This is a genomic window from Maribacter sp. HS, from assembly GCF_048059195.1.
In the GTDB taxonomy this organism is placed as follows: Bacteria; Bacteroidota; Bacteroidia; order Flavobacteriales; family Flavobacteriaceae; genus Maribacter; species Maribacter dokdonensis.
Genome location: NZ_JAYLVV010000004.1, coordinates 691,694 through 749,364, shown reverse-complemented (window position 1 = coordinate 749,364; position 57,671 = coordinate 691,694). Strand labels below are relative to the sequence as shown.

At 34.6% G+C, this 57,671-nt stretch carries 49 protein-coding genes (2 of these 49 running past the window's edge); 42 read left to right on the top strand and 7 right to left on the bottom strand.

What is annotated here, in order from left to right:
• From VBZ51_RS12920 to VBZ51_RS12860, 13 genes are all read left to right on the top strand, one after another.
• On the top strand, positions 1-729 hold the 3' portion of the coding sequence (locus tag VBZ51_RS12920) for a FecR family protein (protein WP_416577181.1). Its footprint begins 336 nt before the window's first position; only the last 729 of its 1,065 coding nucleotides appear in the window; the start codon falls outside the window, past its left edge; it ends in the stop codon at positions 727-729.
• 179 nt (positions 730-908) lie between these two features.
• Positions 909-4,208, top strand: a complete 3,300-nt coding sequence (locus tag VBZ51_RS12915) for a TonB-dependent receptor (RefSeq protein WP_416577180.1) — start codon at positions 909-911, stop codon at positions 4,206-4,208.
• Between the two features lie 12 nt (positions 4,209-4,220).
• Entirely contained in the window at positions 4,221-5,624 is a 1,404-nt protein-coding gene (locus VBZ51_RS12910) for a RagB/SusD family nutrient uptake outer membrane protein (RefSeq protein WP_416577179.1), read from the top strand.
• A gap of 117 nt (positions 5,625-5,741) precedes the next feature.
• The gene (locus VBZ51_RS12905) at positions 5,742-6,896 is read left to right on the top strand and encodes a dipeptidase (protein ID WP_416577178.1); all 1,155 of its coding nucleotides are present in this window, start codon (positions 5,742-5,744) and stop codon (positions 6,894-6,896) included.
• A gap of 47 nt (positions 6,897-6,943) precedes the next feature.
• Complete coding sequence (locus tag VBZ51_RS12900; protein ID WP_416577177.1) at positions 6,944-8,941, top strand: amidohydrolase family protein; 1,998 nt, start codon at positions 6,944-6,946, stop codon at positions 8,939-8,941.
• Between the two features lie 6 nt (positions 8,942-8,947).
• Complete coding sequence (locus VBZ51_RS12895) at positions 8,948-10,069, top strand: FG-GAP repeat domain-containing protein (RefSeq protein WP_416577176.1); 1,122 nt, start codon at positions 8,948-8,950, stop codon at positions 10,067-10,069.
• A gap of 46 nt (positions 10,070-10,115) precedes the next feature.
• Entirely contained in the window at positions 10,116-12,149 is a 2,034-nt protein-coding gene (locus tag VBZ51_RS12890; RefSeq protein ID WP_416577175.1) for an amidohydrolase family protein, read from the top strand.
• 22 nt (positions 12,150-12,171) lie between these two features.
• Positions 12,172-13,113, top strand: a complete 942-nt coding sequence (locus VBZ51_RS12885) for an MBL fold metallo-hydrolase (protein WP_416577174.1) — start codon at positions 12,172-12,174, stop codon at positions 13,111-13,113.
• A 49-nt stretch (positions 13,114-13,162) separates the two neighbouring features.
• Positions 13,163-14,029 (top strand): creatininase family protein, encoded by an 867-nt coding sequence (locus VBZ51_RS12880; RefSeq protein WP_416577173.1) that lies wholly within the window; start codon positions 13,163-13,165, stop codon positions 14,027-14,029.
• Positions 14,030-14,044: 15 nt separating this feature from the next.
• A complete protein-coding gene (locus tag VBZ51_RS12875; protein WP_416577172.1) occupies positions 14,045-14,935 on the top strand; it encodes a BPSS1187 family protein in 891 nt (296 codons plus the stop codon).
• A gap of 36 nt (positions 14,936-14,971) precedes the next feature.
• The gene (locus tag VBZ51_RS12870; protein ID WP_416577171.1) at positions 14,972-15,784 is read left to right on the top strand and encodes an aspartate/glutamate racemase family protein; all 813 of its coding nucleotides are present in this window, start codon (positions 14,972-14,974) and stop codon (positions 15,782-15,784) included.
• 1 nt (position 15,785) lies between these two features.
• Positions 15,786-17,231 (top strand): SLC13 family permease, encoded by a 1,446-nt coding sequence (locus VBZ51_RS12865; RefSeq protein ID WP_416577170.1) that lies wholly within the window; start codon positions 15,786-15,788, stop codon positions 17,229-17,231.
• Between the two features lie 69 nt (positions 17,232-17,300).
• Positions 17,301-18,092, top strand: a complete 792-nt coding sequence (locus tag VBZ51_RS12860) for an aspartate dehydrogenase domain-containing protein (RefSeq protein WP_416577169.1) — start codon at positions 17,301-17,303, stop codon at positions 18,090-18,092.
• Between the two features lie 187 nt (positions 18,093-18,279).
• Here VBZ51_RS12860 and VBZ51_RS12855 read toward each other — a convergent pair whose 3' ends face one another.
• From VBZ51_RS12855 to VBZ51_RS12845, 3 genes are all read right to left on the bottom strand, one after another.
• Positions 18,280-19,110 (bottom strand): sulfite exporter TauE/SafE family protein, encoded by an 831-nt coding sequence (locus VBZ51_RS12855; protein WP_416577168.1) that lies wholly within the window; start codon positions 19,108-19,110, stop codon positions 18,280-18,282.
• Between the two features lie 90 nt (positions 19,111-19,200).
• On the bottom strand, positions 19,201-20,229 hold the full coding sequence (locus VBZ51_RS12850; RefSeq protein ID WP_416577167.1) for a methionine synthase: 1,029 nt from the start codon (positions 20,227-20,229) through the stop codon (positions 19,201-19,203).
• Between the two features lie 10 nt (positions 20,230-20,239).
• Complete coding sequence (locus VBZ51_RS12845; protein ID WP_416577166.1) at positions 20,240-21,286, bottom strand: DUF1852 domain-containing protein; 1,047 nt, start codon at positions 21,284-21,286, stop codon at positions 20,240-20,242.
• 136 nt (positions 21,287-21,422) lie between these two features.
• Between VBZ51_RS12845 and VBZ51_RS12840 the strand changes: the two genes are divergently transcribed.
• The gene (locus VBZ51_RS12840) at positions 21,423-21,908 is read left to right on the top strand and encodes an Lrp/AsnC family transcriptional regulator (protein ID WP_416577165.1); all 486 of its coding nucleotides are present in this window, start codon (positions 21,423-21,425) and stop codon (positions 21,906-21,908) included.
• Between the two features lie 40 nt (positions 21,909-21,948).
• Here VBZ51_RS12840 and VBZ51_RS12835 read toward each other — a convergent pair whose 3' ends face one another.
• Together VBZ51_RS12835 and VBZ51_RS12830 are read right to left on the bottom strand one after the other, a co-directional pair.
• Entirely contained in the window at positions 21,949-22,440 is a 492-nt protein-coding gene (locus tag VBZ51_RS12835) for a DUF1572 domain-containing protein (protein ID WP_416577164.1), read from the bottom strand.
• A 1,158-nt stretch (positions 22,441-23,598) separates the two neighbouring features.
• Positions 23,599-25,650: a helix-turn-helix domain-containing protein gene (locus VBZ51_RS12830; protein WP_054557957.1), complete on the bottom strand. Its 2,052-nt coding sequence runs from the start codon at positions 25,648-25,650 to the stop codon at positions 23,599-23,601.
• Positions 25,651-26,086: 436 nt separating this feature from the next.
• Here VBZ51_RS12830 and VBZ51_RS12825 point away from each other — a divergent pair, with 436 nt between their 5' ends.
• The 7 genes from VBZ51_RS12825 (at position 26,087) to VBZ51_RS12795 (ending at position 31,463) form a co-directional block, all read left to right on the top strand.
• Positions 26,087-26,212, top strand: coding sequence for a hypothetical protein (locus tag VBZ51_RS12825; RefSeq protein WP_257786209.1), 126 nt, complete (start codon positions 26,087-26,089; stop codon positions 26,210-26,212).
• A gap of 86 nt (positions 26,213-26,298) precedes the next feature.
• Positions 26,299-26,955, top strand: coding sequence for a hypothetical protein (locus tag VBZ51_RS12820; protein ID WP_241240866.1), 657 nt, complete (start codon positions 26,299-26,301; stop codon positions 26,953-26,955).
• Positions 26,956-27,094: 139 nt separating this feature from the next.
• A complete protein-coding gene (locus VBZ51_RS12815) occupies positions 27,095-27,745 on the top strand; it encodes an ankyrin repeat domain-containing protein (RefSeq protein ID WP_241240865.1) in 651 nt (216 codons plus the stop codon).
• A gap of 21 nt (positions 27,746-27,766) precedes the next feature.
• On the top strand, positions 27,767-28,876 hold the full coding sequence (locus VBZ51_RS12810; RefSeq protein WP_054557955.1) for an acyltransferase family protein: 1,110 nt from the start codon (positions 27,767-27,769) through the stop codon (positions 28,874-28,876).
• 126 nt (positions 28,877-29,002) lie between these two features.
• Entirely contained in the window at positions 29,003-29,857 is an 855-nt protein-coding gene (locus tag VBZ51_RS12805) for a CPBP family intramembrane glutamic endopeptidase (RefSeq protein WP_054557954.1), read from the top strand.
• 39 nt (positions 29,858-29,896) lie between these two features.
• Positions 29,897-30,940 carry a serine hydrolase domain-containing protein gene (locus VBZ51_RS12800; protein WP_054557953.1) on the top strand — a complete coding sequence of 348 codons (1,044 nt, stop codon included), beginning with the start codon at positions 29,897-29,899 and terminating at the stop codon, positions 30,938-30,940.
• A 79-nt stretch (positions 30,941-31,019) separates the two neighbouring features.
• The gene (locus VBZ51_RS12795; RefSeq protein WP_054557952.1) at positions 31,020-31,463 is read left to right on the top strand and encodes a thioredoxin family protein; all 444 of its coding nucleotides are present in this window, start codon (positions 31,020-31,022) and stop codon (positions 31,461-31,463) included.
• 205 nt (positions 31,464-31,668) lie between these two features.
• On the opposite strand, the gene VBZ51_RS12790 is transcribed toward VBZ51_RS12795, so the two are convergent.
• Positions 31,669-32,370: a LytR/AlgR family response regulator transcription factor gene (locus tag VBZ51_RS12790; RefSeq protein ID WP_316934155.1), complete on the bottom strand. Its 702-nt coding sequence runs from the start codon at positions 32,368-32,370 to the stop codon at positions 31,669-31,671.
• Positions 32,370-33,161 carry a sensor histidine kinase gene (locus tag VBZ51_RS12785; RefSeq protein WP_054557950.1) on the bottom strand — a complete coding sequence of 264 codons (792 nt, stop codon included), beginning with the start codon at positions 33,159-33,161 and terminating at the stop codon, positions 32,370-32,372. Before VBZ51_RS12785 ends, VBZ51_RS12790 begins: the two co-directional genes overlap by 1 nt.
• Before the next feature lie 208 nt (positions 33,162-33,369).
• Between VBZ51_RS12785 and VBZ51_RS12780 the strand changes: the two genes are divergently transcribed.
• The 21 genes from VBZ51_RS12780 to VBZ51_RS12680 form a co-directional block, all read left to right on the top strand.
• On the top strand, positions 33,370-34,257 hold the full coding sequence (locus tag VBZ51_RS12780) for an ABC transporter ATP-binding protein (protein ID WP_054558035.1): 888 nt from the start codon (positions 33,370-33,372) through the stop codon (positions 34,255-34,257).
• 2 nt (positions 34,258-34,259) lie between these two features.
• Positions 34,260-37,550 (top strand): ABC transporter permease/M1 family aminopeptidase, encoded by a 3,291-nt coding sequence (locus VBZ51_RS12775; RefSeq protein WP_054557949.1) that lies wholly within the window; start codon positions 34,260-34,262, stop codon positions 37,548-37,550.
• A gap of 325 nt (positions 37,551-37,875) precedes the next feature.
• On the top strand, positions 37,876-38,967 hold the full coding sequence (locus VBZ51_RS12770) for a sensor histidine kinase (protein WP_054557948.1): 1,092 nt from the start codon (positions 37,876-37,878) through the stop codon (positions 38,965-38,967).
• Positions 38,954-39,676, top strand: coding sequence for a LytR/AlgR family response regulator transcription factor (locus tag VBZ51_RS12765; protein WP_054557947.1), 723 nt, complete (start codon positions 38,954-38,956; stop codon positions 39,674-39,676). The genes VBZ51_RS12770 and VBZ51_RS12765 overlap by 14 nt, the downstream gene beginning before the upstream one ends.
• 129 nt (positions 39,677-39,805) lie before the next feature.
• Positions 39,806-40,414: a hypothetical protein gene (locus VBZ51_RS12760; RefSeq protein WP_054557946.1), complete on the top strand. Its 609-nt coding sequence runs from the start codon at positions 39,806-39,808 to the stop codon at positions 40,412-40,414.
• Positions 40,415-40,459: 45 nt separating this feature from the next.
• Positions 40,460-42,679, top strand: coding sequence for a CocE/NonD family hydrolase (locus VBZ51_RS12755; protein WP_206507180.1), 2,220 nt, complete (start codon positions 40,460-40,462; stop codon positions 42,677-42,679).
• 432 nt (positions 42,680-43,111) lie between these two features.
• On the top strand, positions 43,112-44,908 hold the full coding sequence (locus VBZ51_RS12750) for a helix-turn-helix domain-containing protein (protein WP_054557945.1): 1,797 nt from the start codon (positions 43,112-43,114) through the stop codon (positions 44,906-44,908).
• A 174-nt stretch (positions 44,909-45,082) separates the two neighbouring features.
• Positions 45,083-45,568, top strand: coding sequence for an RNA polymerase sigma factor (locus tag VBZ51_RS12745; RefSeq protein ID WP_054557944.1), 486 nt, complete (start codon positions 45,083-45,085; stop codon positions 45,566-45,568).
• Between the two features lie 7 nt (positions 45,569-45,575).
• Positions 45,576-46,172 carry a hypothetical protein gene (locus tag VBZ51_RS12740; protein WP_054557943.1) on the top strand — a complete coding sequence of 199 codons (597 nt, stop codon included), beginning with the start codon at positions 45,576-45,578 and terminating at the stop codon, positions 46,170-46,172.
• Positions 46,173-46,281: 109 nt separating this feature from the next.
• Positions 46,282-47,682: an alpha/beta hydrolase family protein gene (locus VBZ51_RS12735; protein WP_054557942.1), complete on the top strand. Its 1,401-nt coding sequence runs from the start codon at positions 46,282-46,284 to the stop codon at positions 47,680-47,682.
• Between the two features lie 75 nt (positions 47,683-47,757).
• Complete coding sequence (locus VBZ51_RS12730) at positions 47,758-48,663, top strand: type 1 glutamine amidotransferase domain-containing protein (protein WP_054557941.1); 906 nt, start codon at positions 47,758-47,760, stop codon at positions 48,661-48,663.
• Between the two features lie 73 nt (positions 48,664-48,736).
• On the top strand, positions 48,737-50,296 hold the full coding sequence (locus VBZ51_RS12725; protein WP_083467470.1) for an amidohydrolase family protein: 1,560 nt from the start codon (positions 48,737-48,739) through the stop codon (positions 50,294-50,296).
• Between the two features lie 62 nt (positions 50,297-50,358).
• Positions 50,359-50,883: a GNAT family N-acetyltransferase gene (locus VBZ51_RS12720; RefSeq protein WP_054557939.1), complete on the top strand. Its 525-nt coding sequence runs from the start codon at positions 50,359-50,361 to the stop codon at positions 50,881-50,883.
• Positions 50,884-51,266: 383 nt separating this feature from the next.
• Positions 51,267-51,428 carry a hypothetical protein gene (locus VBZ51_RS12715; protein WP_164674148.1) on the top strand — a complete coding sequence of 54 codons (162 nt, stop codon included), beginning with the start codon at positions 51,267-51,269 and terminating at the stop codon, positions 51,426-51,428.
• Between the two features lie 111 nt (positions 51,429-51,539).
• Complete coding sequence (locus VBZ51_RS12710) at positions 51,540-52,145, top strand: hypothetical protein (RefSeq protein ID WP_054557937.1); 606 nt, start codon at positions 51,540-51,542, stop codon at positions 52,143-52,145.
• A gap of 65 nt (positions 52,146-52,210) precedes the next feature.
• Positions 52,211-52,888 (top strand): hypothetical protein, encoded by a 678-nt coding sequence (locus tag VBZ51_RS12705; RefSeq protein ID WP_054557936.1) that lies wholly within the window; start codon positions 52,211-52,213, stop codon positions 52,886-52,888.
• A 62-nt stretch (positions 52,889-52,950) separates the two neighbouring features.
• Complete coding sequence (gene trpS / locus VBZ51_RS12700; protein ID WP_054557935.1) at positions 52,951-54,012, top strand: tryptophan--tRNA ligase; 1,062 nt, start codon at positions 52,951-52,953, stop codon at positions 54,010-54,012.
• 226 nt (positions 54,013-54,238) lie between these two features.
• Positions 54,239-54,808, top strand: coding sequence for a hypothetical protein (locus tag VBZ51_RS12695; protein WP_054557934.1), 570 nt, complete (start codon positions 54,239-54,241; stop codon positions 54,806-54,808).
• Between the two features lie 28 nt (positions 54,809-54,836).
• Complete coding sequence (locus VBZ51_RS12690) at positions 54,837-55,742, top strand: PD40 domain-containing protein (RefSeq protein WP_054557933.1); 906 nt, start codon at positions 54,837-54,839, stop codon at positions 55,740-55,742.
• A gap of 85 nt (positions 55,743-55,827) precedes the next feature.
• The gene (locus VBZ51_RS12685; RefSeq protein ID WP_054557932.1) at positions 55,828-56,760 is read left to right on the top strand and encodes an NAD(P)-dependent alcohol dehydrogenase; all 933 of its coding nucleotides are present in this window, start codon (positions 55,828-55,830) and stop codon (positions 56,758-56,760) included.
• Positions 56,761-56,930: 170 nt separating this feature from the next.
• Positions 56,931-57,671, top strand: the 5' portion of a protein-coding gene (locus VBZ51_RS12680) for an amidohydrolase family protein (RefSeq protein ID WP_054558033.1). It continues 693 nt past the right edge of the window; the window shows 741 of its 1,434 coding nt (coding positions 1-741); its start codon is at positions 56,931-56,933; its stop codon lies beyond the right edge, outside the window.

Below are 57,671 nucleotides of genomic sequence, written 5' to 3'. Positions count from 1 at the left end.
TCTGGAGAGAATGTAACTATTGGTGCAAATGAGGTAGTGAATCAAAAAGCGACCAAAAACAAAAAATCTGTATTCAATACCCTTTGGGTGCCTTACGGTAAGCGTTCTAATCTAACACTTTCCGATGGAACTAAAGTATGGCTTAATTCAGGTTCTAAATTGGTGTATCCAATAGCTTTTAATGGTGATAAAAGAGAAGTTTACATTGAGGGTGAAGCAATCTTTGAGGTAACCCATAATAAAAGCAAACCTTTTCATGTAATTTCTGACCACCAAGTAGTAGAGGTCTTAGGAACTGTATTTGGTGTCACCAATTATCCAGATGAAACCGAAACCAATACTATTCTTAAAAGTGGTAGTGTTCAAATAAGCTTTAAGAATATAAAGAATGATTCTTCACATTCAGATAAAATGAAGATTACTCCTGGTACAAAGGCAAGTTTTGATAAAGAGAATAAAAGTATTGTTTCTGAGAAGGTAAATGTTGATAATTATTTTTCTTGGAAGGAAGGTGTACTAATATTCAAGAATAATGACCTTCAATATATTATGAAACGTATTTCTCGATATTACAACATTGATATTGTCATAGAAAACGAAAACCTGGCCAAAGAGACTTTTTCTGGTTACCTAGATTTAAATGAAGACATCAATTCCGTAATACATAGTATTAAGGAAAGTACCAATATGGAATACGTTAAAACAGAAAATAAAATATTAATCAAGTAACACCTAACGCCAATGAACTGAAAACATATTATTTTTTTTTGAAGTAGCAATTATTAAAAAAGCCAGAAGATGTTCCCGCATCTTCCGGCAATTAATTTCAATATTGCTGTTTTGCAGCAACATTAAATAACCAACACAAAAATATGAAAAATATCATACCAGTCGGAATTCTAACGATTATGAGAATATTTCTACTATTTATCGGAATAGGACTTTCATCAGTTTACGCTAACTCAGTATTTGCACAAAACAAAATACAGGTAGACGTTAACAATATCTCTGTGGAAGCATTTTTCGAAAAAATACAGAATACTAGTGATTATGTCTTTTTTTATAAGGATAATGTAATCAAAACTGATAAGAAAATATCGGTAAAATTGAAAGATGCCCCCATGAAAATCGTTTTGGATAAAGCTTTTTCCAATACCGATTTAACTTATAAGATTATTGGCAATCAAGTTATTGTCAAAAAAATGCCCCCTAGCTCCCCAAAAAAATCTTTAGAATTTGATGCTGTCGTTCAATCTACAATAACAGGAAATGTTACGGATGCTACGGGCCAACCATTACCAGGTGTAAATGTTTTAATTAAAGGTACCACGGTTGGAACTCAATCTGATTTTGATGGTAACTATGCCATTGATGTTACAGATGGTACTGCACTGGTTTTCTCCTATATAGGTATGCTGACCAAAGAAGTAGCTATCGATAACAGATCGGTAGTGAATGTGGTACTCCAAGAAGATGTGGCTTCTTTAGATGAAGTAGTGGTTGTAGCATATGGTACGTCTACTAAAGAATCTATTACGGGTTCTGTAGGTGTTGTTAGAAGCGAAGAGTTAGAGCAAGTACCTGTTTCAACTTTTGAACAAACATTAAGAGGTAGTACAGCAGGTTTGCAAGCTAGTGCGGTAGATGGTGCTCCAGGAGGAAATACCCAAGTGCGTATTAGAGGTATAGGTTCTATATCTGCTTCAAGTGAACCGTTATATGTTATTGACGGAATCCCAGTGCAAAATGGTAGTATTGGTACCATTGATAACGGTGGTAGTAGTACCAACGTTATGGCTTCGATCAATCCAAATGATATTGCATCCATTTCGGTATTAAAAGATGCTGCTTCCACAGCAATATATGGTTCTAGAGGAGCCAATGGTGTTATTTTGATTACCACAAAATCCGGTAGTTCCGGTAAAGCAAAAATCACCTTAAAAACATTAACAGGTTTTAACTCACAGGCTTACAATAATATATTAAAGCCTTTGAACGCTGCTGAGTACACGGAACTTTTTCTAGAAGGCTATGTTAATTTAGGTGACACACCTGAAGAAGCGCAAGCAAGATTTGATGCTACTTTTCAACAATTAATAGATCCTTCAACCGGTGAGCCTACAGATACCAATTGGTTAGATGCTATAACTAGAACAGGAATTACCCAAAGTTATGATCTTAGTGCTAGCGGGGGAACAGAAAATTTAAAATACTTTTTCTCTGGAGCTTACTATGATCAAGAAAACTATATTATTGGATCTGGCTTTAATAGATTAAGTGCCCGTAGTAATATAGAATTTAAGGCAACCGATTACTTAACGGTTTCAAATAATATTTCTGTATCTAACAGTACTACGAATACTTTTTTTGATGGTGGTTCTTTTAATAACCCTTTTAAAAACTCGTTAGAGTTATCACCATTAATTCCAATCTATGATGAGGAAGGTAGATTTAATGGAGAGCATGCGGATTATTTTCCTTTAGGAGGTGCCAACCCGGTTGGTGCTCTAAGTGGAGATGATTTATGGGAAAATAAGCAGTTTAGGGTAATAGATAATTTTGCGGTTTCTATTAAACCGGTTAAGAATTTGACGTTGCGTTCACAGTTAAATTTCGATTTACTGACATTGACCGAATCTCAATACCAAAACCCTAGATATGGCGGCGGTAGAAACTCCGGTGGTATTGGTTATGAAGCAAATACTTCTCTTAGAACCTTTGTGGGTACACAAACTGCAGATTATAATTTTAACTTAGGCAATAACCATAACTTCAATGTTTTAGGTGGTTTTGAAGCGCAGGAAACTGTTAGTGAATCTTCTAGTGCATCTGGAACTCAATTTCCTAACCAAAGTTTAAGAACTTTAAATAGTGCATCGGCAGAATTTGCTATTAGTGGTTCAAAATCTGAATACACTTTTGTTTCTGCTTTTTCTAGAGCAAACTATAACTACGACGGTAAATATTTTCTTTCTGCGAGTTTAAGACGAGATGGTTCTTCTAGATTTGGTGCAGATAATAGATGGGGTACTTTTTATTCTTTTGGAGGTAGCTGGGTTGCTAGTAACGAAGCTTTTTTAGAAGATGTTTCTTTTCTTAATTTATTAAAAGTAAGAAGTTCTTGGGGTGTTACGGGTAATGCTGCTATTGGAGATTTTCCATCACAAGGTCTTTATGTTTATGGTCAAGATTATGATGGTAATCCTGGTGGTAGTCCAAGTCAAATTGCAAATCCTGATCTTACTTGGGAAAGTCAACAGAATTTTAATGTTGGTCTTGATTTCGGGCTATTTTCTAAAATTAGTGGTACGGTTGAGTATTTTGAGCGTACTTCTTCAGACCTTATTCTAAATGTACCGATTACTTTAACTTCTGGTTTTTCTTCATTGACCCAAAACTTTGGTGAAATGAAAAACACAGGTTTTGAAATTTCAATGAATGCAGATATCATTAGTAATGATGATTTTAATTGGAATGTTGGTTTTAATACCACCTTTTTAAAGAATGAAATTACCGAACTAACAGATGATTTTACAGATGGTGCTTATAGAAGACAAGAAGGTGAGGATTTTCAATCTTTCTATTTGTATAGTTGGGCAGGTGTAAACCAAGAAAATGGTGATCCGCAATGGTATACAGATGCATCAAAAACTACCATAACCAATGACATTAGTGAAGCAGAGCGTTTTTTGGATGACAAATCCGCTACTCCTGAGTTTTTCGGTGGATTCAATACCATGGTTTCCTATAAAGACTTTAGCCTTAGTGCCAACTTTATCTATTCTTACGGTAACTATATTTTTGATTCCAGGGCAAGAGGTACATTAGGTGACGGTAGGCTTACACCAAGAAGTACGGCAGATTTTATTTATGATAATAGATGGCAGCCTGGTTCAACAGATGCTTTAGTACCTCAGTTTGTTTGGGGTGGCCGTAACGGTAGTAATGAAGCTAACCAAACTAGATGGTTGTATGACGGTAGTTATATTCGTTTAAGGGATTTAACGGTTGCCTATAATTTTAACGAAGATATTACTTCGCTATTAGGCTTGAATTCAATGAGATTGTATGCTAGGGGAACAAATATCCTAACTTTTGTAAAAGAGGATATCCTTTACATTGATCCAGAACAAGGTATTAATGGTAGTTACACAGGTCAAACCCCTGCAGTAAAGACTATTTCCATTGGTTTAGATATTCAACTTTAAATGATGACACACATGAAAACATATAAAATATTCATATTAACGATAATGACTGGACTAGTATTCTCATGTTCAGACTCATTTTTAGAATTGACTCCGCAACAATCTGTTTCGGATACGGATGCCCTTTTGGACCTTGATGGTTATGAATCGTCTATTACAGGTATATATAATAAACTTTCCGGAGCGGAATACTACGGGCGCTACATGATTATGATACCGGATGTTTTGGCAGATGACGTTAAGCAAAATAGTCAGGCCAATAGAATTGTAGATTATGCCGAGCATATTCAAAGAGTATCAGATGGTCAGGCATTGGCCTTATGGGGTAGTGCCTACGAAGGTATTAATGCCGCAAATGCCATTATAAATTCTGAAACAATTTTAGCTGATGCTGTTTTAGATGAGCAAAATCACATTGTTGGTGAGGCTTATGCATTAAGAGGTTTAATATATTTTGATCTGGTACGCATGTTTGCCCAACAATACAATTATACGTCAGATGCTAGCCATTTAGGTGTACCCATCGTATTAAATTTTGATTTGGACAATGAACCAGCTAGAAGTACTGTAGCAGAAGTGTACGAACAAATTATTTCTGATATGACAACAGGAATCTCTTTAATGAGCGATAGTTCCAGAAGTGGCAATTCAAATACGTTATCCCCAAATGCAACAAGAGCTTTATTGGCAAAGGTTTATCTGTTTAAAGAAGACTGGAACAATGCAGAAGCTATGGCTAGTAGTGTTATAGATTCTGGAGATTACAGTTTAATTTCTAACGATAACTATTATGATTTATGGACTACGGATAATAGTGCCGAGTCAATCTTTGAAATATCAATGACCGAAACGGATAATGTTGGTGGCAACGGTATTGCAGGTCTTTATCTACAGGCGGGTTTTGGAGATTATCTACCTTCTAATGATGTCGTTGATCTTTATCCGGAGAATGATGCACGTTTGAGCACTTTTGAGGTTGATCCTTTATTGACCGGGGAATTTGCGCCATATAGAATGATAAAGTATGCGGATATCAATGGGTTTGACAATGTGAAAGTTGTAAGACTTGCTGAAATGTATTTAATACGTGCCGAGGCTAGAGCTGAAATTGGTACGGATATAGCGGGAGCACAAGATGATTTAGATATGGTGCGCCAACGTGCAATAGCTGATGAGCCAGATAATGCAGATACTGGTGATGCCCTTAAGGACGCAATATTTTTAGAAAGAAGATTAGAATTAGCCTTTGAAGGACAACGTTTGTGGGATCTAATGCGTAATCAAATGGATATTGTTAGAACCAACTGTACTGCTCAGACTTGTACTATTCCTTATGGTGCTGATACGGTTATTATGCCTATACCACAGGATGAAACAGATGTTAACCCTAATATAGAACAGAATCCTGGGTATTAATATTTAGGACTGATTTATTGGTTATTAAACACATTGAGAGGCCGCATTGGTTCTCTCAATGTGTACTCTATTATCTTAAAAATATAGGATTTCTTTTCTTTAAAAATCGAAAAACATATGAATACACAACGTAGAAATCTATCGAAACTACTTTCTTTAGGAGCATTCTTTCCTGGTCAAGCTGCTTATTCGTTAAATACTATTTTAGAATCTATAGATACTGATCCAAATTCAGAATTTAATAAGCAGTTATTATACAACATAGGGGAAAAGGGAGTTGAAAAATTATATAAAAAGGCTATTGTAAATGACGGATTGGTCATTGTCAGAAATTGGAATGAAAAGTCGTTTAAGGCTCTTGCCAAAACTGGTTATACGGGTTTTAATGCTTCTGTAGTATCCGGTGATTTTAACCGGGGAATGGAAAACCTGACCAAATGGCAAAATATTATAAAAAATAATTCTGATAAACTTATTTTGGCTACGAGTGTAGAGGATTATTATAAAGCCAAAAAGGAAGATAAGGTTGCCGTTATGTTGGGTTTTCAGAATGCAACAATGCTTGGCAGATCCATTAAAAATCTAGATACGTTGTATGATGCTGGTATGCGTTGGATGCAATTAACCTATAATCAGCGAAATTATTTAGGTGATGGTAGTACTGAACGTACCAATTGTGGCCTATCGGATTTTGGGGTAGAGGTCGTAGACCGCATGAATGAGTTGGGTATTATTGTAGATTTATCCCATTGTGGAGAACAGACTACCAATGAAGGTATAGCCCATAGTAAAGCACCGGTATCCATTAACCATTCCATGTGCGAAGCTTTGCACAAAGACCATCCAAGAGCCAAGAGAGATGAACAGATCAAGGCCATGGCAGACAAGGGAGGTGTAATGGGTATTATTTGTTTGGGTTACATGATTGGTCCAAACCTTGGTACGGATACTACCTTAGAAACATATGTTGACCATATTGACCACGCAGTTAAAATTGGTGGTATTGACCATGTTGGTTTGGCAACTGATTATCCTGTAGAAGGTCTAGAAGCCAATGGTGCAACAAGAGAAAATTGGTATGTACCAAGATTAACCCGTTTTAAACCGTCTTACAAAGTTCAATGGCCACCATGGATTCCTGAACTTGACAAAACAAGTAGGTATTTGGAAGTAGCCAAAGTTTTAGATAAAAGAGGGTATAGCACAGGAGATATCGAAAAAATACTAGGGTTAAACTGGTTAAGACTCTACAAAGAGACCTTAAAGCCATAATCAATAGTTGTCCATAAAATTAGAGATAATAAATTCTAACCAAGAGTATGAAAAACCAATTATATTTTGCGCTATTATGTTTAGGTTTTGTGAGTTGTTCAGACGCTCCAAAATCGGAAAATGAAAGTGGTGAAAAAACGAATTACGATGTTGTGTTTCGTGAAAAACTTGCCGGTAAATATGAGAAATGGGAAACGGCAGATAATAGCTTTAAATATTTTTATACCTATACGGATAGAGGACGTGGACCAGAGGTTACTGAGGAGATAAAACTGAATAGCGACAACTACATCATTTCGGAATCTATTACCGGTGTTAACTATTTAAAAGATTCCATTTCTGAAAATTTTAGTGGTGTTGACGGTTCTGCTTCTTGGAAAAATCCTATGAGTGAAGATAAAGCCGATTTTAATGGTAAGGCACTTTACTTTAGACATGATGGATCACCTGCGGTGTATGAAATTATTGCCCAGCTTTTAACTGCATCTGAGAATAGTAAAGTTGCCCTTTATCCAGAAGGGGAAGTAGAGTTGGTAGATCAGTATTCAATAACGCTTTCAGATAGTACTTCATTAAATCTATTAATGATCAAAGGGCTAGAAATGATTCCTAGATATCTCTGGATGAAGGATAATGAAATGATCGCTAGTATTTCTGGTAATCTGCATATCGTTAGGGAGGATTTTAAAGCGTTTAGAAAAGAATTACAAAGCTTGCAGAGTACATATGAAGATGAATATCTTTTCAAAATTGCAAAAGAGCTTTCCAATAATATAGATAAGGTAATTATCAAAAATGTAAATGTCTTTACACCTGAAGGTACTGTTGTTGATAATCAAGATGTATTTATTGAGGGCAAAAAGATTAAATCCATAAAGCCATCCAAAGGAAAAGTTTTAAATGGAACTGCGCAGGTAATAGATGGTACGGGTAAAACACTTTTACCCGGTATGTTTGATATGCATACCCATAATACCAAATTTAGGGGACTGCTACACTTGGCAGGTGGTATAACCTCTGTTAGGGATATGGCTAATAATAAGCAATTAAAGCAGTTAAGTGCCCAGTTTGATAACAATGAAATTATAGGTCCCAATATTGTCATCTTTTGTGGAATTATAGACGGTTCCGGACCCTTTGCAAATCAAAGAAACGTAGTTGATAACTTGGAGGAAGGTATGGCAGAAATTCAATCGTATAAAGATTTAGATTACGATCAAATTAAGTTATATAGTTCTATTAGACCAGAATGGGTTAAACCTTTGGCAGCCAAAGCACACGAACTAAATATGCGTGTAAGTGGACATATACCGGCGTATATGACAGCAACCCAAGCAATAGAGCAAGGGTATAATGAAATTCAGCATATGAATATGTTGTTTTTAAATTTTATGTCAGATACTATTGATACACGTACTCCTTTAAGATTTACTATGGTAGCTAACCATGGGGCGGATGTGGATTTAAAATCTAAGGAGTATCTGGATTTTGTGTCCTTATTAAAATCCAAGGATATTGTAATTGATCCTACGATATCTCTTTTTGAAAATATGTTTATTTCCAAAAAGGGAGTGCCTAGTCCAACGTATAGTAAAATCATGAAGAGATTACCACTGATTGAACAACGGGCTTTTTATAGTGGAGGACTTCCAAAAGAAGGTGATAAAGCAGCTTTGTTTAAGGAAAGTTACATGAATATGCTAAATGCATTAAATGATATGTACCAGAAAGGTATTTCAATAGTACCGGGTACGGATGGTTTACCAGGCTTCTTATACCATAGAGAATTAGAATTGTATGAATCAACGGGTATACCTGCAGCAGAAGTATTAAAAATGGCGACCATTAATTCAGCAAAAATTACGGGTACGTCAGACTATTTGGGTTCCATAGAGGTTGGTAAAAACGCAGACCTAATTCTTATTGATGGTAATCCGGTAGAAAATATTAGTGATGTTAGAAGGGTAGAGTGGACCATAAAAGGAGGTACTATTTTTTATGCGGATGAGCTTTACAACAAAATGGGTATTAAACACTTTAAATAGATAACAATGAAAATTAAACTTATAATAATCTTTTCTTTTTTAATAAGCGCGGTTAATGCCCAATCAATTGAGTTTTTTACCAGTGGTAGACTAATATTGGGTACACATAAAGAAAGAACGGCCTCCGTAGGTGTCGGTGATATAGATAATGATGGTGATGCCGATATTTTGGTGGCTAACGGGCGTCACTGGCCAGGACAAAACAGGGTATTTGTAAATAACGGAAGAGGTGTTTTTACAGTTTCAAAAGAACTTGGCTTTGAAAGTGAGACTACCTATTCTACTGAACTTGCCGATTTTGATGGTGATGGTGATTTAGATATTGCCGTTGGTAATGATATGGCACCTAACTATATCTTCATTAATGATGGAAAGGGAAACTTTGAAAGAGCATCTAGTTTTGGTGTAGCATATGCACCAACTAGAAATATAGTGGTGGCCGATATTGATCAAGACGGAGATAATGACATTTTAATTACCAATAGGGGAAAAGAAAATGAAATTTGCCTTAATAACGGTGATGGAACTTTTTCTAAATCCATCGGTTTTGGAAATAAGGAAGATTCTACCATAGATGTGGAAGTTGCTGATATGAACGGTGATGGTAATCTTGATTTGATTTTGGCGAATAGAGATGACCAACCAAATATGGTGTATTTAAATGAAGGTAATCTAAAGTTCACCAAGAAAATTCCTTACGGAACAGGTAAGGATATTACACGTTCCGTAGCAATTTCAGATATTGATAAAGATGGGTTTTTAGATATTGTTACGGCAAATATTGGTGAGCCAAATGTTATTTATTTCGGGGATAAAAAACAAAGCTATCAGCGTAAAATGGAATTTGATTCCAGTCTTGATAAGTCCTACGCTATTTCTTTAGGTGATTTAGATAATGATGGCGATATGGATATTATTATAGCTAATGTTCAAAAGCCTAATGTGGTATTCATAAACTCTGGCAACGGTAACAATTGGGAGCGCATACAATTGGCAAAAGAGAATTTTAATACCTACGATATTACTGTTTTTGACCTCAATGGAGATGGTAAACTGGACATCATTGAAAGTAACTCAGACGAAATCAACCGTTATTACTTCAATAGGTTTACTCCAAAATTTCCTTAAATAGCAATCTTAAACAGACATTAAATATAGTAACCAGCATAATCATATGAATTTGAAAAATCTTTTAAAGTGTACTTTTCTAGTACTCTTGTCCGCATGCTCTTCAGAAACTTCAGAATGGCAAAATTTTAATGATGAAGGTGTGTTTTTGGTATACCGAAGACAATCACAAATAGGGGAAGAGTCTTACTCTATTACATCTACTAAAGACACCATTACGGTTACCTCTATACAAGGGGAGAATGAAAGGGGGAGAATTAGTGGAGTAGAGTCTAAACTATTTTTGACTACCGATTTAGAACCTTTATCGTATTTCAGTCGTCGTATTTCTAATAATGATACTACCAATATCATTAAAATGGAGATACAGGGAGACAAAGTATCGGTTTGGGAAAAACATTTTGATGTTGTTGTTAGCGATAGAAAAGATGCATTCTTTTTAGTGAACAGTAACATACCGGCAGGAATTGAAATGATGCTATATCATTATTATTTCAAACAGCATAATGCTTCCTCTATACCAACCTTGCCTAGAGGAGAAGTATCTCTTACCCATAAAGGAGAGGATATCGTGAAAATTAAGGGTGAAGATGTAGTCTTGGATCGGTACGTTGTGGAAGGTATCAACTGGGGAGGCAGAACTATTTGGTTAGATAAGTCAAAGAACTTGGTAGCGGTAGTAAAGGCTAATACCCAGATTAGAGAGTTGATTAAAGAAGGCTACGAAGAAGCCAAATCACTTTTTATTAAAGGCAATGTTGAAGAGCAAATGGCTCAACTTACAGATTACACTACAGCACTAAAAGGAGAGGAATCGGAAATTACGGCTTTAGTTGGGGGTAATGTAGTTGATGGTGTACAAGATGATGTACAGAAAAACATGACCATAATCATTGAAAATGGAAAAATAAAGCAAATAGGTAGTTCCCCCGAAATTACTATTCCTGAAAATGCCAAAGTAATAGATGTGTCTGGTAAAACTTTAATACCTGGTATGTGGGATATGCATGCACATTCTAATCAAGTGCAATGGGCACCGGCATATTTAGCTGGTGGGGTTACAACCATACGTGACAATGGTAATGAGTTGGAGTTTGCCACTGCTTTTAGAGATGCTATTGCAAAAGATGGGGCTACAGGTCCAGATATACTTTTAGCCGGAATGACAGATGGACCCGGTATTAAAGGTAACGGAATAATTAGGGCACGCTCAGCTGAAGAGGCAAAAGAGGTGGTTAAGTTGTACCATGATAATGGGTATGAGCAAATTAAAATTTACACATCCATAGAGCCGGAAATTTTAAAAGTATTGGCAGAAGAGGCACATAAAGTTGGGATGACAGTAACGGGGCATGTACCTGCCTTGGTTAATGATGCTCGTGTAGCTGTTGAAAGTGGTATGGACATGCTTAGTCACTACAATAGAATTTTAGCAGCTTTATTCACAGATAAAAAAGTATCTGATTTAGGTCCATTTTTTATGGTGGATAATGAGGTGACAGATGAAATGGTTAATGATGCTATTGCATTTTACTTAAAGCATGGTACCGTTCTAGATGTTACTCTTGGGTTAGGTGTGGTACGTACTTTACCAAAAGGACAGGTAATGGAAACTATTGAGCCAGATGCTGGCAGAATGGCTTACGAACTTTTCGAGAGTAAAAGATTTAGAGCTGGGACTGGTGAAGCCCGTGCTAAAAAATTAAAGCAGAATATTATTAAATCTGCAGAGGTGATTGGTAAATTCTATAAAGCCGGTATTCCTGTGGTTGCGGGAACGGACAATTTTGCCCCAGGATTCGGTTTATTTCTTGAAATGGAATCTTATGTGAAATATGGTAATCTTACTCCTTTAGATGCAATAAAAATGGCAACGATTATTCCTGCAAAAGCAATGGGTTATGATGATGTTACTGGAAGCATAGAAGTGGGTAAACAAGCAGATATAGCTATTCTTGATGAAAATCCTTTAGAGAATATAGATAATATAAGAACTGTTTCTTCTGTAATGACTAATGGTAACTACTATGAAAGTGAACCGTTATGGATTGCGGCAGATTTTAAACCTACCAGAGATTAATAATAAGAACCAATAGAACCATATGAAGAATACTTCTAATTCACGAAAAGTAATAGTTTTATTGTTTTATTGCTTGTGTTCAAGTGTACATTTTGTTTGTGGGCAAGAACTTAATTTAAAGTATCTTGGCGTAGCAGGGTGGGAAATTTCAAATGATAGTCTCACTATTTTAGTAGACCCTTATATATCTAGGCTTAAACTAAAAGGTAATCCTCGTTTTTATGCAGAAGGTGATGATCGTAAAATTTATAGTGGTGATGACGTTTATGAATCTGATACTGTTGCCATAAATAAAATTATTACCAAGGCAGATTATATTTTAGTGCATCATTCACATACGGATCACTTAGCAGATGTGCCTTTTATCGCTAAAAAGACCGGTGCAGTGGTTGTTGGTACCGAAACTACGGCTACTATTTTAAAAGCATATGGAATCCCAGAAAAACAATTGATTACGGTTAAAGGTGGTGAAGACTATCAATTCGATAATTTTTCAATTAGGGTAATACCTTCTATTCATTCGGCATTAGGTGATAAGCGTTATTTTGATTCAAAAGTATATTCGGATCCAGAGGAACTAAAAATACCTTTAACGGTTGAGGAATTTATAGAAGGTGGTTCTCTTATGTTTTTGTTACGTATTGATGCTCACAAAATACTTACCTCGGGTTCAATGAATTTTATAGAGCGAGAAGTAGCTGGTTTAAAACCAGATGTGTTGATACCGGGTATTAACCTGTCTCGCTTGGAAATATATAAATACACTGAAAGGCTGTTAGAGCTAACCGGATATCCAAAAACCATAATTCCTGCACATTGGGATAATTTTAGGGTACCATACGGTTCTTCGCAAGAAGACCCAATTCAGAAAAAGGTAATGCCATTTATTGATGAAGTAAAAGCAGTTTCGCCAGCAACTAAAGTTATAGTGCCGGTTCATTTAGAGACCATTACTATTCAATAGAAATATATTTAAAAAATCAATAATCGATAAGCATTAATAAAACTATATAATGGCAGCAGCACAAACCAATCCGTTATGGAAAGAGGCTAAGATTAAAAATTACTTACCACATATGACGGTGCCAGAGGTAGAAAGCTTTTTGGAGCAATCAGATATGGTTATTATACCTATTGGTGCTTTAGAGCAACATTCTAGCCATTTGCCTATTGGTACAGATTTTATAAACGGTGTAGAACTTTGTAAGCTTATTGCCCAAGAGCGAGAGGTATTGGTTGCGCCTGTATTAATGGCTGGTCAGTCTCCATACCATATGGCTTTTCCGGGTACAATTTCTTTAAGTGCAGAGACCATTGTCAGAGTGCATATGGAAACGGTTGAAAGTTTGGTGCAAAACGGCTTTAAAAGATTTATATTTATGAACTCACATGGTGGTAATAGAGCCATCACCACTTTTCTCGTAGATCAAATTAATCAAAAAACGGCAGCTGTTGCAGTAGATTTTAGTGTAGCCGTATCTCCTTTTCTTAAACCAGAAAATACGAAAAATACCACTTCCTTAGATAGGCATGCGGGTGTTAGTGAAACATGTGATAGTTTGTATTTAATGCCCAGTTTGGTAGAAATTGAAAGAGCTACCGATCCAGGAATGAAACTTCCAAAACACTTAGAGAAAATGCTTCCAGAAGTGATAAAAGAGGAACCTACTGCAAAGTTGTTATTTCTATCCGAAGCATTGAAAGCAGCAGAAACAGGTAAAAAAACATCTACCATAGAAATGACAAAAACCGGAGTTTGGGGAGAATTAAACCCTAAGCAAGCTACGGTAGAAAGAGGGGAAGAGCGTGTTTCAAAAATGGTGGCTGCATGTACAGGTTTTATTGATAAATGGAATGAGTTAACACAACAGACTATATAAAAGCATAGAATTATTATGAAGATTAAAATCTTATTACCCATTTTAACGCTATTATGTTTTGTGAATGCTAAGGCTCAAGACAGTATTCTTTTTCCAAAGCCGCAAGTGGTTTTGAAAATCAAACCCTCTGAAACCGACAATAGAATAACAAAAGCCGATACCCCTCATTTTATAGCTTATAATCCTTCTAATGAACAGGGTAAATTGTTACTTTTTATTCCAGGCACCAATGGTATTGCGTTAAAAGGACCTAAGAATTTATTCGCTACCGCTATTGAACAAGGGTATGCTGTAATTAATATGTCATATATAAATACCCCTGCCATTGCAAGAATTTGTAAAGGTGATAATCTAGAAGCAAATGCAAACTGCGCAGCAGATTTTAGAAATTGGAGAGTGTATGGTAATACGGAATTTCCCCTCATTGAAGATGCATCTTATGATGCCATTGTCAATAGGCTGACCAAGCTTTTAATGTATTTATCGGAAAATGATAAGCAGGGTAATTGGAACCGTTTTTTAGAGAATGGTTCGCCTAAATGGAACGAAATAGCTTTGGCAGGTCAATCTCAAGGTGGTGGTATGTCTGCCTTTATCGCAAAAACAAATTTGGTAGCTAGAGTAATCGATTTTTCAGGTGGGTGGGATTATTCCGCTAAAAATGAAATTGCTAATTGGTATTCTTCTGCCAGTGTTACTCCTGTAGACCGCTATTATGGAACGTTTCATAAAAAAGAACCTATGGCGGAGACTATAGAAAAAACCTATAAAGCCATGAATATACCAGAAGATCATATTTATGGTTTTGATCTGGATGTACCTAAGGGTAAGCGGGCACACTCTAACGGAGTGCGAAATTTGGGTTATAAAGACCAGTGGATAGCATTACTTGGAAAAGGTAATTAATTATAAAAGCATCAATTGGAGATAAAATTAAAATACATGAATAAAAGAATATATCAATATTGCTGCTTACTGCTATTACTATTTACGTCGTGTAAAGAGGCAAACAAAGAAGTTGTAATAAAAACGGATATGAAAGAAAAGGTAGCTACTAAGATGAATACATTAGGATTAATTGGTGGTACTTCTTGGCATTCTACAATAGAGTATTATAGCATGATCAATCAATCAGTGAATGATCATTATGGCAATAATACCAATCCACCATTGTTGGTTTACACACTTAATCAGGCTGAGGTTCATCGTTTTCAAATAGAAAACAAATGGGATTCCATTGCCCATATGCTTGTAAATGCTGCTAATAGTTTACATAGAGGTGGAGCCACATCGGTACTATTTTGTGCCAATACACCGCATAAGGTATATGATCTGGTTCAGAAGGAACTTGATTTCCCAATTATTCATATCGCAGATGCTACCGCTAAAGAGATTCATAAAAGAAAGGTGAAAAAAGTACTTTTCTTAGGTACAAAATATAGTATGGAAGAAACCTTTATCACTAAAAGAATTGAAGATAATGGTATAGAAGTATTGGTACCTGAAGATCAAAAGGTGATAGACGAGTTACATAGAATAATAATTGAGGAACTTACTTATGGCAACATTGTGCCATCTTCAAAAGATTACGTTATGGAAGTCATTAAAAATGCCAAAGAGCAAGGTGCCGACGGAGTGGTTTTAGGGTGTACCGAATTTCCTTTAATGATTTTTCCAGAGGATGTGGATATCGCTGTATTTAATACAACAAAGATTCATTCAGATGCAGGTGTGAACTATATTTTAAAAAAATAATATGCAATTTTCTAAGCAGAATATCGGTCGTGTTTTAGGACCATTAGTTTTCTTTTTAATTTTATTTTTCTTTCTTCCAGATGATTTGTCCAAAGAGGCAAATGCTGTTTTAGCCTCTGTGGCTTGGGTAGCTATATGGTGGGTAACGGAAGCAATCCCTATATATGTGACTGCTTTATTGCCCTTAATACTATTCCCGTTAACAGGTGGTTTAAGTCTTACGGAGACGGCAACTTCTTATGGTCATAAATATATCTTCTTGTATATGGGCGGATTTATTTTAGCCATAGCTATTGAAAAATGGAACCTTCATAGGAGAATTGCACTGACCATTATCAACCTTATTGGTACCAACGTTATCAATATCATACTTGGTTTTATGCTTGCAACGGCTTTTCTGTCCATGTGGATTTCGAACACCGCGGCAGCTGTAATCATTTTACCAATTGCTATGGCAATTGTATATCAATTAAATGATAACCCAGATACTGAAAAAGATGAGAATAAAATTTTTGGTAAAGCACTGATGCTTGCTATTGCCTATAGTGCATCTATTGGTGGTATTGCTACATTGATCGGTACACCTACAAATTTGGTTTTAGCGGGAGTTGTGCAAACAACCTTTGGTAAGGAAATTACATTTTCAGAATGGTTTGTACTAGGTTTTCCTATCGCAATGATTCTACTTTTCTTATGCTGGTATTACTTAACCAGATTTGCTTTTACCTTTAAACAAAAAGATTTCCCTGGGGGGCGTTCTGAAATTTCAGCGCGATTAAAAGCTTTGGGAAAAATGGGTTATGAAGAGAAATCTGTATTAGTGGTATTTGCCGTAACCGCTTTTGCGTGGATCGCTCGTTCATTTTTGTTGCAACGCTTTATACCCAAGATGGATGATACGATAATAGCAATGATGACAGTGGTAATTCTATTTCTTTTACCCACTCGTGAGAAAGGTAAAAGACTAATGGATTGGCAAGATGCCGTTAAACTACCTTGGGGAATATTATTACTATTTGGCGGGGGATTAACATTGGCTTTGGGCTTTGATACGAGCGGATTGGCACTTTGGATTGGGAGTAAGTTATCTGCATTACAAGTTTTACCATTCTTTTTGTTATTAATGATCTTGATTTCAATAGTAAATTTCATGACAGAGATAACTTCTAACATAGCAACCACTGCAATTCTTTTGCCCGTTCTGGTATCCTTAGCGCCGGTTTTAGGGGTGCACCCTTATTATTTAATGATAGCAGCAACCTTGGCAGCATCGTGTGCATTTATGTTACCTGTGGCTACACCGCCCAATGCTGTAGTTTTTGGTTCTGGTTATCTTGAAATGCAGGATATGGTTAAAAAAGGTTTTTGGTTAAATATTATATCTATACTTATACTAACTGTAGTCGTCTATATTGTTTTACCAATGGTTTGGGATTTATCACTATAACCGTTATATAAAGACGTTTAAAAGGTTTTTAAATAACTGAATAATACATTTTACAATTAAATCAAGCATATGAAAATAGCCCTAATAGGTTTTGGAAACATAGGTAAATATCTGGCAGATTGGATCTGTGCAAATTCTAGTTTCGAATTAAAATATATAGTTGCACGTAAAGAGATTGCAAAAGAAACATGTGGTTTTAAAGATCATCCTGTTCAATTTAAAAAAGAAGTTTCAGCAGATTTAATTAACGATGTTGATATTATTATTGAATGTGCTACAAAAGATGTGGTTACTCAGTTATTAAAATTTCCCGAAATAGATGAGACAGGCAAGAAGCTAATTGTCATTAGTACAGGTGGACTTTATGAAAATAAAATGGCTTTGTCACAATTGAAAAAATGCGAGGTTATTTTACCCGTTGGTGCCATTGCAGGTCTTGATGCTATTAAGGCTGTAAATGATGAAATAACTTCAATAGCCTTAAGGACAACAAAACATCCTAAAAGTTTAGAAGGGGCACCATTTTTTGAAAACTCAAATATTGATTTAGCTTCAATACAAACTAGCCAAACTATTTGGAAGGGTAAGGTAAGTGAGGCGGTAAATGAATTTCCTAAAAATATTAATGTCGCGGCTAGTTTATATTTTGCATCTAAATGCGAAAACTTAACGATTGAGATTGTTGCCGATCCCAATGCTAGTAGTAATATGCATGAGATTACTTGTGAAGGTGGTTTTGGTAAAATTTATACGCGTACCGAGAATAAACCAAGCCCAAATAACCCAAAAACAAGTTTTTTAGCCATTAAAAGTGTGGTGAGTGTACTAAGCAATTTGAACGCTACAGTTAAAATCAGTTAATTCTTAAGTTGATATTTTATCGCTACCGAATGTTGTTTTTAAAACTATGTTTGGTCCAGTATGATCATTGATAATGTATTTCTCTATTACAAGTACCTGGAATTTTCTGTTATAGGTATATTGAAATATTTTCTAGAGATAACCTTTACGGCTAAATATACCAAGAAAAAGGGGTTCACTATGGGAATTAAATTACATCAGAATTTAATATTAGTTTAACCCCAACAATTAACAATAATACGGCGAATGCTTTTTTCAGTGTTGCCCCAGGTAATTTGTGAGCAAGTTTTGCGCCTATTCGTGCAGTGAAAAAGCTAGCAAAACTCACACATATAAACGCATACATGTGTACAAACCCTAATACGCCATTTGGTAAATCTTGTTTTACATTGGGGTCAATAAATTGACCAAAAACTAGAAATCCTATTGCTCCAGCACAAGCAATAGGTAAGCCACATGCGGCAGATGTACCAACCGCATGCTGAATTTTTAAACCATAATAGCTTAATATAGGAACGGTCAATGATCCACCGCCAATACCAAAAATAGCAGAAATAGCACCTATAAAACCTCCTAAACCGGTTTGCCCAATAGGTGAGGGCAGTTTGCTTAAGTCGTTTTCTTGTAATGATTTATTTTTCATGAACAACATTTTTAACCCTACTAAAAAAGCACCTACACCAATAATTACCTGAAGGGAGTTGCCATGAATAACGGAGGCAACTGCAGCGCCGGTCAAGGAGCCAATTACCAATCCTGGCGCCATGCGTTTCCATACATTCCAATTTACGGCACCTTTACTATTGTGTGCGCGGAGTGAACTAATTGATGTAACAATTATAGTGGCAAGAGATGTACCTATACCCACATGAGTAAGTGCAGCACTAGGAACGCCTTGTGCTTTAAAAATGTATATTAAAGCGGGTACAATTATCATACCTCCGCCAATACCAAACAAGCCAGCTAAAAGTCCAGCAAAAGCACCAGCAGCTAAATAATAAAGAATAAATATATCCATAAGTAATTTGTAATGAGTCAATTATTTTTTAGGTATTCATTTTGACTTTCAAAAGGTAAAATTAAGCGATAAATGAATACTATTTTCCAATTAAAAGCCAACTTCTTTGCGTATAATTTCAGCTCCCGCACTTAAAGCACTTAACTTGCCTAGTGCTACGTTTCTAGAAAGCGGTGCCATACCACAGTTTGTGCTAGGATATAGGTTTTCTATAGCTACAAACTCAAGAGCTTTACGCAGTGTATCAGCTACTTCCTCTGGTGTTTCAATAGTATTGGTTGCCACATCTATGGCACCTACCATTATTTTTTTACCTTGAATTAGTTCCATTAGATGAAAAGGTACGTGTGAGTTATGGCATTCCAAAGAAACCATATCAATATTGGACTTTTGAATTTTAGGGAAAATTTCTTCGTATTGTCGCCACTCTGAACCCAATGTCTTTTTCCAATCATTGTTCGCTTTTATTCCGTAACCGTAGCAAATATGTATTGCGGTTTCGCAATTTAAACCTTCAATAGCCCTTTCTAATGTTGCCATTCCCCAATCATTTACATCATCAAAGAAAACATTGAATGCTGGTTCATCAAACTGTATAATATCTACCCCTGCATCTTGAAGTTCTCTTGCTTCTTGGTTGAGTGCTTTCGCAAATTCCCACGCCAATTTTTCTCGACTTTGGTAATGGTCGTCGTACAATGTGTCTACCATTGTCATTGGTCCCGGTAAAGCCCATTTTATACGTTTATCGGTCTGTTTACGTAGAAATTTGGCATCATCAACAAAAACTGCTTTTTGACGAGTAACTTCATCTACAACAACAGGAACACTTGCATCATAACGGTTACGAATTTTTACCGTTTTACGATTTTTAAAATCTACACCACTTAAATGCTCAATAAAAGTAGTTACAAAATGTTGACGAGTTTGCTCACCATCACTGATAATGTCAATTCCTGCCAGTTGTTGTTCATGTAGAGAGACGCGTAAAGCATCTTGTTTCCCTTCAATGAGTTCATCACCCTCTAGTTTCCATGGTGACCAAAGTTTTTCGGGTGGTGCAAGCCAAGCAGGTTTGGGTAAACTTCCAACAGTGGATGTCGGTAATACATTTTTCATAATTAAATAATTAAATAGTGAAGTTAGCAGACCACTGTTCTAGGATGTTTTTATAAGGCTTTATAAAATGCTCTTCAGCAAATTTACCTTGCTCTATTCCTAACCTAGTTCGCTCTTCTCTGTCGTATGCAATAGTTGTTAAAGAATGGTCTTGATTATGTAAACTTGGATTATAGTAAAGTCCTGCAACAGCATTAGCGTTATAAATTTCAGGCCTATAGATCTTTTGAAAGGTCTCCATTGTACTTATAGTACTAATTAATTCAAGGTTCGTGTAATCTGATAATAGGTCGCCAAAGAAGTAAAAAGCCAATGGAGCAACGCTGTTTGGTGGTATAAAATAACGAACCTTTAATCCCATTTTATCAAAATATTCTTCGGTTAAGGAAGACTTATTGCCTTCGTATTCAAAACCTAATATGGGGTGGTGATTTCCAGTACGATGATATGTTTTGTTGCTTGATACACTTAAGCATATCACAGGAGGTTTTGAAAAGTGTTCTCTATAGGTTTCAGAGTTTACAAAGCACTTAAATATATTTCCGTGTAATTCACCAAAATTATCTGGAATGCTATTGTTGTTTTTGCCCTTATTATGTTCAGAGAGTAAAATGCTAAAATCATAATCTCGCACATAAGAAGAAAAATTATTCCCAACAATACCTTCAATGCGTTTACCTGTTTTGTGGTCGTTGATATATGTTCTCAATACTTCTATTGATGGAAATGTTTTTCCACTGGCATCAATATCTATATCTACCGAGATAATTTCTAAATCAAGGGAATATCTATCATAATTGGGGTTATCCCATTTTGCTAAGCTATTGAAACGATTGTTGATCATTTGAATAGTGCTACGTAAGTTCTTTTGACGATTTTCTCCTCTTGCCAAGTTGGCAAAGTTGGTTGTTGTACGAGTACTATTGGACGGAATATAATTTTCGTTGAAATAAGTTCGCTTTATTTGGAATTCAACATCATTATTAATGGTTTTATGCGAGTGTTCAATTGCTTTCTTTTTGTTGACCTCTGGATTTTTTAATACGACCGATTTCATCTAAAGATAATTTGTAGTTTTTATGTCTTACAAAATTGAAATTAAAAGATGAATTAAATTAGTAATAGCTAAAAGTTAGATGATTTATCTTTTTATTGTATTATTGTAGCAATTTTATCTTTTGATGATTGTGAAAATGAAAAAAACAGATAATTATTCTTTAGAAAATCTGGATATCATTGATTTGAAGTTGCTCAGAATACTTCAGAACAATGCTAAATTGACAACTAAAGAAATTGCAGCACGAGTAAATTTATCTCCTACACCTGTTTATGAAAGGATTAAAAGATTTGAAAAGGAAGGTCTAATTGAAAAGTATACAGCTATTGTTAATGCAGATAAAGTTGGTAAGCAATTAACTGTATTCTGTAACATCACCTTAAAGGAGCACACTAAAGAAATAGGAAATAAGTTTGTGAAAGATATTGTATCCCTTAAAGAAGTGGTAGAGTGTTACAATATCTCGGGCGACTATGATTTTTTATTAAAAATCATGGTAGAGGATATGAAACACTATCAATCTTTTGTGATTAACGAGTTAGGGTCGGTAAAGAATATTGGGAGTGCGCATAGTACTTTTGTCATTGGAGTTATAAAACACAGTTATGCGGTACCTATATAATTAGTAGTACTTTGTAGTGTAAATATTCTATTCTCTAAGTTTAGAGTTTGTTTTTTATGCCTTGCTTTGCTACTATTATTTTCTTTATCAATACAATTTGTCCAAGATGATAGTAACTATGTTCAATTAATCCATCAATATTTCTTTTAAAGGTTCCGTATTTGACATCCACAAATTCTTGATTTAATTTTTCTTCAGGTAATTGGGCTATTAATTTTGCTAGATGTTCTGAATCTTCCCAGAATTTGCTTAAGAAAGACTTCCATTCACTTTTTGATCTTATTTCAGGAAAATCAAAACTATGTTTGTCTCTTATTTCAAGATTTCCACCAATACATACATTTTTAATTCCGTTAACGAAGTAATGTACGTGTTGAGCTAATAGTGCAATAGTATTGAGAGAATCAATTTTTGATACAGCAATTTTCCAATCCAAATTTACTAATTGGTCTTTATAATTAGTATTCGCTACCCAAGTTCCATTGAGGATTATTTCTCTAAATCTATTGGCTAATGCTATTGTTGATTTCATTTATTACGTCAATTTGGTCAAATTACTTACGAAGTGGTTGTATATAGAAAGTTGCATGTTTGTGTGTGAAACTAATATAAGCGATTTTTTAAATCCTTAATGTAGGTTTCCGCCACATAGGTGTAAATTTCATTTGCTTTTGTTGAACTATGATCTAATTCTAATTTCCTGTACGGTATGTTAATGTCATCTTCAATTGGGCGCGTGAAAAAACTGTATTTTAGTAAATTTTGTGTCATAATTATCATTTCCGTTTTAATGGTCGACTTTCTCAATACACAGGAACTGTTTTTTTTTCCTTTCAATGATAAATTGGTCTCAAAATGAAAAATAAACGTGCCGTTTTTCTGAAAAATCACATTTAGGAGTGTAGATTTTTGGTACTGAAAAATTTGGTTTTGTTGACAAATCGTTTTCTAAAACGTGTTCACTTTCGTGAGAAAAAGTAATCTTAGGTGAAATTAGAGCATAAAAAAACGGTCTAGCTTTTGCTAAACCGTTTATATTCTGCCTTTTATTTCTGTAGCGAGAGGGGGGCACGATCCCCCGACCTCCGGGTTATGAACTTTAACCGCTATTTTTTAGTTTTACAACCTATTGAAAAACAAGTAGTTATTAAATATATTTTTACTGTATTAGTGTAAACCGTATACGCTACCGTATACGGTTTACTTTATAAAAATATTGAACTTCTATAAATTTTCCTAATAATATTTGTAATGTGCACAATATTAAATAAGAGAAGATTAGTAATAGATAGGGGTTCGAATCCTGCTAACTCTATTTTAATATTTCTTAACATTTAAAACCTAATAATTAATTGATTTTAAAAGGTTTTATCTTTTGGTCTTTTCTTAAAAATGCTTTTTTGACCGGATAATTCTTTTAAGAGGTAAACAAATCGGTCAAAACAACATTCTCAAATTTTAATTCCATTGTAAGCGGGGGAATCCAGAAAAAGGTTTATCGCGTAAAAGGGATTAGAGGTAAAAAGAATCTGTAATGATAAATTGAAATTGTTCTTACACTAGGTGACCTTCATAAAAGATAGAATTTGTAGAAAAAGGAAGTTATAAAAAACAATAAGAATAAAATGAAACGGTACTTGGAATTACGTTATGTGAAAACCTTGAATTAATAGCTAAGCTTTTTAACGGATTATAGCAAGCCTTCTTCATCCAGAGATATTTTTAACTCGGCCTGATTTTTCCAAAATCTATCCTTAATTTTCTGCATAATTTCCTCAAAATCTGGATGGCTCTTTAATGGTTTTATCAATGGTTCATCTTCGATTAATAAAAACCAATACAGATAATTCTCTGTTTCGGAAAATATTCTAAGCTGTTCGATAGCCTCATTGATTTTTCCTTCATAAGCGTATTTCCAAACCAGATTCACACTTCTATAAATGGATTGATCTCCTTCGCAATATTCAGAGAAATCATTAAATAGTTTCTCAGCTTCCTTGTCCAATCCCATCTCTTTATAGACCAGTGCAATTTTGACATTTTCCTGTAAATAAATATCCAGACTATTTGCTTCCCTGGTTTCCACAAATTTTTTAAAATAGAAGTAGGCACTGTCATAATTTTCCTCGATGTAGTACAACTTCCCTATGTCCTGTAAAATATCAAGCCGAGTCGTATCTTTCTTCCATTCCTTTATCAACAAATTCCTTGTACGCTCAATATTACCGTCCTTGGCGAACAGTATAAATGCCTTTAAATGTGGAGCATAAAAATTTTCAGCATTATAATCCAACGAACTGTTAATATATTTTAAAGCTTCATCTGCAAATCCTGACGATACAAGCGCATTACTTAGTTGTAAATACGTATAGCTCTGAGTAATGGAATCACTAGCAACGGTTAGCTGAACCCCTTTTAATGCGTACTCTAGGTATTTATCAGTATTGGGCAGCATATGCGAATAAAATTCCGCAAGCATTTGTACTGCCAACGATGAATTAGGATTATACTCCAGTGCCTTATTAAGATGTGGTAAGGCTAATTTGTACTCCTTAGTTTGTATATAGTAGAAGGCCTTTGCGACCAAGCTTTCGGCGGATTTTGAATCGTAAAGCAAGGCCTTATCCGCAAAGCTGTTAATCTTTTCGGTGTACTGTTTCTCTATTTGCGACATTTCTAGAAGATAGTATGAGATAGCGATGTTGGCATAGGCGAGGGCAAATTCTGGATCCTGTTCTATAGCTTTTTCGAATAATGAAATGGCCTTTTCCAAGCCTTCTTCTGAGCGAGAATAATAAGGGTCCAATGCCTGTAGGTAGTAATCATAGGCCAATAGGTTTTCAGTTGGTTTTTTTTCAATTTGCTCCAGTTCTGTCGGTGTTACGACGGCTGCAATGGCATCTGCAATTTTCTTGGCCACGTCGTTTTGCAATTCAAAAATGTCCTCAACTTCCCGACTGTACTGTTCTACCCAAATAGGGGTGTCCGTAGAAGCGTTGATCAATTGTATGTTGAGCAACACCTGATCACCGACACGCTGACCGCTACCTTCTACCAAGTAGTTCACATGCAGCTCCTCGGCAATCTCTGGAATACCCTTGTCCGTTTTTCTATATTTCTCTACCGAGGTTCTACTGATGACCCGCAGGTCTTCAATCTTCTGAATGTTGTTCAAAGCAGATTCCATCAGTCCGTTTACAAAATAAAGATTGGTGGAATCGCTGCTCTCATTCTTAAAGGGCAATACTGCAATGGATTTTTCAATTTTCGGTTCATTTATAGCATCCTTTTTATTGAACAGTATTATGGCTACAAGTATCAGTGCTAAGGATGTTGCAGCAATAATCGGCCATTGGTATAGTTTCAAATAGTTTGGTTTAATCTGTTCGATTTCAACTTCTACATCACTTTTTCCAAGCTCCCCAGGAGAATATCCGTACTGTTCTCGAAAGCATTTAATGAAATAGGAAGTGCTTCCAAAACCTACTTGATATGAAATTTCGGAAACCGTTGAAGAATCTTCCTTTAGCAGTTTCATTGATTCCTTAAGACGGACTTGACGTATAAACTGGCTTGCAGAAAGCTGTGTCTGTTTCTTGATCTTCCGGAGCAGGTTGGATCGGCTCATGTGCAGAGCTTCCGCAAGTTCGGACACCCCAAATTGTTCGTTGGCCAAATTTTCCAGAATTAGGGCTTCCGCTTGTTCTATAAAGTTTGGTTTTTTGGCCGATGGATTTGACATGTTGTTTTTTGCTGGCTCTAAATTAGGGAAAATATAGAGAATTATGCGTTATCGCCAACGGCCATCGATTTAGAGGAAAAAGCATCTTTTGCGTCATAAGTTACATTGCCGCGCCATAATTTTTATGCCCTCCTGAAACTTTACATAGTTCTGCGCATAGCTCCTACAGGTTGCTGCAAGTTCTATAGCACCTTTGTAACATCAAAAATCATAACGAACAATTTAAAACAATAATTATGAAAGCATCAATCACAAGAACAGCAACGGAGTCAAGAACAGGACAGTACTTCTCATCCTTTAGCGCAAGCAAAAGAACCCAATGGGCACAGTACAGAAACTTTAACCGCTAATCACGATCAATATGAAAAAATCAAAAAACAACACAGTCATGAAATCGAAGATTCACGAATACCTATAAAAATTAAATAACAAAGCCATGAGTAAAACGGGCATCAATCAATCGCCAACGGAATCTAGAAGGTTCACTTTCTTTACCCATTTTGAGGACAGCAAGAGAATCCGTTGGTCACATTCCAGACCTTACCTTCATTTAGAAGCCTAGTTTGTTGGTTTGAAAAAAGGGGTAGGCCCTAATCAAAGTCTATCCCTTACCATAACAAAATTATAACAATAATTAAAAATGTAATTATGAAATCAAAGATTCACGAATACCTATTAAAATTAAATAACAAAGACATGAGTAAAACAATCAAAAAACAAGCTAAGTTAAAAGTGGCGTGTGCTGCCTTTACTTTAATATCTGCACTAGCATTTGCACAAAACATTTCTAACACTCAAAACAGCTTTAACCGAGATGGTTTTATCTTCGAATTTGGTCTAGGTGGCGGTATAATCAGTATAGAAGATAGTGCTGGAACCCAAAGTTTTGATGATACCCAAGGCGGTGGCACTTTTCCTGAATTAAAGTTTGGCTATATGCTGAACAACCGTTTAGCCGTTACCGTTTCTGCACCTGGAATGATTTACACGCTTAATGATAACGACAGGCACTTTGGAGGCATTATACCTTCTGTTCAGTACTGGGTAAAAGACCGGTGGTGGATACATGGTGGTGCCGGTTTAGCCATAGATGGCCCTGCATTATATGATATTGAAGATAACATAAATGAAGATTGGAATACGGGTTTAGCTGTTATGGCGAGCACGGGTTACGAAGTGTACAGAAAAAACAAATTTGCCTTAAACGTCCAATCCAAATTACTCCTGGGTGGTGTAAAGCTAGATAATAATAATGACAGAGAGGTGGTGCAATTTAGTTTAGGAATTGGCTTTAGCTGGTTTTAATCATTTGCACCGCCAAAGGGTATAATATCCCAAGGCTTGCCTCGAAATTAAAAGTCCGTTTCCTACGAATGCATTGCGGGCTTGCCCCGAGGTCGTTTACTAAAGAAAAAATAATAGCAATAATCAAAAAAATATAATCATGAAATCAAAGATTCACGAATACCTATTAAAATTAAATAACATAATCATGAATAAACCATTTAGAATTAACACATTAAGAACCTTGGGATACATGTCATTAGGCCTTCTTTTACTTACGACCGCATGTGGTCAAACAAGCAGTAAATCAAAAACCGAAGTAACCACCAGTACCGAAACCAAGTCGGTAGTTGATGCACCAGAAATGGATATTCAAACAGCGATACTATCGGACAATCTTGAAGCCGTTAAACAGCATATTTCGGCAGGAACAGATTTGAACAAAAAAGACCCTATGACCGGGGCCACACCACTAATCACTGCCGCGAGCTTTGGAAAGCATAAAATTGCGCAAGCCCTTATTGATGCCGGTGCGGATTTATCGGCTAAAAATAACGATGGTGCAACAGCTTTGCATACGGCCGCATTCTTTTGTAGAGTCGAAGTCGTACAGTCACTTATTGATGCCAAAGCCGATAAGACCGCTAAAAACAACTTTGGTATGACACCAAGGGAAAGTGTTATGGGGCCATTTGCAGAAATAAAACCCATTTATGAAATGCTACAGCAGCAATTAGGGCCGATAGGTTTACAAATTGAGTTGACCGAAATCGAAAAAACCCGCCCGGTCATAGCAATGATGTTGCAATAATCGATTTTAAAATTAAACATGATGAAAACTGAAAGAAGATATGATATTGATTGGTTAAGGGTTATTGCCATTGGCTTGCTGCTCATTTATCACATCGCCATTGTATTTCAACCTTGGGCCATGTTCATTGGCTTTATCAGAAGCGATGAATTTCTAGAAGGTTTATGGAAACCAATGACCATGTTAAACGTCTGGCGGATTCCACTTTTGTTCTACGTCTCGGGAATGGGGCTCTATTTTGCCATGCGCAAGAGAAACTGGAAACAATTGCTTCTGGAACGGACAAAGCGTATTCTTTTACCCTTCGTCTTTGGCTTTATAGCCATAACCACCTTACACATGTATATTTTTCAGACGTATTATGATATGCCGTTGGGCTATTATCCGCATGTAGGGCATTTATGGTTTCTAGGGAATATTTTTGCATACGTCCTGCTGTTACTGCCCTTATTTTTCTATCTGAAAAAGAACGAGAATGGAAGATTTAAAAACGGCTTGTCCAAATTCATGGGTAATCCTGTTGGGCCTTTGTCGATTTCTATATTTTTTGTGCTTGAAGCATTACTGGTAAAACCCCAGCTATTCGCCCTATATGCGGAGACTTGGCATGGCTTTTTTATTGGATTTTTGGCCTTCTTTTTCGGCTTTCTTTTCGTGTACAGTGGTAAAACATTCTGGCAGACCGTTTTAAAATGGCGCTGGTTATATATTGGTTTGGCCGCCGTGCTGTTCGGCATAAGATATTTTAATTACGCGACGGAAGCACCCGGTTATCTTACGGCTATCGAATCCAATTGTTGGATTTTCGGCGTTTTCGGCCTCGGATATAAGTACTTGAACAAACCAAGTAAAATCCTGAGTTATTTGAGCCAAGCAGCGTATCCTGTTTATATCATACACATGTTTGTTTTGTACGCAGGGGCTATGTTCATATTGCCATTGGAAATACCTATCTTATTGAAATTCGTAGGTATTGTAGCTTTTACAGGTTTAGCCTGCTATCTCATTTATGAATTTATTATTAAAAGGATTGGATTCTTAAAGCCATTGTTTGGACTTAAATGGAAATCCAATAAAGCAAAAAAGCTCATGAAAATGTATCATCTAAAAATTAAGGACTCTTCAAATTAGTTCCAATTTAAAAAACCGAACGATTGGTCACACTTTTTAAGATACTTTAATGTTACTTTTTTGATAGTCTTGAAAGTTGAAATGTAACAAGCCTCGGTTTATTAAGTGTTCTTTAAAAATATTAAAATGTCGGAAAAATTAAGCCATCCCAAAGAAGTCCGGAAAACGATACTGTTGTTTTTGGGTATTTTGACCTTGCTAAGTACTATCTGTTATTACGCAATACTCAAGCTGAACCCTACAAGCATCTATGTCGGGGCTTTAATGATGAGCCCCGCATTATCCGCCTTTATTACATTGAAGCTACTGAAAAGACCGATTTCAAGTCTTCCTTGGGGTCTGAAAAGTTTGAAAAATTTGCGCCTATCCTATGTGATTCCGGTAGCCTATATTATGATTGCCTATGTATTGATTTGGGTTTTCGGTTTTGGAAATGTGCTCAATCAGGAAACTATCACCGAGTGGTCGCAAGAATTAGGCATGGAAGGTTTCAGTAGTACAATTATACTATTGACTATGATTGTTCTCTTATCTATTGTTGGTGTTGTAAAGAACATTGGTTCGACATTGGGCGAGGAAATAGGATGGCGGGGATTCTTCAACTACGAACTTCGGAAACTATTTTCCTTTGGTGGTGTTTCCATGATTAGCGGATTGATTTGGGCGATATGGCATTGGCCAATTATCTTTTTGATATACAAGGGAAGTGGAAACCTGTTGCTACACATTACAGCTTTTACCGTAATGATAGTTGCAATTTCGGTCATTTTGGCCTACTATACTTTTAAATCCAACAGCTTGTGGCCTGCGGCCCTATTTCATTCCGTACACAATATATTCATACAGAAGATTTTCACGCCGTTGACGATAACAAATAACTGCACGACTTTTTGGATAGATGAATACGGACTCATGCTACCGATTATTACGACGCTATTTGCCATCTATTTTTGGCGAAAGGCGAAAGTTGAGAAACTATAGGTTTTAAGACAATAAAATGAAAAAACAAACAACCGTATTATGGCAAAGAAACAATCAAAACGAATACTCAAAATCATATTAATTATGGCAAGCATCAGCTCACTATTCTTTGTACCATGGATTTTGCTAAGATTACTGTTAACACCATTACCTGATACGGTTCAGGAACAGGTCAATGATGCTATTGTATACGGATTGGACGGCATGATTGTTTATGTAGACCAAGCTGGCAAGCCACCTCAATTTTATGCCGCTGGCTGGCAGAATCGAAAAAATAAGATTCCTGCCAACCCAAAAGCTTTATTCCGGATTGCCAGCATTAGCAAGTTGTATGTTGCTGTTGCCGTAGCAAAATTAGTTAATGACAATCAGTTGTCTTTAGACAAAACGCTCGCTGATTATATGCCGGAACTGGTGGGACGAATTGAAAATGCGGATAAAATCACCTTGAGAATGATGGTGCAACATCGGAGTGGTATTCCGAACTATACTGACTTTCCGGGTTTTTGGATAAACGATTATTCGAAAAACACCAAAGAATCGCTCGATTTGGTCCTCGATACCCCAGCCGATTTTAAACCGGATAAAAAATATAGGTACTCAAATACCAATTACCTGTTGATTGGCGAAATCTTGGATAAAACATTGGGATATAGTCATCACCAATTTATCAAAAAAGAAATTTTAATGCCCCTTGGGCTCAACCACACCTACAGTTTGCTAAGTGAAGTGAATTTAGACGATGTAATGAGCGGATATGCCGTGGATTATGAGCCAGACCTAAAGCCAAATGATTTTGTAAGCCCTGCCGGCTCCATGGTGGCTACAGCAGAGGATGTGGGTATATTCTTGAGGGCGTTGAACGACGGCTCCTTGCTCAATGATAAGGAACAAGCTATCTATTCGTCAATCTATGTATATGAACATACAGGATTATTACCAGGTTACAGCAGTATTGCCAAGTATCACAAGGATATTGATGCTGTTGTTGTTCAATTTGTAAATACCAGTGGCGGATACTCTTGGAACGTATCAGAAAAAATTAATAATAGAATTGTAAAAATCCTGAAAAGGAGAAAGTAACCAATACCTTAAAACTAATATACGCAATGAAAAAAACAGATACTCTAGAAACAAATGCATCAAACAAGTCTCAAAGCGCATGAAAACTAAATCTCATCCTTTTTGGCGCTGGTTCTGGCTCACTTTCCTTATTGTTTCTCTTGGGTATGCATGGTATTCATTCTATGTACCTTCTAATGATATGGTTTGGAATGATGACATGGTATCTGCTCAAAAGCTTGCTGACAGTTCTGACAAAAATATTATGTTATTTTTTACCGGGGAATGGTGTTCGCCTTGTCGCATTATGAAGCGTGAAATTTTTGTAGACAAAGAAGCCATGAATGCCATTAATGCGAAAGTTATACCCGTAGAAATTAATATTGATGACCCTAATGTTGAAGAACTCGTAAAGCACTATAACATTGGCGCTACCCCAACCACAGTTTTTATTGATCCTGAGGGAAACGTAATTGAATACGCTGTTGGAAAGGTTGGGAAAACAGAATTCCTTGAAACGCTTGAAAATTTCGATTTGCCTTAATTCTAAGTAAGGTAGAAGCGCCTGATATAAAAAACGACATCATACATCTTTAAATTACAAAAGACTAAAGACATTTCGCTTTCAAAAGCAGCCATAATAAAATTGGGTGATACTTTAGACGAAAGTTATGCCGATATCTTTTGGGTTGATGCTCAGATTATTGAAACGCTTAGACCTAAAACTGACTAGGATTCCTTCACAACGGTTAACCTAATAATAGTTTATTGATATTTGTTTTATACAGTTTACCAATAGGCACAATATGATCTCCAATATGAATTCTATTGCCTTCTACACTACGTATATACTTTTTTGCAACTGCAAAAGACTTATGAACTTGAAGAAAATCATTGTCTGAAAATAATTGTATCGTATCCGATATTTTTTCTCGAATGCTGATGATGCCATCAGTAGTAATAACTTTGGTATAGTTGCCAGAAGCTTCAATAAATAGTATGGAATCTATAGCTACCTGAACATGACTATTATTTTGCTTTAAAAAAATATGCTTTCCTTCAGGCTTTATATTCTGTTGTCTTCCCATACTTATTGTACTAATGGCTGAAGACGTCACTTTATTAATAGCACTCAAAAAACGTTCTAAACTAAAAGGTTTTAACAAGTAATCTACAACGTTTAATTCGTAGCCTTCAATTGCGAATTCACTGTAGGCGGTCGTGACAATAACTTTAGGAGGTGATGATAAGGTTCTTAAAAATTCAAATCCTTTTAATTTGGGCATATTTATATCTAAAAAGATTAAGTCAACTTGATGTGTATTCAAATACTCAAGGGCTTCCAAAGAGCTATAACAGTTTTTCTGCAACTTCATATGCGGAAGCATTTCACAATATTCCATGATAATCTTGTGGGCTATATGTTCATCATCTATGATTAGATACCTCATTATTTTAATTTTAGAGATAGTTTAACTTTATAACTATTGGCGGTAACGTCAAAAGAAAGAGCATGCTTATTGGAGTAAACTAGCTCTAATCTTCTCTTTAAGTTTTTTAAACCAATACCTTCTGTATTGGGTGCTTGTTGTAATTCAAAATTATTTTCAATTATGAAATTTACCTTATTATCCTTTTCAGTTAAGTTAATATGGATATACGCGTCTTTTTCTAAATTTTCCAAGCCATGCTTAAAAGCATTCTCTACTAGAATAATAAATAGTAAAGGCATAATTTTAGCTTGCGGATGCTCAATTTCAGAATTCAATTGAACATCAGACTTTTTATGATAGCGTATTCCTTGAAGTTCAATATAGTTTTTTAAATAATCTAATTCTTGTTTGAGGCTAACCCAATCTTTTTGGCCCTCATAAATACTATATCGCATCATATCAGAAAGTTTAAGTACCATTTCCCTTTCCTTAGAATCTTTTTCCATTAATCCATACAAATTGTTGAGTGTATTGAAGAAGAAATGTGGGTTTACCTGACTTTTTAAATGCAGTAGTTCTGTTTTTTCTTTTTCATTCTTTAATCTAATAATTGATTTGATCTGTTTAAAAACCCAGTGGGCAATGGTGATAAATAAAAGAGTAAAGTACAGGACAATAAACTCTACAAATCCTTCCAACTTGCCAAAAGTGTCATTAAATAATACAATGACCAATCCTATAATTACAAGGGATATTTTATAAACACTGTTTATAATTTTCTTTTTCCCATCTGATATTTTCAACTTCATAGGTCAAGATTAATTAAATAAAATTCCTCCTACAAATTAGTTGACAAACAATAGATACAGAGGAATAAACACCTGCTTAGCAGGGATAAAGTACGTTTGCACCAGTCTTAAGGTCTTGTATCACGCCTAAAATGAGATGTGTCACTTTTTGTTTTTTACAATTAAGGCCCACCATAAGTTTGCCTCAATCAATCAAAAAACGAACAGTATGGAACTTAGAATTGACAATCTATCAAAAACGTATTCAAACGGGATTAAAGCTTTACAAAACATTTCACTAGATATACCAACAGGCATGTTTGGTCTATTAGGCCCAAATGGTGCAGGCAAGTCTACGTTAATGCGAACTATTGCAACACTGCAAGAAGCCGATGCTGGTTCCATTGACCTTGGAGACATCGATGTCTTAAAACAAAAAAATGAATTGCGGCAGGTATTAGGTTATTTGCCACAACAATTTGGTTTGTACCCAAAAATATCTGCCGAGGTATTACTTAATCATTTCGCAGTGCTTAAAGGCATCACTAATAAAAACGAACGTAAAGAATTGGTGAAGGCACTGTTATATAAAACCAATTTATATGAGGTGCGACAACAAAATCTTAAAGGATTTTCTGGTGGGATGAAGCAACGTTTTGGTATTGCACAAGCGTTGCTTAACAATCCGAAGTTACTTATTGTAGATGAACCAACAGCAGGATTGGATCCTGTAGAACGCAATCGATTTTACAATGTTTTAAGCGAGCTTGGGGAACATACTGTGGTTATTTTATCCACACACATTGTTGACGATGTCAAAGAACTCTGCACAAATATGGCCATTATTAACCAAGGTCAAGTATGCTTAAAAGGGCAGCCGTTACAAATACTGGAAGGCCTAAAAGATAAAGTCTATAAAAAAACAATCGAAAAATCAGAATTGAACCTATATAAAGAAAATTATCAGGTCATCAGTGAACGATTATTTCTTGGAAAACCAACCATTCATATCGTAAGTGATACGAATCCAGGAGACGGCTTTTCGCTTATTAATGCCGAATTAGAGGATGTCTATTTTTCGGAAATATTCAATAATACTAAACTTAAATCTAATTAGTTATGTGGTATACTATTTTTAAGTTCGAAATACAATACCGTATTAAACGACCGGACACCTATGTATTCTTCCTTTTTCTATTTCTATTTTCAATTGTTGGTGTTGACTTTATTTTTCAAGGTTCAGAAATGGGTCTTATGAAAAAAAACTCACCCATAGTGATTGCAAAAACAATGGGAGCTATTACAGGTATATTTATGATATTAGCCTCAATGATAATGGGCGTTTCTGTACTAAGAGATTTTGAATACAATATAGAATCATTGCTATTTTCTGCACCAATCAACAAAAGAGATTATTTACTAGGTCGATTTTTAGGATCGTTTGCAGTTTTGCTATTTGCATTTACAGGTATTTTATTTGGCATGATGCTAAGCGAATTTATGCCATGGCATAATCCAGAAGATCTATTAGGGTTTAATGCCTTTGTTTATATAAAGATATTTTTAATGGTATCGTTACCAACGTTGTTTTTTGGAGCTTCGTTGTTTTTTGTAACAGGTGCTTTAAGCAGAAACTTAGTAGTCGTATATACCCAAGGTATTATTTTATTTGTGATTTTTATGCTAACCAAAGCTATCACTAATGAATTTTGGCAAGCCATTCTAGATCCATTTTCGCTAACAACAACCACTTTTGCTACAAAGTCTTGGTCAGCTTTAGAAAAAAGTATCCAAGAGCTACCCTTTATTGGAGCCATACTTTATAACAAACTGTTTTGGGTTTCTCTAGGAATACTTGCTTTGATCTATGGTTATAAAAAATTCAATTTTAATATCATTAAAGAAAAGCGATCAAAGCGAAAGCAAGTTGAAAAATTAGTTGCTAAAAGCACTAGTGTTGTTAGTGATATAGAAATTCCTGAAGCTACAAAGCAATATGGATTACTTTCAAAATGGAATCAATTAAAACAATTTTCTTGGTTTTACTTTATCAGTATTTGCAAGCAAGCATCATTTTGGGGAATTGTTATTTGTGGGATGATTATCATTCTCATTAATTCCGTAAATCTTGGAACTGTGTATGGTGTGGATAGCTATCCAGCAACCTATTTTATTGTTGAAGAACTCAAAGAAACATCTATTTATTTCTTCATAATAATTTTAGTGTTTTATTCAGGTGAATTGGTATGGAAAGAGCGAGGTGCTAAGTTAGATTTAATCTATGACGCAACACCAATGTCTAGTTTTATAAAACTAATGGGTAAATACATTGGATTAAACGTAGTGTATGTAGTATTAATGCTCGCATTAATTGGTTCAGGAATTCTATTTCAAACATTAAGTGGGTATTACAAATATGAATTCCAAGTCTATTTTTATGGTTTCTTCTTAGAGATTTTACCGTTTTTAGCACTGTATACATGCATTGCATTTTTTATTCAATCTGTGGTAAACCATAAGTTTGTAGGCATAATGTTGGTGATTTTATTTTTTATAGCCAATGTTGCTTTAGGTTTATTCGGGTTTGATCACGAATTATATTTTTTCGGAGGCAGTGCTTTAGGAACGTATTCTGATATGAATGGTTATGGTCATTTTTTAAAACCCTATCTGTTCATTAAATCGTATTGGTTTCTCTTCGGAATACTATTACTAATTATTGGGTCTTTGGTAAATGTAAGAGGTACTGAAACCAATTTGATGCAACGCATAAGAGCTAGCAAAAACAGATTGAGCAAGCCGCTTTTTAAAGTTGCTTCTATGGTCTTTTTAGTATTTATACTCATGGGAAGTTTAATCTTTTACAATACGAATATTTTAAACACCTATTGGACCAATACTAAAGCAACTGAATTTAGAGTAGCTTATGAAAAGGAACTCAAACAGTTTGAATATATACCACAGCCCAAAATAGTAGATGTGAATTTAAAAGTGGAATTGTATCCTTCATTAAGAGATTATACTGCGGAAGGGTATTATATATTAAAAAACACCAATGCGCAACCCATTCATGAGATTCATATTCAGAAACTAATTGAAGAGAATATCACATTAGATGCTGTCACTTTTGATGGAGGCGCAACAGAAAATAATACATACGCTACCTACGATTATACCATCCATCAGTTGCATAGCCCTTTGAATCCTGGAGATTCAATTAAAATGAACTTTAAGCAATCATTCACTACGAATGGATTTGAAGCAGGTAATTCAAATGCTAATATTGTTGAAAATGGAACATTCTTTAACAATAAAGACTTTCCAACATTAGGTTACAACAGAAAATATGAGCTAAGTGATAGGGATGAACGTTCAGAATATAATTTGCCTGAAAGAACGAATAGAGCTCATAGAAATGACCCTAAAGAATTAGTTAATGCAAGATCTGGTAGTGATTCTGACGGTATTCATTTTGAAATGGTCATTGGAACAGAAATTGATCAAACAGCATTGGTTCCTGGGAATTTATTGAAGGAATGGACAGAAAATAATCGTAATTATTTTCATTATAAAATGGAAATTCCAATGATTGATTTTTACTCAATTGTTTCAGCAAGGTATGACATAAAAAAAGACAAATGGATTTCAAAATCTGATTCAATTTCAAAACAAGTAGATCTGGAAATTTACTATCATAAAGGTCATGAGTATAACATAGATAGGATGATGAAGTCTATGAAAGCTTCTTTGGATTACTATAGCACAAATTTCAGTCCGTATCAATATGAACAGTTACGTATCATGGAGTTTCCGCGTTATGCGCAATTTGCACAATCATTTCCGGGCACTGTTCCATTCTCAGAGTCTATAGGTTTTGTATTGGATATTGATGATGAAACCGATGTTGATATGGCATTTTATGTGACCGCACACGAAATTGCCCACCAATGGTTTGCTATGCAAGTGGAAGCGGCAAATGTAAAAGGGCAATACTTTATTTTGGAAACACTTTCTCAATATGCAGCCATGATGGTTTTAAAAGCGCACTATCCAAAAGAAAAGGTTCATCAATTTTTAGAGTTGCAATTAGAGAAATACGAAGAAGGCAAACTCAGAGAATCTGGAGCAGAACCAACGCTAGCATTAGTAGATAATCAAGACTATATTTATTATGCTAAAGGTGCCATTAACATGTATCAATTTCAAAAGGCAATAGGCGAGGAGCAGGTCAATAAAGCTTTAAGACGCTTTTTGGAAAATTGGAATACCACTAACGGTAAGCTTAAAATGAAAACCAATCGCTATGCCACCAGTCAAGACTTGTTAGGCTATTTTAGAGCGGTTACACCAGATTCGTTACAGCATATACTAGTTGATCAATTTGAAAGTGTTAAGCCTGTAGAATTGTAATTTCTTGGCTTATGGCACTTTACCAGGTTGCGAAATTAAGTTTGAACATCTTATAAAAATTATAGTTTATTACGAGGGCCATGAATACCAAACTAAATAACTAACAATGAATATGCTGCAGCGGAAAGTCAGATAAGTATTATTTTAAAAAAAGTAATGACCCGAGTAAACACTAATTATAGGCCCTGGCCCAATAGCTATAGGGGGAGGGGAGGGTAATAGGTATGGGAGAAAAATTTATTTCGAATTACGTTTAAACCTTCAATCGTGCGTCTATGTATTTTTCCTTTCCGAATTTAAAATCAATGTGTTTCTTTGTATATGAATGAATATCAGTACAAAAACACTCAAAAGTAATAGAACAAACGCCCTTTATTGGAAGTGCCAATTACTAGGATGGTGTACTGTTTCTGTTTATTGGGCATACACGGTATACACAAGAGATGACTATGGGGTGTTTTACACTTTCTGTAATTATGTTTTAGATGTTGCCATTGGAATTTTCCTGACCCACATGTACAGAACATATGCTTTAAAGGCAAATTGGAGTCAATTACCCATTAAAAAGCTGCTTGTTCGTGTAATTCCCAGTATACTTTTATTGGCTTTTTTATATGTGCTTTTAAACAATTTGAAGTGGTATGGCTATTGGACCTTGATAGCGGAAGAAGATAAGAATATATGGGTATCGCTTCTTTATTGGGATCCCATATTACTTACCGGTTTACGGTTAATGTCTATCTGGATTTTAGCGTATCATCTGTATCATTATTATCAAAAAGAAGTTGTAACGGCAAGAGAATATGCTCAACTTTCCTTAGTGGCGAAACAAGCACAATTAGATAATTTATCGGCTCAACTAAACCCACATTTTTTATTTAATTCCTTGAATTCCATAAAGTCCTTAATTGTTGAGAACCCTAATGTAGCCAGACGTGGGATAGACTTATTGTCCGACTTATTACGTTCCTCTTTATATGAAAAAGATAAAGACTTAATTTCAGTAAAAAACGAATTAGCTTTAGTAAATGATTACATAGAGTTGGAAAAACTTCGTTTTGAAGAACGATTGGAAATAGACATCACTCTTGATAAGACGTTAGCCCATTTTAAAATTCCAACCTTGAGCATCCAATTATTGATAGAAAATGCCATTAAACACGGAATTGACAAAGTTATTGAAGGTGGGTTAATAACTTTGAAAATTGATAAGAACGGAGATCAAGTCTATATACAAGTTCAAAATCCAGGAAAATTAAATGATACTAAATCTGCAAATGGTTTAGGTTTAATGAACTTAAAGAAGCGCTTGGAGCTTCAATATAATAAAGAGGCTTCTTTTACTTTAGAAGAAATAGCTAATAATATAGTACAAGCGACTATACTAGTACCCTACAGAGCAGATGAAAACATATAAAGCGGTTATTATCGATGATGAACGTTTAGCGCGAGAAGAGGTAAAACGTGCTTTAAAAAAATATCCGGAATTTATCGTGGTTGGAGAGGCAAACAATGTGGATGCGGCTATAAAATTAGTAGCGGACGAAGATCCAGACCTATTGTTTTTGGACATACACATGCCTGAAAAGTCAGGATTTGATTTATTAGAAGAATTAACCACCGTTCCAGAAGTTGTTTTTACAACTGCGTATGACCAATACGCTGTAAAAGCTTTCGAATTAAACGCATTGGACTATTTGGTTAAACCTTTACGGGAAGAACGCTTTGCAAAAACCATAGAAAAAGTAAAACAGGAGTTGGCAGAGAAGGCAAAGGTGTCACAAGATGTTTTGCCCATGCATAAAAAGATTTTTATTAAAGACGGCGAAAAATGTTATTTCATTCCAATTTCTGATATCTACTATATTGAATCGATGGATAATTATGCGCGCCTATACTTTGGTGGTAAAAAGGCTATGATCAAACGTTCATTAAATCTACTTGAAAAAAAGTTAGATACCACCGTGTTTTTTAGAGCCAATAGGAGTCAAATTATCAACACACATTTTATTAAAGAAATTCACCCGCATTTTAATAATAAGCTACACATCATCTTGATTTCTGGTGAAAAGATTGAAGTTTCAAGCCGACAGTCTGTTAAGTTTAAAAACTGGAATAGCTTATAATTGATTGGTTTGTAAATTAATTTTACGCTTATTTTCTTTTATTCACGTTCCTGTACTTTCCCTTTACACATGTATATATTCATCATTTCTTTGCTTCAGAAATAAAATTTTAATTAAAAAAATAGAACGATGTGTAACTTCAAAAATAATTATCACCTACCTGTAATTCTAATTGTTTTGATCATTATGGGACTATATTCATGCACCAATGACACCTTAAAAATCGCTGCGCAACCTACTTTATCCGATTATTCCGTTGGAGAAAAATGGATCTGGAAGTATAAAGGTGTTACTACCGAAGGCGAGGTACGTTCAGAGGGAGAAGATACAAGAGAAGTAGTTATTGCAGATGGTGTTTTGGGGATGACAATGGGTAATGATACGATTCCAATAACAGACATTGTAAAACCGGAAGAAAGCGAAACGCCAAGATATGACTGGCCTTTGGAAGTGGGTAAAAAGTGGAAATATGAAAAAAATTGGACAAGTCAAGATGGTACCACAGGAAAGCAAAGTCAAGATGTAGAGGTTTTATCCTTTAAGGAAGAAACAGTAGAAGCAGGAACATTCATGGCCTATACGATTCAATACAAAGGTGTAATTACAAATTCGAGAGGGTATAATGCCAAAACGGATGAAGTGTGGTTGTATGCTCCGGCTATAAAAAATTTCATAAAACTTATCCAAACCCAAGATGATTTTTTATACGAAGAGGAGTTAAAACTGTATTCAAACTAAAATGAAAATTGAGCATTTTTCAATTGCACTTTTAAAAAGGAAACCATGAAAAGAATATTGCTGATATTATTTCTAATTCATCTTACTTCTTTTGGACAAGGATTTGAATTTAAAACGGTACCAAAGTCCAATGCTAAGGCGCTTGCCAATCAAATGCAAGCTTTGGCTGTATCCTATCCGCTAAAAGAATTGGCAGGATTGGACTTAATCAAGGTTCAAATCGTAAGTGAAAAATATGACGATGCCATAGCAACTATCGAGAAAGAAACTAAGGACAAGCCAAAAACGGAACAGATCTATTTAGATTTATATCACCAGTATGCCAAAGCAAAACTCACACCTAACTTTCAAGTGGCCTTTAGAGAATTATATAAATCCTATGTGACAAAGGCCGATGATTTTCAGGCACTGAATTTAGATGACACATTAATTGCGAGAGATGGTACGGACTATTTTATTGCTGATTTTGAACGTACTTATGAAAATTTAACTACTGAAACGATTTCGAATGATACTGCACAAAATTTAATCCACAAATATTTCTTGAAAATGGTTTATGAATCCACAAGAGATCTGTTTTTTGAAGCAATAAAACAAGACCATAAACGCAGATATCGTATAAATGACAGTATAATAGTGCCCATGAAAGATGGGGCAGAGGTTTCCGTAGTAGTGGTTGAAAGAAAAGAATCTGTTAAAGCGAAGAAACCGGCCATCTTAATTGCTTCTATTTATGCAGGTACCAATGAGACTGGGGCAATGTTATCCGCCTCAAAAGGCTATGTTGGAGTAATCGCCAATACAAGGGGGAAACGATTAAGCAAAGGAGCGGTAAAGCCTCTAGAACATGAAAATACAGATGTTTATGAAGTGATTGATTGGATTAGCAAGCAGCCTTGGTCCAATCAAAAAGTAGGAATGTACGGTGGTAGTTATAACGGATTTACCCAATGGGCATCCATGAAATATAAAGTGCATCCAGCTTTAAAAACCATTGTTCCCATGGTAGCCATTGCACCAGGAATTGATTACCCAATGGAAAATAATATACTACATAATTATTCCTATTCTTGGAATTTTTATGTAACCAATACTAAGTTTTTGGATTTTAAAGCCTCCCAAGATTTTACTCGATGGAATACCTTAAAAAATACGTGGTATACCTCTGGAGTTGCCTTTAATAGATTAGATAGCTTGGATGGACACGTAAATAGATTATGGAATACCTATATGCAGCATCCTAGTTATGATGCTTATTGGAAGAAAATGATTCCTTATAAACAAGAATTTTCAAAAATCAACATTCCAATTTTGACCATAACAGGCTATTATGACGATTCTCAAAGAGGAGCCCTATATTATTATGACCAGCATACTAAGTATGTAAAAAATCCAAATCACTATGTATTGGTTGGACCTTACGATCATTGGACGGCACAAACCCAACCTCAGGAGTTCTTAAGGAATTACAAATTAGATAAAACCGCCTTAATTGACATTAGATATGACTTGGTTTATCAATGGTTCGATTACATCTTAAAAGGTAAAGAAAAACCAAGTATTCTAAAGGATAAAGTGAATTTTCAGGTAATGGGAACCAATACATGGATGCACAAACCGAGTTTAAGTGCCATGACCAACGATACCTTGACTTTTCATTTAAGTGATGCTAAATCGGATGAATTTTATGCGCTTAAATCGAAATCGAATGCTTCCAAAATTAACTTAACCGTTGATTTTAAAGATAGAGAAAGCATGAATAACACAGGGTATTATCCTTGGCCTTTAGAAAAAGAAAACATCAATATAAAGGATGGATTGCTTTTTAAATCGGAACCCTTAGAGGAGGATGTGATTATAAATGGATCCTTCCTCGGAAATCTTGAATTTACTATCAATAAAAAAGATGTGGATTATTCCGTTATCCTATATCACTTAACGCCAGAAGGGAACTACTTTCATTTAAGCTATTATATTGGTAGAGCGAGTTATGCTACAGATCGAGAACAAAGAAATTTATTGACACCGAATCAAAAAACGCAAGTGTCTTTCGACAATTCTAAACTAATCAGTAAAAAGCTACAAAAAGGAAGTAGGATGGTAGCTGTGGTCAATGTGAATAAAAACAATAATGCACAACTTAATTATGGAACGGGGAAGGATGTGAATGAAGAAAATATTAAAGATGCAGAAGTCCCGTTAAAAATTATATTTTCAGGTAATAGTAGTATTTCCTTACCGGTTTGGTATTCCCTAAAGGAATAACCAAATTCTTATTAGTATATCATTGGCAAAAAAGGCCTATTCGATTCTCCTTTTGGCTATTTTTTTCCGTGGACAGGGGCTGCAGGGTTGCACCTATTGATCAAAGCAAAAGTAACGATGCGGTGAGTCCCATTGTAAAGATATTTGAGAAAACGAGCCCCATAGGCTAATTTAATGGATTTGGTATCATCTCACAAATAGTTATGGAATAGAGTGAAGTCCATGACCTTTACTTCCTGTTTTTCGGTATCTAGGTTTAAGGCCCTGAAAAAGTTATTTTGAAAAGGGGTATCATTGATATACATAGAAGTAAATATGGAATCCAAATTGGTTACTTGTTTCTATGGCATTTCAAGCTTTAGAAGTATTTGCAAGGTTCTCCCATATATCGTTAAATAAACTATATGGTTTTTGTAAATTTAGCTTTGAATAATGCCTGTAATCGATAAGAAATCAATAGCTGTCTTGCCATTTGTTAATTTGAGTAATGATATTAACAATGAATATTTCTGCGATGGCTTAACCGAAGAAATAATTAACGCCTTAGCATCTATAAAGGTATTATTAGTGACCTCTCGTACTTCTTCCTTCTATTTTAAAAACAAAAAAGCAACCTCTAAAGAAATAAGGGAAAAACTAAAGGTAGCTACATTTATAGAAGGCAGTGTAAGGACATCCAAAAATAAAATGCGCATTACTGTGCAAATGATAGATGCTTTGGATGACTTTCATTTCTGGTCAGAAACTTTTGATAGAAATCCTGAAAATATTTTTGAAATTCAAGATGAAATTAGTCTGTTTATCGCTGAAAAATTACGCGAACACATAGGGCATCTCGAAATCGAAGATAAGCTAGTAGAAGCTATTGATGTACCTGTAGCTATTTATAGAGAATATTTGAAAGGAAGGTACTACATCATGAAACTAGATTATAAAAACTCTATAAAGGGTATCAATATCTTAAAAGAAGTAATACATAAATCACCCAATTTTTCAAATCCCTATTTAGATATAAATCTAGCCTATGTTAATATGGGAACTATGGGGCTTTTGCCCGCATTTGAAGCATACGAGAAGGCCCAACCTTATTTGTTAAAGGCATTAGAGCTAGACCCAAACTCATCAAGGTCACAATTGAATTTGGCTTGGATAGAATGCTGGCAAAACTGGAATCTTAAGAAAGCTTACGAACATGCCAATAAGGCTTTGGAGATGCAACAAGCAGACGATATTTACTTAACCATTTCTAATTTTTTGACCGTAGAAGGAAAATTAGATGCGGCAAGTAATTATCTTGACAAAGCCTTACAGTTAGATCCTTATGCCGCTATAAATCATCATTACAAGGGTTTTTTATACTACTTGAAGGAAGATTATAAAACTGCGATACCTTATCTAAAAAAGGCATTAGATTTAGACCCTAAGTTACCCTTTCCACCAATTTATATAGGGATTTGTTTATTGATGTCAGGCAAACCAAATGAAGCTTTGACATATTTCGGTTCACTTGAAGGAGTTTCTGTGAAAGACCTCACCAAATTAGGAGGTGAAACCATGTGCTATGCAAAACTCAATGAAACGGAAAAGTGTAATGATGGATTAAAAGAATTAGAGACGTATTTAAATACTGATCTTGTAGATAAGGCATTTACGTTTTTGATATTAGTAAATGCCTTGTTAGGTAATAACGAAAAGGTAATTGATTTAATAACTCAAGCATACAATAATCGTTTGCCCGTAATTTTATTACTTAATCCATCACCAATTCTTAAACCTGTTAAAAATCACAAAAGGTTTAAAGACATCATGCTAAAAGCCATTCCAGATAATTTAAATTATAAACAGAAAAAGAAGTATAAACAGGCTTTACTAGATTCCAACGAAATCAAAAAGTACTGCAAGGAACTAGAGCAAATAATGATAGACTACAAACTGTATTTAAATCCAGACCTATCCTTAAAAGATTTAGCTTCTTACTTGGAACTTCCTGCCAATTATGTCTCGCAATTATTAAACTTGGGGTTTCAAAAAAACTTCTCTGAGTATATCAATACCTTTAGGGTTAACGAATTTAAAGAGCGCGTTCTTCTAGAAGAAAACAAAGGATTAACCATAATGGCTGTGGCATACGATAGTGGTTTTAATTCTAAAACCGTATTTAATACGTTTTTTAAAAAAATAGAAGGCACAACACCAAACACTTACCTAAAAAGTGTCCAAAAAAAGTAGTCTTATATTTCTTACTTTACTTTTATAAGCTCTCTATCGATATAATTTTAGTTAGTTTTTTAAAATAGTATATATTTGAAAAACAATGCCTTACGGATATTTTATAAAATTAAAACCACATTTTTTGTGATTTTTTAGACACTTCATAAACTAATAGAGTGTAATAATCTTTAAATGCATTCAAAAAAGAAATTCATTCAGGATATAAAAGAAAACGAAGGTATTATTTATAAAACTTCTAGAATTTATTCAAATAATACTGAAGATCAAAAGGACCTATACCAAGAAATTGTGTATCAACTCTGGAAATCTTACGATTCTTTTAAAGAGCATTCTAAAATAAGTACTTGGATGTATCGTATTGCACTAAATACCGCAATCAACAATTTGAAAAAAGAAAAAAGAAAAGGAACTCGAATATCCATTGACGATTTTCTTTTAAATAAAATAGACCATGTTGACACGGTTATGGAAGAACGGGTAACACTGTTATATGCGCATATAAAAAAACTCAGCATTGTAGAAAGAGGAATTATACTACTTTATTTGGAAGGTAAAAACTATGATGAAATTGCTACAATAACTGGTTTTACAAATACCAATATTGGTACACGTTTAGGTAGGATTAAAAGCAAATTAAAATCTCAAATTAAGAAATAATAGAATAATGGAACTAGAAGAAATGAAATCCCAATGGGTAGATATGAGTCACAAAGTTGACCAACAAAAAATATTGACAGATCAATTGATTATAGATTTAACCAAGGAACGTTTTAATACTAAAATGCGGGCTATATCTGTCCCAGAATCAATATCAGCACTCATGTGTTTTGCTGCTGTACTGTTTATTATTAGCAATTTTAATTCATTAGATGTATGGTACTTAAAGCTTTCAGGTGTATTTGCAATTATTGCTTGTTTGGTACTACCTGTGCTGTCTTTAAAATCAATTCAAAAAATGAAGTCTGTGCATATATCTAAAAGCACTTTTAAAGAAACTGTAGAAGCATATGCAAAAGGTAAATCAAAGTTTATGCAAATTCAAAAAATAAGTTTTTACACCAGCTTTTTAGTACTGGTAGCTTTGGTTATTGTATTTGGTAAAATCATAAAAGATATCGATGTATTTACAATGACAGAAAAGCTAAATTGGTTAGTCCCTTCTGGTATTGGGGTCTTGTTTATATTCTCACAATGGGTACTAAAAAAATACAAGAAGGCAACAGAGTCAGCAAATACCATATTGCAGGAACTAGAAGACTAGCCCTATCATAATCTAATAATCATAACTAGGTAACGTATTTATTTTAATTCTGAATGTTATTCGGATAGGAAAAATACGTTCAAATTCTAACACATTTAAACTTCATAAAATGAAAAAAATACACATCACATGCGCTATACTTATGTACTCGGTTTTGAGTTTTTCTCAAGACATTACAGGCATATGGAACGGAACAGCAAAATTAGGAGAAGACAAAGAAATCAGTTTTATTTTTAATATTAAAAACATTGAAAATGAATATGTTACGGAGTTTTCAATACCCAAGCAACGTGTTACTGCTCTAAAACCTCAAAAAACGACTTTTGAAAATGGTGTATTACTTATAGATGGTGCAAACTTAGGTGTAAAGTACGAAGGTAAATTCAATCAAACATTAAAACAGTTTGAAGGCACATTTACCGAAGGTGTGAATCAACTTCCTTTAAACTTGAAAAAAGGAAAGCTAAAATTGGAAGCTAAAAATAATAGACCTCAAGAACCTGTTAAACCGTATCCCTATAATGAAGAAGAAGTAGTTTTTGAGAATAAGGAAGCTAATGTATCACTTGTTGGAACATTAACCATACCTAAAAAATCTGGAAAATCTCCAGCTGTTATTTTAATAAGTGGTAGTGGTCCACAAGATAGAGACGAAACATTTGCAAATCACAAACCTTTTTGGATAATTGCAGATCATTTAACTCGCCAAGGTATTGCAGTTTTGCGTTTTGATGATCGTGGTGTAGGAAAATCGACAGGTAATTTTAGTAATGCTACTACAAAAGATTTTTCAACAGATGTAGTAAGTGCTGTAAAGTATCTAAAATCAAGAGCAGATATTGATGCTAATGATATCGGATTAATAGGTCATAGCGAAGGTGGTATTATTGCTCCTTTAGCAGCAAATCAAACAAAAGGCGTGTCTTTTATGGTTTTATTGGCTTCTACAGGAATTCCTGGGAGTGAAATATCATTAATGCAGTCTATATCAATGAGGCCTTTTCCTGTACCAAATGAAGCAGAATATGAACGAGCCATTAGAAAAGCAATTAAAATTGCGTCTTCAGACAACGAATTATCAATAATTAAAAAAGAATTGACAAATCATTACAACAAAACGATTGCTCCTATATTAGAACCATTAGTTGGTAATGATGCCAAAGTGAATGAAATTATTGAAGGTTTAATCGAAACAAGAACTACACCTTGGGTTCGCTATTTTTATAATTACAATCCTGCTACTGAAATCGAAAAATTAAAAATTCCTGTATTGTCCTTAAATGGTAGTAAAGATACCCAAGTAAAAGCCAAAATAAATCAAAATGGAATACGTCAAGCTTTGATTAAAGGAGGTAATCAAGATTATAAAATCATAGAATTAGAAAACTTAAACCACTTTTTTCAAGAGTGTGAAACTGGAAAGATGGACGAATATCAAAAGATAGAGCAAACGTTTTCCCCAATAGCATTAAAAGAAATTTCGAGTTGGATATTAGAGCATGTAAATTAATTCGTTCGGATTCATAAAACAGAATGGTTTAAGAATGGCTTAAACTTAGTTTTGTCTAATAATAAATTTTAAATCATGAGAAAATATATAACTGTAGTTCTGTTATTGTTTACAATGATAACTTTTGCACAGTCTGCTTCCAAAAATCAAAAGAATGTGCTCATAATTGTAAGTAGTTACGGTAAAGATAATGGTAAAACACGACCAGGATTTGAGTTTGAAGAGTTTGTAGATGCCTACAATATTTTTACTTCAAATAATAGTAAGGTTACCGTGGCTAGTCCTAAAGGTGGTAGTGTTGTGGCAGATAAATTTGACGCAACCAAAGAAAAAAATAATGCTTTTTTTACAAATAAGAATACAGCTTCCATACTTTCACAAACAGTAGCCACTTCACAGGTAGACGCAGATGACTATGATGCTATCTATATTATTGGTGGTAAGGGTGCAATGTTCGATGTTCCATATGACCCTTCATTACAAGATATAATACTAAATCTATACAATCGAAAAGGTACAGTTTTGGCTTCTGTTTGTCATGGTACTTCTGCCTTTATTAATGTGAAACACCAAAACAATTATATTTTAGATAATGAAAGGATTACAGGATTTTCTAATGAGGAAGAAAAAATTTTTAAGAGTAAATGGATAGATGAATTCCCATTTTTATTGGAAGATGCCGTAAAGTCTAGAGGTGCAAAATATCAAAAAAGTAGTTTTATGCTAGAAAACGTGGTCATTTCTGGCAAGTTTATAACAGGGCAGAATCCAGCTTCCACAAAAGTTTCGGCGGAAGCTGTGGTGAATGCTTTAGGAGTGAAGCCTGTGCAAAGAGCTAAGGATAGTAAAGAGAAGTTAGAAAAAGGGATGCGTTTAATCACTTTTGGTAAACCTTATTTTTTCAATGAAAACTTTCAGTTATTAGTAGCAAAAACACAGCTGAATCTTCAAAACACAGAACAAGCAAAAAAAAACACTTGAAGAGCTAATTGAAAAAAATCTTTTAAAAGAGGAAGCTACAACGTTACTTAATGGGATTACTAAAAGCTAAATAATGAAGAAAAAAGTTTTATTTTTTTTAAAAGTTAGTTGCGCATTAATTTCTATAGTAGTTATAGTTATGGCAACAGCTTATATATGGCCAACGAATACATTACAACCACCAAAATCTTTCGAAGAAACTATCATTAAAAATGTAAGTATTGTCGATGTTAAAACAGGTAAAATAGCTAAGCATCAGTTTGTTTTAATTGAGCACTCTCGTATTACAAAAATTGATAGTACAAATATCATAGTTTCCGATGATGCTTTAATAATCGATGGCACCGATAAATTCCTAATTCCAGGTTTATGGGATATGCATACCCATTCCGATCAACATTCAGAATGGTTGCATCATCCACTGTACATCGCAAATGGCATTACTGGGGTAAGAGATATGTCTGGTCAATTGAATGAAAAGGATAGTTATTGGGTGGGTAGTAAGGAACGTTTGCAATGGAATAAAGATTTAGAACTTAACACCAGGGTTACACCTAGATACGTATTACAAAGCAGTTACCAAATGGATGGTGTAAAAGCCATTCCTGAAGATGCACCAGACTTTTTTAAACTGCAAAATCCATCCCAAGTAGATTCATTGCTACAATTCTATAAAAATGAAAAGGTGGATTTTATTAAGGTGTACCAACAGCTACCAAAGGACACCTATAAAACATTAGCATTAAAAGCACCAGAATATGGGTTGCATCTAGCAGGTCATAAACCCATGTTTCTAAGTTTGGAAGATGCGGTTAACCTAGGACAAAGAAGTTTTGAACACGGACGAATATTCATGTACGAATGTTTCCCGGAAACGGATAGTTTAAAGCATTCAACGAATTGGAAAGCCTATTTTTCTAAATCAAAAGCAAAGATTGTACACCAGTTTGACAGTGTTCAAGCAAAAGCATTGATGCGTTTAATGCAGCAAAAAAAAGCTTATTGGACACCTACCTTACAGACCTTGAAGTTTGAGGCCAATGCGCATAAAAATGAGTTTACCAACAATGAAAATCTAAAATATGTAACCAACATTAGAAAGCGGTTATGGTGGAAATATGATACAGACCATAACAAAGAAAAAAATCTAGAAAGAAAAGGTGAAAATGTAAGTGAACAATTTTTTGAAGCTTCGAAAAATCAACTATCCATGGCACATAGAATGGGGGTGCCCATTATGGCAGGAACAGATGTTATGGACTCTTATGTGTTTGCCGGATTTAGTTTGCACGATGAATTATACGAATTGACTTCTGCTGGGTTGACCAACCTTGAAGCTTTACAAAGTGCAACTATGGTTCCAGCCACCTACTCAAATGCAATCGAGGATTATGGAACCATTGAAATAGGCAAAAAAGCAGACTTGGTTTTACTGGATAAAAATCCCTTACAGGATATAAATAATACAAAAAGCATCAATGGAGTACTGTTAAACGGTGTGTATTATGATGAAGAAAAACTCAGAGAACTAAAGGCGTTTACAGAAACGGCTGCTGGTAGTTTTCATATGAATGTAAAAACTTTTGTAAGCTTACTGAACAGTCCTTTAATACGCGTGCAGTTTGCCGATTAATACATGTGAAAACAGGAAATGAATCATTTATCGGAAACAAATAATTAATGTCCTTTTAGTTTATGATACAACTCAATTTAAATAATATTGATGATGACTACTTCGCTTCAGCTTGGGGGCTTTATGAAGAAGCCTTTCCAGTTTATGAGAGAAGAACATTGGAGGCACAATCATGTTTACTGGAAAACCCTATTTACAAGTTTGATGTATTCATTGAAAAGAATGTGTTCATCGGTTTCGTTATGTGGTGGGATTTTGAAGATTTTCAATACATAGATCACTTTGCCGTAACAAAATCTCTAAGAAGTAAAGGTTATGGAGCCAAAATATTGGAAGATTTTATAAAGGGAAATTCTAATCCCACTTTATTAGAGGTTGAATTACCAGATAGCTCAATCAATAATAGAAGAATTCGATTTTATGAGCGACTTGGGTTTAAGTTAAACTTACACGAATATAAGGTCCCATCAAGTATTGATGATCGTAAAATTGATTTATTGGTTATGACGTACCCTAACTCGATATCTAATGAAAGCTTCCAAAAGTTTGTTTCCAATAATCACCCTAAAATTTTTAAATCCTTTTAGGGGCTTGAAATTAGTTTTGATTTTTAAACTAGAACTTTTCTTTAAAGTTGACAATTAATTTTACCTCATAAATTATTAACAATAATAGACCGCTTGTTGTTTTCTTTGGTAATATTTAAAAATGCGTCATAATTTATAGTCTTGCCTCATAATTTATAGTACTGCGCTAAACTTATTAACTCTTGCTTCATAACTGTTTACTGTTGCTTCAAGGTTCATCGCATCTTTGTACCATCAAATCGGAACAGTTATTCTAAAAATTCAAAATCAATTAATTAGAATGCTGTTTGCTGATTAAAAGATTTGGTTCTGGTTTTTAAAGTAGAACTTTTTGGTTGCAAAGTCTATTTAATTTTATCAAAAATCTAATAATTATAACAAAAATGAAAATTGAAAAAAGTGGAAAGGGTCTAAAATTAGGAATAGGGATTATACTAGGTGCTATAGTTGGTTACTTGACCTCAAATATGCAATTGTGGTTTGTTTTAGGGATTGCCATAGGTTCAGCATTAGAATATGGTGCCAAAAAAAATCATAAAAAATAAAAATCACTCATTACACATTCCACTTTTTTTTAAGCATTAGCTATTAATGCTTGTAACATCAGAAACAAAAATCAAAAAATCAAAAAGCGAACAATCATGAAATCAATTAAAATGAAAACAATCAAAAAACAAATGGTATCAAGAATGGCTTGCGTAGCCTTTGCATTAGTATCAAGTATAACATACGCTCAAAACGCAAATCCAGAAACAACAACAACACAGCGAGATGGCTTTATTATTGAATTTTCAGTAGGTGGAGGTCTAATCAGTTTAGAAGATAGTGAAGGTATTCAAACGTTCGACACATCTCAAGGAACGTTTGTTTTACCAGATTTAAAGTTGGGCTATATGTTAAATGAAAAACTAGCCATTACTGCCGCAATGCCAGGAAATATTTATGAATTTCAGGATAATGACAGGCATTTCGGAGGTTTTATTCCATCGCTACAATATTGGGTAAAAGATCGTTGGTGGATTCACGGTGGAATTGGTTTAGCAATAGATTCGCCAGCATTATATGATATTAAAGACAATGTAAATGACGATTGGAATTTTGGTTGCGCTGTTATGGCAAGTACAGGTTACGAAATTTACAAAAAGAAAAACTTCGCACTTAATGTGCAGTCAAAACTAGTTTTGGGTCGTGCGTCTTTAGAAGGAGATGCACACAGAGATGCAGTAATCTTTAATATAGGGTTAGGCTTTAGCTGGTTATAAGCTTTAACATAAATAGTGAGTTATCCCCTATTCACAACCCTATTAAAAAGAAACTTTTTATAATTATGAATACAAAAACATTACAAAAACTTGGTGGATTTTGCTCAATTTCACTTGGATTAATCTACATCATAGCGTTTATAGTTTATGGTGGAATATTAGCGTATCCAAAGGCAGACGCAACGGATATTGAAAGAGTAAACTTCTTGTCTGAAAACTATGTAATGCTTTCAACAACAAACTTAATAAGTTATGTTTTATTTGGAATTTTACTTGCTGTATTAGTTGTTTCAATACACCAAAAAATAAAAGATAATTTGCCAAATTTTTCGATACTCGCTTCTGTTTTTGGAGTAATCTGGGTTGGCTTAGTTATAGCCAGTGGAATGATTGCAAATATTGGACTTAATTCTGTCATTAAAATTGGAATTGAGGAGCCACAAAAAGCTATATCAATCTGGACAAGTACTGGTATTGTTTCAGAAGGACTTGGTGGAGGAAATGAAATTGTTGGAGCAATTTGGGTATTACTTTTAAGTATAGCAGCTTTAAAATATTCGTTTTTCTCAAAACCATTGAACTTTTTAGGCCTACTTGTTGCGCTTGCAGGCATTCTAACCATTTTACCTTTCGTCGTATTCAAAGAAATTTTTGGGATTAGTCAGATTGTTTGGTTTGTATGGATTGGAATAGCAATGATTCGTAAACCACATAAATCGTTTGCTCACAAGGAATCAAGTTAATATGCGAACAAAAATTTTTAATTATTCCTAACTAATTGTTAGGTTTCATTCAAACAAGCTAAATGATAAATAAAAGTTTTGAAAAAGCAAAAGAGCAAAGTAAATTATTAGAAAATGATTTGTATAAGAATCCTCAAAAGTACCGCGTATTAACGGGAGATAGACCTACAGGTAATTTGCATCTTGGACACTATTTTGGCTCTATTATAAACCGATTAAAATTACAAAGCTTGGGAATTGAGACTTATATTTTAATTGCTGATTATCAAGTGTTGACAGATAGAAATGTTTTTAATGAAATTTCAAAATTCACCTATGAACTAACTTTGGACTATTTAGCCTGTGGATTAGACCCTGAAAATTATAAAACTCATATTTTTCCACATAGTCATATTCCTGAATTAAATCAACTAACTATTCCATTTCTGACATTAGTTTCCAGTTCAGAATTAAACAAAAATCCAACTGTTAAAGAAGAAATTACTGCTTCAGGACTGAGTAATATTAATGCAGGAATGTATATCTATCCAGTTCATCAAGCTGCTGACATTTTGTTTTGTAAAAGTAATGTGGTTCCTGTTGGAAAAGATCAATTACCTCATATAGAATTAACTCGGAAAATTGCAAAGCGCTTTAATACCAAATTCAATAAAAATATTTTTACAGAACCAGTTGCATTTTTTACTGATACCCCTACTATTCTTGGGTTAGACGGTATTCAAAAAATGAGTAAAAGTCGCAACAATTCAATTATGATAAAGTCAACAGCTGACGAAACAGCAAAACTAATAAAATCTGCCAAAACTGATTCAAGTCGTTACATATCTTACGACCCCGAAAACAGACCAGAGGTTTCCAACTTACTTAAGTTAGCTTCCTTATGTTCAGATAAAAGTCCAACAGATATTGCTGATAAAATTGGCGACCAAGGTTCAGGAAAACTTAAACAGCTAACAGAAGAAGCCATAAACACATATTTTGAGCCTATTAGAAAAAAAAGAATAGAGCTTGAAAAAAATAAAGATTATGTCAGGGATATTTTGCTTAAAGGTATAAGTAAAGCGAGAGAAACAGCTATTGGAACGTTGAGTGAAGTCACTGAGGCAATGAATATGAAAATATAATAGCACTACATCCAGCAAAGAACTGAAATCGGACTCGATTCAATCTTTTTATTTTGAAAGAATAGATTTGATTTTGAATGGAATCTCGAAGAACAAATAAAGCGAACGGAAGCATTTCAAAAAAACAAAATAACTAAAACCATTACTTAATTCTACTTTTTCAAGAAGGTAAACTTCATACAAATATCAATCAATCAATAATCATCATTAATCAAAAAACATCATCATGAAAAAAACTTTAATTACCTTGACTTTGTGCGGACTAACATTAATCGCCAAAGCTCAAAACACAAGTGTAGAAAAATCAACATTCGGATTACAAACTGGAGTTCTAGGAATCTGGGCATATAATGAAGCAAAACTATCAAATACCCTAGCACTGAGAACAGAGATTGGTTTTGATTTTGGTATTTGGGAATCTACGTATTATGATGATTATGATTCTCCATTTCTACTAACACCTGTAATAGTTGTGGAGCCAAGATTTTATTATAACCTCGAAAAACGTTCAAAAAACTCAAAAAGAATTGATGGGAATAGTGGCAACTTTATTGCTTTAAAAATGGGTTATCATCCAGATTGGTTTGTCTTATTCAATACTGACGATGCTCCTGTGGTAAGTGATTTTTCTATTATACCCACTTGGGGAATTAGAAGAAATTTAGGTAAACACTTTAATTATGAAGCAGGTCTTGGTGCAGGATTTAGTTACACATTTGCTAAACGTGCTGGTTATTTAAACAACAAAAGTGAAATGGAATTAAATATGCACTTGCGTATAGGATATAGGTTTTAGCAAAAACAATAATAATTTGAATATCAAAATGGAAAAGACCTTCATAACACTACTTATCGCTGGAATACTTTCTTTGCAATCTTGTGATGCAAAAAAACAAAAAACTAAAGATAATAATATACCAACCATTAAAAACCCATATCTGGGACAAAAACCACCAGGATTAAGACCTTTACCATTTGCTCCAGGTCTTGTGTCTACGGATTTGTATGAAGTCAATAGTGCATTCACCCCAGATATGAAAGCGTTTTATTTTATTAGAAGAGGAGAAGAAAATAAAAAATCAGCTTTTTACGAATACAAATACAGCGAAATTAATGGGGAATGGAAGAAATCTGAAATAGCATCTCCATGGATAGGAAGACCGGTAATATCCCCAGATGGACAAACCATGCATTTAGGTGACAGATATTTAAAAAGAACGGAATCTGGATGGTCAGAATTACAAAAACTAGAACCTCCAACTGTAAGTAATGATTCTATGTATATTATGCGCCTCTCATCATCTTCAAATGGGACGTACTATTTTGACACCTATAAAGAGAATGATTCAACGTTTCCAATTCGCTATTCGCGTTTAATTAACGGTAAACATGAAGAGCCCAAGGCCTTACCCAAAGCAATAAATAAAGGAACCTTTTTGAGCCATCCTTTTATAGCACCAGATGAATCGTATTTGTTATTTGATGCTCAAAGAGAAGATGGTTATGGAGATTCAGATATTTACATCAGTTTTAAACAAAAAGATGGTACTTGGGGTAATGGAATTAATTTGGGAGATAAAATAAACACCAACGCCTGGGAAGCTTCAGCAAGTATAACGCCAGATGGCAAGTACCTTTTCTTTAGTAGAAATGTTGGATCAGACGATTTTGAAAATGTAGATGTTTTTTGGGTAGATGCAAAAGTTATCTATGCTCTTAAAAAGGAATAATGAAAAGGAAAGGTTTGTTCCAATTTCAAAATGCGAACTTTTGTACCCCACATTTTAACCAACTTTGCTATCAACAAAAACAATTATGAAAGCAATAGAATGTCTAAAATATGGGGAGGTAGATAATCTGGTGCTAAGTCATGTAAAAAAACCATCACCAAAAGCTAATGAAGTACTAATAAAGATACATGCAACTTCAGTTACCACAAGCGATGTTCTAATTCGGAGAATGAATGAACCTTTCATTCCTAAACTTATACTCCAACTCATATTTGGTTTTGGCCGTCCAAGAAACCCTGTATTGGGGATGGTAACAGCTGGTATTGTTGAGCGTAAAGGTAAAGATGTAACATTGTTCGAAATTGGGGATGAGGTTTTTGCGTATGGTTCAATCTCGCCTACCAAACTTCGTTTTGGTTCTTATGCAGAATATATTTGTTTACCAGAAGATTGGAATCTAGCCCTAAAACCTGTAAATCTTAGTTTTGAGGAAGCTGCAGCGATACCTTATGGTGGCTTGCTTGCTACTCATTTATTAAAAAAGACGAGCATAAACAAGGGCGACAATGTTTTAATTTATGGAGCGTCAGGAAGTATAGGCACAATGGTCATTCAATTGGCGAAGCATTTGGGTGCTCATGTCACTAGTGTTTGTAGTGGTAGAAACTTCGAATTAGTAACTTCTTTAGGAAGTGATAAGGTGATTGACTACACGATAGAAAATGCTGAAAAACAATTGGAAAGGTATAAATATGTGATTGATGCCGTAGGCAACTCAAAATCATCGATACTAAAAGAAAAGAGCAAAAAAGTATTGGCTTTGAATGGCAAATACATATCCATAGATCATGGCACTCCATTAACACCAAAAGAAGCTTTTTTTAATTTAAAAAGGTTAGCAGAACAAGAGAAACTAAGACCTGTTATTGATAGAGTATATTCTTTAGAAAAAATGGCCGAAGCTCATAAATATGTGGAGATGGGTCATAAAAGAGGAAATGTGGTCATCACTATTTAGCTCGCTATGGATTTTCCCAATTTATAAATCATCAACTCGTGCTGAGCCCAGTCGAAGCATCAAAAAACGAACAGTGTATTTTTGTCAAATCAAAAGAAGGAAAAGAAAAAATATAACCACAACTACCACTTATTTCTGACTGATATAATCTGATGTTTAAATTTAACCAAATGAAAATAGTAAAACGACTTTTAAAAATTGTATTCGCTCTCATTGGCCTGCTTGTGCTAATAGGAATCATTACACTTTGGGTTGATTCATCAGGAACAAATTACCTTGAGATTAATAAGAATGAAACTGCATCTAATAATTCTTACCTGATAAAAAAAGTCAATGTCATCCCAATGAATCAGGACACTGTTTTAGTTGATAAAATGGTGTATATAAAAAAAGGAGTTATTGAAAAGATTGCAGACACTATTGAGGTCAAAGGGATTGAAATTATTAATGCAAAGAACAAATACCTAACACCAGGACTTATAGATATGCATGTGCATGTGTGGGATAGATATGAACTCGGACTCTACCTATCCAACGGTGTAACAGCAGTTAGAAATCTTTGGGGTATGCCAATGCATTTAAGAATTAAAGAAGATGTAATGGAAGAAAATATTTTTTCACCATCGTTTTTTACAACAGGACCAAAACTAACAGGCTCTGAATTCATTGGTGATGACAATTTAAATCTAAGTAATCCGAGTGAAGCTAAAGACAAGGTTGTAGAATATAAAGACAGAGGTTACGATTTCATCAAAACGTATTATGGATTGGATAAGGAAGTTTTTGATGCAGTGATTGAACAAGCCAAGATTTCTGAAATGGACATTGTTGCTCACCCTTCTCAAAAAGTACCATTTTCATATCATTTAAACCCACAAATCAAATCCATTGAACATGCTGAAGAAATTGTG

What these genes read in the sequence shown, in the direction of transcription:
- VBZ51_RS12915 (WP_416577180.1), top strand. Translation starts at nt 909, where the DNA reads ATGAGAATATTTCTACTATTTATCGGAATAGGACTTTCATCAGTTTAC.
- VBZ51_RS12910 (WP_416577179.1), top strand. Translation starts at nt 4,221, where the DNA reads ATGAAAACATATAAAATATTCATATTAACGATAATGACTGGACTAGTA.
- VBZ51_RS12905 (WP_416577178.1), top strand. Translation starts at nt 5,742, where the DNA reads ATGAATACACAACGTAGAAATCTATCGAAACTACTTTCTTTAGGAGCA.
- VBZ51_RS12900 (WP_416577177.1), top strand. Translation starts at nt 6,944, where the DNA reads ATGAAAAACCAATTATATTTTGCGCTATTATGTTTAGGTTTTGTGAGT.
- VBZ51_RS12895 (WP_416577176.1), top strand. Translation starts at nt 8,948, where the DNA reads ATGAAAATTAAACTTATAATAATCTTTTCTTTTTTAATAAGCGCGGTT.
- VBZ51_RS12890 (WP_416577175.1), top strand. Translation starts at nt 10,116, where the DNA reads ATGAATTTGAAAAATCTTTTAAAGTGTACTTTTCTAGTACTCTTGTCC.
- VBZ51_RS12885 (WP_416577174.1), top strand. Translation starts at nt 12,172, where the DNA reads ATGAAGAATACTTCTAATTCACGAAAAGTAATAGTTTTATTGTTTTAT.
- VBZ51_RS12880 (WP_416577173.1), top strand. Translation starts at nt 13,163, where the DNA reads ATGGCAGCAGCACAAACCAATCCGTTATGGAAAGAGGCTAAGATTAAA.
- VBZ51_RS12875 (WP_416577172.1), top strand. Translation starts at nt 14,045, where the DNA reads ATGAAGATTAAAATCTTATTACCCATTTTAACGCTATTATGTTTTGTG.
- VBZ51_RS12870 (WP_416577171.1), top strand. Translation starts at nt 14,972, where the DNA reads ATGAATAAAAGAATATATCAATATTGCTGCTTACTGCTATTACTATTT.
- VBZ51_RS12865 (WP_416577170.1), top strand. Translation starts at nt 15,786, where the DNA reads ATGCAATTTTCTAAGCAGAATATCGGTCGTGTTTTAGGACCATTAGTT.
- VBZ51_RS12860 (WP_416577169.1), top strand. Translation starts at nt 17,301, where the DNA reads ATGAAAATAGCCCTAATAGGTTTTGGAAACATAGGTAAATATCTGGCA.
- VBZ51_RS12855 (WP_416577168.1), bottom strand. Translation starts at nt 19,110, where the DNA reads ATGGATATATTTATTCTTTATTATTTAGCTGCTGGTGCTTTTGCTGGA.
- VBZ51_RS12850 (WP_416577167.1), bottom strand. Translation starts at nt 20,229, where the DNA reads ATGAAAAATGTATTACCGACATCCACTGTTGGAAGTTTACCCAAACCT.
- VBZ51_RS12845 (WP_416577166.1), bottom strand. Translation starts at nt 21,286, where the DNA reads ATGAAATCGGTCGTATTAAAAAATCCAGAGGTCAACAAAAAGAAAGCA.
- VBZ51_RS12840 (WP_416577165.1), top strand. Translation starts at nt 21,423, where the DNA reads ATGAAAAAAACAGATAATTATTCTTTAGAAAATCTGGATATCATTGAT.
- VBZ51_RS12835 (WP_416577164.1), bottom strand. Translation starts at nt 22,440, where the DNA reads ATGAAATCAACAATAGCATTAGCCAATAGATTTAGAGAAATAATCCTC.
- VBZ51_RS12830 (WP_054557957.1), bottom strand. Translation starts at nt 25,650, where the DNA reads ATGTCAAATCCATCGGCCAAAAAACCAAACTTTATAGAACAAGCGGAA.
- VBZ51_RS12825 (WP_257786209.1), top strand. Translation starts at nt 26,087, where the DNA reads ATGAGTAAAACGGGCATCAATCAATCGCCAACGGAATCTAGAAGGTTC.
- VBZ51_RS12820 (WP_241240866.1), top strand. Translation starts at nt 26,299, where the DNA reads ATGAAATCAAAGATTCACGAATACCTATTAAAATTAAATAACAAAGAC.
- VBZ51_RS12815 (WP_241240865.1), top strand. Translation starts at nt 27,095, where the DNA reads ATGAAATCAAAGATTCACGAATACCTATTAAAATTAAATAACATAATC.
- VBZ51_RS12810 (WP_054557955.1), top strand. Translation starts at nt 27,767, where the DNA reads ATGAAAACTGAAAGAAGATATGATATTGATTGGTTAAGGGTTATTGCC.
- VBZ51_RS12805 (WP_054557954.1), top strand. Translation starts at nt 29,003, where the DNA reads ATGTCGGAAAAATTAAGCCATCCCAAAGAAGTCCGGAAAACGATACTG.
- VBZ51_RS12800 (WP_054557953.1), top strand. Translation starts at nt 29,897, where the DNA reads ATGGCAAAGAAACAATCAAAACGAATACTCAAAATCATATTAATTATG.
- VBZ51_RS12795 (WP_054557952.1), top strand. Translation starts at nt 31,020, where the DNA reads ATGAAAACTAAATCTCATCCTTTTTGGCGCTGGTTCTGGCTCACTTTC.
- VBZ51_RS12790 (WP_316934155.1), bottom strand. Translation starts at nt 32,370, where the DNA reads ATGAGGTATCTAATCATAGATGATGAACATATAGCCCACAAGATTATC.
- VBZ51_RS12785 (WP_054557950.1), bottom strand. Translation starts at nt 33,161, where the DNA reads ATGAAGTTGAAAATATCAGATGGGAAAAAGAAAATTATAAACAGTGTT.
- VBZ51_RS12780 (WP_054558035.1), top strand. Translation starts at nt 33,370, where the DNA reads ATGGAACTTAGAATTGACAATCTATCAAAAACGTATTCAAACGGGATT.
- VBZ51_RS12775 (WP_054557949.1), top strand. Translation starts at nt 34,260, where the DNA reads ATGTGGTATACTATTTTTAAGTTCGAAATACAATACCGTATTAAACGA.
- VBZ51_RS12770 (WP_054557948.1), top strand. Translation starts at nt 37,876, where the DNA reads ATGAATATCAGTACAAAAACACTCAAAAGTAATAGAACAAACGCCCTT.
- VBZ51_RS12765 (WP_054557947.1), top strand. Translation starts at nt 38,954, where the DNA reads ATGAAAACATATAAAGCGGTTATTATCGATGATGAACGTTTAGCGCGA.
- VBZ51_RS12760 (WP_054557946.1), top strand. Translation starts at nt 39,806, where the DNA reads ATGTGTAACTTCAAAAATAATTATCACCTACCTGTAATTCTAATTGTT.
- VBZ51_RS12755 (WP_206507180.1), top strand. Translation starts at nt 40,460, where the DNA reads ATGAAAAGAATATTGCTGATATTATTTCTAATTCATCTTACTTCTTTT.
- VBZ51_RS12750 (WP_054557945.1), top strand. Translation starts at nt 43,112, where the DNA reads ATGCCTGTAATCGATAAGAAATCAATAGCTGTCTTGCCATTTGTTAAT.
- VBZ51_RS12745 (WP_054557944.1), top strand. Translation starts at nt 45,083, where the DNA reads ATGCATTCAAAAAAGAAATTCATTCAGGATATAAAAGAAAACGAAGGT.
- VBZ51_RS12740 (WP_054557943.1), top strand. Translation starts at nt 45,576, where the DNA reads ATGGAACTAGAAGAAATGAAATCCCAATGGGTAGATATGAGTCACAAA.
- VBZ51_RS12735 (WP_054557942.1), top strand. Translation starts at nt 46,282, where the DNA reads ATGAAAAAAATACACATCACATGCGCTATACTTATGTACTCGGTTTTG.
- VBZ51_RS12730 (WP_054557941.1), top strand. Translation starts at nt 47,758, where the DNA reads ATGAGAAAATATATAACTGTAGTTCTGTTATTGTTTACAATGATAACT.
- VBZ51_RS12725 (WP_083467470.1), top strand. Translation starts at nt 48,737, where the DNA reads ATGAAGAAAAAAGTTTTATTTTTTTTAAAAGTTAGTTGCGCATTAATT.
- VBZ51_RS12720 (WP_054557939.1), top strand. Translation starts at nt 50,359, where the DNA reads ATGATACAACTCAATTTAAATAATATTGATGATGACTACTTCGCTTCA.
- VBZ51_RS12715 (WP_164674148.1), top strand. Translation starts at nt 51,267, where the DNA reads ATGAAAATTGAAAAAAGTGGAAAGGGTCTAAAATTAGGAATAGGGATT.
- VBZ51_RS12710 (WP_054557937.1), top strand. Translation starts at nt 51,540, where the DNA reads ATGAAAACAATCAAAAAACAAATGGTATCAAGAATGGCTTGCGTAGCC.
- VBZ51_RS12705 (WP_054557936.1), top strand. Translation starts at nt 52,211, where the DNA reads ATGAATACAAAAACATTACAAAAACTTGGTGGATTTTGCTCAATTTCA.
- trpS (WP_054557935.1), top strand. Translation starts at nt 52,951, where the DNA reads ATGATAAATAAAAGTTTTGAAAAAGCAAAAGAGCAAAGTAAATTATTA.
- VBZ51_RS12695 (WP_054557934.1), top strand. Translation starts at nt 54,239, where the DNA reads ATGAAAAAAACTTTAATTACCTTGACTTTGTGCGGACTAACATTAATC.
- VBZ51_RS12690 (WP_054557933.1), top strand. Translation starts at nt 54,837, where the DNA reads ATGGAAAAGACCTTCATAACACTACTTATCGCTGGAATACTTTCTTTG.
- VBZ51_RS12685 (WP_054557932.1), top strand. Translation starts at nt 55,828, where the DNA reads ATGAAAGCAATAGAATGTCTAAAATATGGGGAGGTAGATAATCTGGTG.